The sequence below is a fragment of the Microcoleus sp. Pol12B5 genome, from assembly GCF_036701335.1.
Lineage (GTDB): Bacteria > Cyanobacteriota > Cyanobacteriia > Cyanobacteriales > Microcoleaceae > Microcoleus.
Map to the genome: position 1 here is coordinate 211,213 of NZ_JAUBQQ010000001.1, position 57,671 is coordinate 268,883.

The 57,671-nt window shown below is 46.5% G+C and carries 33 protein-coding genes and 1 pseudogene (2 of these 34 only partly in view); 18 read left to right on the plus strand and 16 right to left on the minus strand.

The window, feature by feature from the left end:
• Positions 1–825, minus strand: partial view of an S-layer homology domain-containing protein gene (locus QUA24_RS00850; protein ID WP_333226475.1) — the 5' portion only. Its footprint begins 141 nt before the window's first position; only the first 825 of its 966 coding nucleotides appear in the window; it begins with the start codon at positions 823–825; its stop codon lies beyond the left edge, outside the window.
• 50 nt (positions 826–875) lie between these two features.
• Positions 876–1,799, minus strand: a complete 924-nt coding sequence (locus QUA24_RS00855; RefSeq protein WP_333226477.1) for a DUF2382 domain-containing protein — start codon at positions 1,797–1,799, stop codon at positions 876–878.
• Positions 1,800–2,288: 489 nt separating this feature from the next.
• Between QUA24_RS00855 and QUA24_RS00860 the strand changes: the two genes are divergently transcribed.
• From QUA24_RS00860 to QUA24_RS00890, 7 genes are all read left to right on the plus strand, one after another.
• Complete coding sequence (locus QUA24_RS00860; RefSeq protein ID WP_333226479.1) at positions 2,289–2,900, plus strand: hypothetical protein; 612 nt, start codon at positions 2,289–2,291, stop codon at positions 2,898–2,900.
• Between the two features lie 155 nt (positions 2,901–3,055).
• Complete coding sequence (locus QUA24_RS00865; protein ID WP_333226481.1) at positions 3,056–3,607, plus strand: SH3 domain-containing protein; 552 nt, start codon at positions 3,056–3,058, stop codon at positions 3,605–3,607.
• Between the two features lie 14 nt (positions 3,608–3,621).
• Entirely contained in the window at positions 3,622–4,749 is a 1,128-nt protein-coding gene (locus QUA24_RS00870; RefSeq protein WP_333226483.1) for an EcsC family protein, read from the plus strand.
• Positions 4,750–4,927: 178 nt separating this feature from the next.
• Entirely contained in the window at positions 4,928–6,220 is a 1,293-nt protein-coding gene (gene iscB, locus QUA24_RS00875; protein ID WP_333160310.1) for an RNA-guided endonuclease IscB, read from the plus strand.
• 240 nt (positions 6,221–6,460) lie between these two features.
• Positions 6,461–7,465: a mechanosensitive ion channel family protein gene (locus tag QUA24_RS00880; protein ID WP_333226486.1), complete on the plus strand. Its 1,005-nt coding sequence runs from the start codon at positions 6,461–6,463 to the stop codon at positions 7,463–7,465.
• Complete coding sequence (locus QUA24_RS00885; RefSeq protein WP_333226488.1) at positions 7,462–8,787, plus strand: DUF2254 domain-containing protein; 1,326 nt, start codon at positions 7,462–7,464, stop codon at positions 8,785–8,787. Before QUA24_RS00880 ends, QUA24_RS00885 begins: the two co-directional genes overlap by 4 nt.
• Positions 8,788–8,804: 17 nt before the next feature.
• Positions 8,805–9,557 (plus strand): hypothetical protein, encoded by a 753-nt coding sequence (locus QUA24_RS00890; protein WP_333226490.1) that lies wholly within the window; start codon positions 8,805–8,807, stop codon positions 9,555–9,557.
• Between the two features lie 61 nt (positions 9,558–9,618).
• On the opposite strand, the gene QUA24_RS00895 is transcribed toward QUA24_RS00890, so the two are convergent.
• Complete coding sequence (locus QUA24_RS00895; RefSeq protein WP_333226492.1) at positions 9,619–9,753, minus strand: hypothetical protein; 135 nt, start codon at positions 9,751–9,753, stop codon at positions 9,619–9,621.
• A 405-nt stretch (positions 9,754–10,158) separates the two neighbouring features.
• On the opposite strand from QUA24_RS00895, the gene QUA24_RS00900 reads away from it, so the two are divergent.
• From QUA24_RS00900 to QUA24_RS00910, 3 genes are all read left to right on the plus strand, one after another.
• Positions 10,159–10,920, plus strand: coding sequence for a ZIP family zinc transporter (locus QUA24_RS00900; protein ID WP_333226494.1), 762 nt, complete (start codon positions 10,159–10,161; stop codon positions 10,918–10,920).
• A 172-nt stretch (positions 10,921–11,092) separates the two neighbouring features.
• Positions 11,093–13,504, plus strand: coding sequence for a bifunctional serine/threonine-protein kinase/ABC transporter substrate-binding protein (locus QUA24_RS00905; protein WP_333226496.1), 2,412 nt, complete (start codon positions 11,093–11,095; stop codon positions 13,502–13,504).
• A 503-nt stretch (positions 13,505–14,007) separates the two neighbouring features.
• Complete coding sequence (locus tag QUA24_RS00910) at positions 14,008–14,727, plus strand: PHP domain-containing protein (protein ID WP_333226498.1); 720 nt, start codon at positions 14,008–14,010, stop codon at positions 14,725–14,727.
• Between the two features lie 484 nt (positions 14,728–15,211).
• Here the strand turns inward: QUA24_RS00910 and QUA24_RS00915 are convergent, their stop codons facing one another.
• A complete protein-coding gene (locus QUA24_RS00915; RefSeq protein WP_333226500.1) occupies positions 15,212–16,378 on the minus strand; it encodes a CO2 hydration protein in 1,167 nt (388 codons plus the stop codon).
• A 174-nt stretch (positions 16,379–16,552) separates the two neighbouring features.
• Complete coding sequence (locus QUA24_RS00920; RefSeq protein ID WP_333226502.1) at positions 16,553–18,067, minus strand: NADH-quinone oxidoreductase subunit M; 1,515 nt, start codon at positions 18,065–18,067, stop codon at positions 16,553–16,555.
• A gap of 128 nt (positions 18,068–18,195) precedes the next feature.
• Here QUA24_RS00920 and QUA24_RS00925 point away from each other — a divergent pair.
• A pseudogene (locus QUA24_RS00925) lies at positions 18,196–18,806 on the plus strand (Uma2 family endonuclease).
• A 144-nt stretch (positions 18,807–18,950) separates the two neighbouring features.
• Here QUA24_RS00925 and QUA24_RS00930 read toward each other — a convergent pair.
• Complete coding sequence (locus tag QUA24_RS00930; protein ID WP_333226504.1) at positions 18,951–20,825, minus strand: NAD(P)H-quinone oxidoreductase subunit F; 1,875 nt, start codon at positions 20,823–20,825, stop codon at positions 18,951–18,953.
• A 623-nt stretch (positions 20,826–21,448) separates the two neighbouring features.
• Between QUA24_RS00930 and QUA24_RS00935 the strand changes: the two genes are divergently transcribed.
• The 7 genes from QUA24_RS00935 (at position 21,449) to QUA24_RS00965 (ending at position 27,972) form a co-directional block, all read left to right on the plus strand.
• Positions 21,449–21,760, plus strand: coding sequence for a carbon dioxide-concentrating mechanism protein CcmK (locus tag QUA24_RS00935; protein ID WP_006635059.1), 312 nt, complete (start codon positions 21,449–21,451; stop codon positions 21,758–21,760).
• Between the two features lie 96 nt (positions 21,761–21,856).
• Positions 21,857–22,198 (plus strand): carbon dioxide-concentrating mechanism protein CcmK, encoded by a 342-nt coding sequence (locus QUA24_RS00940; RefSeq protein WP_006635058.1) that lies wholly within the window; start codon positions 21,857–21,859, stop codon positions 22,196–22,198.
• 241 nt (positions 22,199–22,439) lie between these two features.
• Entirely contained in the window at positions 22,440–22,745 is a 306-nt protein-coding gene (locus QUA24_RS00945; RefSeq protein WP_172186882.1) for a EutN/CcmL family microcompartment protein, read from the plus strand.
• A 170-nt stretch (positions 22,746–22,915) separates the two neighbouring features.
• Positions 22,916–24,550, plus strand: coding sequence for a ribulose bisphosphate carboxylase small subunit (locus QUA24_RS00950; protein WP_333226506.1), 1,635 nt, complete (start codon positions 22,916–22,918; stop codon positions 24,548–24,550).
• Positions 24,551–24,843: 293 nt separating this feature from the next.
• A complete protein-coding gene (locus tag QUA24_RS00955) occupies positions 24,844–25,506 on the plus strand; it encodes a carbon dioxide concentrating mechanism protein (RefSeq protein WP_333226508.1) in 663 nt (220 codons plus the stop codon).
• A gap of 205 nt (positions 25,507–25,711) precedes the next feature.
• Positions 25,712–26,485 carry a carbon dioxide-concentrating mechanism protein CcmK gene (locus QUA24_RS00960; RefSeq protein WP_006635054.1) on the plus strand — a complete coding sequence of 258 codons (774 nt, stop codon included), beginning with the start codon at positions 25,712–25,714 and terminating at the stop codon, positions 26,483–26,485.
• 446 nt (positions 26,486–26,931) lie between these two features.
• Positions 26,932–27,972 (plus strand): tetratricopeptide repeat protein, encoded by a 1,041-nt coding sequence (locus QUA24_RS00965; protein ID WP_333226510.1) that lies wholly within the window; start codon positions 26,932–26,934, stop codon positions 27,970–27,972.
• Positions 27,973–28,260: 288 nt separating this feature from the next.
• Here the strand turns inward: QUA24_RS00965 and QUA24_RS00970 are convergent, their stop codons facing one another.
• From QUA24_RS00970 to QUA24_RS01015, 10 genes are all read right to left on the minus strand, one after another.
• On the minus strand, positions 28,261–29,616 hold the full coding sequence (locus QUA24_RS00970) for an aminotransferase class III-fold pyridoxal phosphate-dependent enzyme (protein WP_333226512.1): 1,356 nt from the start codon (positions 29,614–29,616) through the stop codon (positions 28,261–28,263).
• A 59-nt stretch (positions 29,617–29,675) separates the two neighbouring features.
• A complete protein-coding gene (locus QUA24_RS00975; protein WP_333226514.1) occupies positions 29,676–34,016 on the minus strand; it encodes an amino acid adenylation domain-containing protein in 4,341 nt (1,446 codons plus the stop codon).
• A 186-nt stretch (positions 34,017–34,202) separates the two neighbouring features.
• Positions 34,203–39,959 carry an amino acid adenylation domain-containing protein gene (locus tag QUA24_RS00980; RefSeq protein WP_333226516.1) on the minus strand — a complete coding sequence of 1,919 codons (5,757 nt, stop codon included), beginning with the start codon at positions 39,957–39,959 and terminating at the stop codon, positions 34,203–34,205.
• Positions 39,956–43,195 (minus strand): amino acid adenylation domain-containing protein, encoded by a 3,240-nt coding sequence (locus QUA24_RS00985; protein WP_333226519.1) that lies wholly within the window; start codon positions 43,193–43,195, stop codon positions 39,956–39,958. Before QUA24_RS00985 ends, QUA24_RS00980 begins: the two co-directional genes overlap by 4 nt.
• A gap of 22 nt (positions 43,196–43,217) precedes the next feature.
• Positions 43,218–44,267, minus strand: coding sequence for a TauD/TfdA family dioxygenase (locus QUA24_RS00990; protein WP_333226521.1), 1,050 nt, complete (start codon positions 44,265–44,267; stop codon positions 43,218–43,220).
• A gap of 67 nt (positions 44,268–44,334) precedes the next feature.
• Complete coding sequence (locus tag QUA24_RS00995) at positions 44,335–45,879, minus strand: condensation domain-containing protein (RefSeq protein WP_333226523.1); 1,545 nt, start codon at positions 45,877–45,879, stop codon at positions 44,335–44,337.
• Positions 45,866–47,554 (minus strand): pyridoxal-dependent aspartate 1-decarboxylase PanP, encoded by a 1,689-nt coding sequence (gene panP / locus QUA24_RS01000; protein WP_333226525.1) that lies wholly within the window; start codon positions 47,552–47,554, stop codon positions 45,866–45,868. The genes QUA24_RS00995 and panP overlap by 14 nt, the downstream gene beginning before the upstream one ends.
• Before the next feature lie 84 nt (positions 47,555–47,638).
• A complete protein-coding gene (locus QUA24_RS01005; protein WP_333226527.1) occupies positions 47,639–50,926 on the minus strand; it encodes an amino acid adenylation domain-containing protein in 3,288 nt (1,095 codons plus the stop codon).
• 1 nt (position 50,927) lies between these two features.
• Positions 50,928–55,616, minus strand: a complete 4,689-nt coding sequence (locus QUA24_RS01010) for an amino acid adenylation domain-containing protein (protein ID WP_333226529.1) — start codon at positions 55,614–55,616, stop codon at positions 50,928–50,930.
• Positions 55,617–55,742: 126 nt separating this feature from the next.
• Positions 55,743–57,671 carry the 3' portion of an amino acid adenylation domain-containing protein gene (locus QUA24_RS01015; protein WP_333226531.1) on the minus strand. Its footprint extends 6,666 nt past the window's final position, so only the last 1,929 of its 8,595 coding nucleotides appear in the window; its start codon lies beyond the right edge, outside the window; it ends in the stop codon at positions 55,743–55,745.

Sequence of the window (57,671 nt, forward strand, 5' to 3'; positions counted from 1 at the left end):
GGGATCTGGATAGTTGACCACTATCTTTGCCTTTGTCGCTGCTGCCACTGGCTCAACCGCATATTTAGGAAGTTTCTCGGCATCTTTATAATACGAATTGAGAAAATCTAATGCCGAATTTTTAGCAGGCGCAGTTGCAGCTTTTGTCGTTGTTGGTGGAACAGACTTAGCCGATTTAAGTGCGGGCGCAGACGCAGGCTGCTGTCTTGCCACTACAGGTAATAACGGCTGCATCAAAACAGTCGCTGCAAGGGGAAATGCCAAACGGTTCCTAGCAATTCGACGTTTATTTACTGGAGTTGGGCTTGATGGACTTGCAGCAGCTTGATCAGTTTTGACAACAGGGGGGTTGAAATCCATATTTAAACCCCTCATTAACACAACTAATGCTTGTGCCTTAGTCAAGGGCTGCTTCGGACGAAACTCATTTCCGGGAAAATCATTCATAAATCCCGTTTCATAAGCTTCTTGAATCGGAGTTTCTGCCCAGTAGTTTTTAGGCACATCCTTAAAGTAACTTCCACTCGGTATCTTTCTAACGCTTGCTCGATTAAAAGCTTGGCGGATCATCGCCGAAAATTCATCCCGATCAACAGCCTGTTTGGGTCTAAAAGTTCCGTCTAGATATCCGGTAACAATCTCTTTTTCAGCTAAGGAATCAATAAACGGACGCGCCCAGTAATTCGGCGGTACATCAGGAAATTTCGATTTAGCTTGTTGAGCAGCAACTTGCTGGGAACTTAGCACAAAGCCAGTGCCACTGACACTAACAGCTAAAGCTAAAAAGGCTACGCTGATTGACGGTAAATGCCTGCGAGTAGACATGATGAATTTCCTCCTAATTTTTGCATTTTTAACGATACTCTTTGGCTGAGTTAAAGCGGACTTCTTTTTTTTTCCTCCGAATCCCATTCGGTTTTTTTTACATCTAACTCTTCGCGACGTACTGTGTCTCTTGCCTCAACCTTATCTTGCTCAACTTCTTTTCTGATTTGCACTTCCTCGCGCACGAACGCTTGCTTTTGGATATTCACACTTTCTTCGTAGATTTCAAAATGTGCCATTTCTTCTTGCTTGAAGGCGGTATCTGGGGTTACTCGACTCCCTGCAGATTCTGGAGTTGTGTGCTCAATCACAATTCGCTCTTTTTCTACAGGAACTTCCAGTTTTACCCTTTCGGTTTCAACTTGTTTGCTAATTATTACCTCGCCTGTTTTGCGACGGGTTTTATCTGCAACTAATCGTTCTTCGTACAGTTTGAGTTTTTGATGGTCCTGTTCGTTCATCTGATACAATTGGGGCTCTCGCTCGTAAGTATAGGTATCCCGATCATAAGCAGGATTAGTAGCTTGAGGCGAGACCGAATGTGTTGTAGAAACTCGAACAGGTGCTTCTAAAGGTAATGATGCTTCTACTGGTACAGACGCTTCTACTGTTGAAGTTCGATAAATACCCCGCACTTGTTCTTCATAATCGTAATCAACTGCCATCCCATGCTCATACCTGGGTAGTTTTTCCACTTGGTCTTTACTCCGCAAACCTGTAGCGTAAACACGCCGCCCATTAAAATCAATGCGACAAAGAGCGATGGGAAGTAAAACTTTTTTGTCAAAAATCCAAGAACCAGTCTCTACCACAAAATAGCGGCAACGTCCTGTCTCATCTACCAGCACAGTATCGATCGTGCCAATTTTATCATCGGTACTTCCGCCATACACATCCAGTCCTTTGATATCGTCGTCCTCAAAAGCGGCTTGGCGGTAGTTGGGATTAAAATCCTCAATTTTGTAAAGTAACATAGTTGTTTCCTGTACTATCTACATCAACTTGTGTACCTACTTTAGATAGATATCAGCTCTAATACTTCCTTCTTATGAATGATTCAGCAAATTGAAAATCATCAAGATAGCGATATTTTTTTGTATTTTTCTATCTTTAGGTAGATGAATTTAGATTTCCTGTACTCAAGGGGGTAAATTTATCTAATCATTCGTAGGTTGGGTGGAGCCAACCTACAAGGTTTCTGCCAGCAACTCTCACAAGGATTTATTAGGTTTTACGATCACATTAACTAGGGGATATCCTACAAAATTAAGGGCATCTCTAAAGGATCTGCTGGTTTTTTTTAAAGGAAGTTTCGATTTTATAAGCAAAGTTACTACTTTTGATATTTAAAATTTTTAACTTAAAAATATTATGCCCATCGGTAGATATTCTGGTAATGATGATTAAGTAAAATTAAATTACCTTCAAGAAAAAAAATGACGTAACACAGGGGTTAATCTTTTATGACTTATCCAGATCGATCGGGCAATCCACTCACTGAGCCTACAATCATCAATCCGCTGGTGGATTACCACGATCAAGTGAGGTGGGGGCCAATTTTGGCAGGAATTGCGATCGCTCTGGGTACTCAACTACTTTTAAGCGCTTTGGGAATGGCGATCGGATTAACCGCAGGTGCAACAGGGGCGGATGCAGGTTCCGTTGGTATTGGGGTCGTAATTTGGTCGATTATCAGTTTGCTGATTTCCCTTTTTTTGGGCGGTTGGGTGATGGCTCAAAGCTGCGGCCCGATGACCAAGAAAACAGCATTTTTGAATGCAGCAATTCTTTGGGGAGCTACACTAGCACTTAGTGCTTGGTTATTAGGAAGCGGGATATCGGGTGCTGTTGGCGCTGCGGCTGCTAATGCTGGAGAAATTGCCAATCAAGTACAACAACAGGGCGGCGTTAATATACCCAATCAAGCGCCGAATGTAGACCCAAATCAAGTTCGCGATCTAGCTGGTAATACAGCTAAAGCTACTTGGTCATTTCTACTTGGCTCTTTGCTGAGTTTGGCAGCGGCAATGATGGGTGGTGCTGTTGGCGTTCGCAAACCTCGCGTTTATGCTTGATTAGCGATGATAAAACCAGAAAATTCAACAAGCACACCAGCGAGTCGAAAGATTTTATACCATTGTGATGATGATTCATCCTTTCTTGGAGAAGATGAACAAGCTAAAAACCTTTTCTAAGGTTTTGGCATAGAGATTTAAAAGGAGATAAAGCGATGCAAGAGCAGAGGATATGGCAAAAATATACAACGTTAACAAGTTCGATCTTGTTAACGGCAACGGTTTTAGTTGCTCCCTCGTTCGCCGCTGATACAAATCAAACACAGATTCAAGGTGAATCTTTACTAGCGCAAGTACCGGATAGCTGTCGCCAGGTTATTGCGAGGAATGGTCTTAATGTTCGGCGACAACCGACGGCTAACAGCGAAGCGGTTGGCATTATCGGTTCCTCACGAAATGTGACGATTCAAAATCTTGGTGAGAATGGCTGGGTACCAATTACAGCCCCCATACAAGGCTACGTATATGGTGGTTTTCTCGGAGCGTGTGAAGCCGCAACCGCCCCGCCTCCTACTAACTGCCGCCAAGTGGCAGCCGTCAGAGGAATTAACGTACATCAAGCACCTTCCACTGATGGGGAAAGCCTTGGAGTCGTCGCGAATGGACGAAGAGTGACGATTGAAAGTTTAGGAACGGATGGTTGGGTGCCGATTACAGTGCCTCTGAGAGGCTATGTCCAAGCTGAAAACCTGGCGTATTGTAGTTAATTGAAAAAACAGTGATGGATGACCAATCAAACCCAAAAAAAGAAACTAATTCACAGCAAAAATCTGGTTTGTTAAATTTCCTTGCCGAGACAACAGAATCTGCACTGAATGCCGGCAAAGCGGTTGTTGAAACAGCAGTTGATTTGGGTGAAGCTGTTGCTAAACAAACTTATCGATTGATTGGACAAGCGACCCAAGGAACCGGAGATGCGGTGACTTATGTTGGCAATCTTCCCTTTGTTAAACAAGTAGCAGGGGTACTCAGGCTTGATTGGTTAGTTGGAGTCAGCGATCGCATCGACTTAGCCAAAGCCGAAGCTCAAGTCAAGGAACTCCAACAAAAGTATCCCAATGAAGATCCCAGCGAAATTGCCCATCGCATTATGGTGGAAAAAGCGATCCACGCCGGTGGTGTCGGATTTGCTAGCAGCATTTTACCCGGTGTCGCGGCTGCACTGCTGGCGATCGATTTAGCCGCGACTACTGCGATTCAAACCGAAATGGTTTATGAAATTGCCGCCGCCTATGGGATGGATTTGCAACAGCCAGCCCGAAAAGGTGAGGTTTTGGCAATTTTTGGGTTAGCGCTAGGCGGTAGCAACGCAATGAGAGCTGGTTTGGGCTTTTTACGCAACGTACCGCTGGCTGGCGCGATGATTGGTGCGAGTACGAATGCTACGATGCTGTACGCGCTGGGATATGCAGCGCGCCAGTTTTACGAAGCCAAACTGAGGGAAGAGACTGAAGAACCTGGAACCGAAACGCTGCAAGCGATCCAGCAACAAAGCGAGAAATATCTCGATGTTGCGATCGCCCAGCAAGCAGGGATGGATCAAATTATGGTTCACATGATTTTGGCAAGTTATCCCAACAAAAACTGGGAAGATATTCTGCCAGAATTGAAGGCATTGCAATTAAATGCCGATTCTCTCCAAAGGATTGCTGCTAACATCAAGTCCCCCAAACCATTGGGTGCATTGTTAGAGCAACTTAACCCGGACTTTGCAGTACCGCTATTAGCTCAATGCCGTCGCATTGCCGAAAGTAAGGGAGAGGTTTCCGAAGCAGAACAGAGGGTGCTGGATGCTATTCACCAAACAGTGGACAAGACTAGACAGCTAGTTCATACACTGGACAAATAGCCAGCCTAAGTATCTTGAATACTACGTTTTGAGGGTGATGACACCTACGGGTGCTTTCCAGCTTGTAGCTCTGTCGTTAGAGATTAAACAGATGTATTTGGTTAAGTCAGTGTCTCTAACACAACAAGCCATCAAAACATTGGCGAGGAAAACATAACCTGAGTAATCAGAGGACAAAATGTCTAACTTTGTATTCGTTTTAGACACCAACAAACAACCACTTGAGCCAGTAGAACCAGGACAAGCAAGACGATTGTTAAAACTAGCCCAAGCTGCTGTTTATCTCCGTTACCCGTTCACAATTATTCTGAAATATGCGGTTGATAGCCCAAAAACCCAACCCACTCAATTAAAAATTGACCCAGGTTCTAAAACTACTGGGTTGGCTTTAGTACAGGGCGATAAAGTTATCTGGGGTGCTGAGTTGACCCATCGCGGACAACAAATAAAAAATGACTTAGAGTCACGTCGCGCCCTTCGTCGCAATCGTCGCAACCGAAAGACTCGTTACCGCAAACCACGTTTTCTGAACCGCACAAGAGCGCCTGGATGGTTGCCACCAAGCTTAGAATCCAGGTTAAAAAACATCGTGACTTGGGTCAACCGCATCCGTCGATATGTCCCAATTACAGGCATATCCCAAGAGTTAGTTAAGTTTGACTTCCTTGCAATGCAGAACCCTGAAATATCCGGCAAGGAGTATCAGCAAGGTGAACTTGCGGGCTATGAAGTCAGAGAATACTTGCTTGAGAAGTGGGGGAGAAAATGTGCCTATTGCGGTGTTGAAAACTTACCTTTTGAGGTAGAACATATCCACCCAAGATCAAAAGGGGGGAGCGATCGCGTTTCCAATCTTACCCTAGCCTGCCGTGGCTGCAACCAAGGCAAAGGCAATCAAGATATTCGGGATTTCTTGTCCAAAAAGCCTGACATCCTGTCCCGTATTTTGAAACAGGCCTCACAACCCTTGAAAGATGCAACTGCTGTGAATTCAACCCGCTGGGCATTGTTCCAACAACTTAAACAAACAGGATTGCCAATAGAAGTTTCAACAGGAGGTAGAACAAAGTACAACCGCACTCGTTTAGGACTACCTAAAACTCATTGGCTGGATGCAGCTTGTGTAGGAAACGTAGAAGTGCTGCAAGTTTTCACGAAGCAACCGTTGTTAATTGCAGCTAAAGGATGGGGCAGCCGTCAAATGTGTACAACCAATAAATACGGATTTCCTGTCAAGCACAGAACACGGTGCAAAACGTTTTTTGGGTTTGGGACAGGTGACATGGTAAGTGCAATTCTTCCCTTTGGGAAGTTTGCAGGCACTCACGTCGGCAGGCTGACGGTTAGAGAAAGCGGAGTTTTTGAAATGAGAACGCCACTCGGCAAGGTTAGCCCAGTGCGTCATAAATACTGTAAATCAATCCACCGCAACGATGGGTATATGTATGCGTTTTCCACTTTTGTCCAATGAATCAGCGATTAGAGGCGTAGCGATCGCACAAAAACTCAACGGTCAAGATATGGCTTCGATATCCACTTGAAAAAAATTGTTGGTGCGTTAGCTTTCTGCGTAACGAACCATCCCCAATATTTACTGTGGCTCTGTAAGTCCTAAATTAGCCTCACGTTACAGGAATCTACAGCCTTAAGATAGAGTTTGACGTGGCTCATTTTAATACAATCAATAACGACTGATGCAAGAGGAATTTGTATGACAGCAGAAATATCCGCAGTCTGGGACAAGATTGAGAGCATGATCAATGGCTTCATTATCCTGCTGCCTAATATGATACTAGCGTTAATTGTTTTTGGAATCTTTTTCTTTGTTGGCAGGTCAATTAAGAGAGCGGTCAGGCGGCTTACCCGCAACCACCGCCAATCCCGGAATTTGGGACTGGTGTTGGGAAGGTTAGCGCAGGGTATTACTGTTCTGATTGGTCTGTTTATTGCCTTGTCGATTGTAATTCCCACATTTAGAGCAGGCGATTTGGTGCAACTGCTGGGAATTAGCGGGGTAGCGATTGGTTTTGCCTTTCGCGATATCTTACAAAACTTCCTAGCTGGTATCTTAATTCTTTTGACGGAACCGTTCCAAATCGATGACCAGATTGTGTTTAAAAACTTTGAGGGAACCGTAGAAAGTATTGAAACTCGCGCTACAACAATCCGAACCTATGATGGTCGCCGGATTGTAATTCCCAATGCGGAATTGTTCATTAATTCTGTTACTGTGAATACCGCCTTTGATAAACGCCGGATGGAATACGACGTTGGTATCGGCTACGGCGATGATATTCAGCGAGCCAAGCAGTTAATGATGGAAGCCCTGCACAGTGTGGAAGAGGTTTTGAAAGACCCTGCTCCTGACGTGTTGCTGATGGAACTTGCAGGAAGTAGCGTCAATATCCGCGCTCGATGGTGGATTGCTCCGCCGCGAAGAATGGACGATCTGCGATCGCGGGACAAGGTACTTTTTGCGATTAAGGAAAAGCTGACTGCCAATGGCATCGACTTGCCCTTTCCTACGCAGCAAATTTTGTTTCACGACCAAACCGAAGAGACAGATGGCGATCGCAAACGTCAACGCGAAGGATGGCCCGCTGGTAATGGCGAAGTTCCAAAACCCCGTAGCATCAGCGGTTCTCTGCGACAACTAATTGAACAGCGAGCGCAACAAGATGGCAACGGACAATCTTCACGCCACCCCAACTCATGAAAAATGTCAAGTTAAGCAAAATTTGGGACTCGCTGCACTCTAGCTACTGGTTTATCCCAACGTTGATGGCGCTGGGGTCGATGATTTTAGCGATCGCCATGCTGACACTTGACCGCACGGGTAATATACCAAACTGGAGGTGGATTTACACGGGTGGAACCGATGGTGCGCGATCGGTTCTTTCATCGGTTGCCGGTTCAATGATCAGCGTTGTTGCTACAGCTTTTTCCATTACTATTGTGGCGCTTCAGTTGGCGAGTTCAAATTTTGGTCCCCGATTGCTGCGTAATTTTATGCAGGATACGGGCAATCAAATCGTGCTTGGCACTTTCATTGGCACGTTTATTTACTGTTTACTGGTACTGCGAACCATTCATGCAGAAGGAGAAGGATACAGCCTCTTTGTACCCCAACTCTCGGTTACAGTTGGTACCGGATTGGCAATTGCCAGTATCGGCGTACTGATTTACTTTATCCATCACGCATCAACCATTATTCAAGCCTCCCATGTAATTACTCAGGTTAGTGGCGATTTAGACAAAGCTCTAGATCGTCTGTTTCCCGATAAAATCGGACAAGGTAAAGCGAACAACTCGCGACAAGTGGGAGAAATTCCTGCAAATTTTGACTCGGAAGCAAGTCCAATCAAAGCCACTGGCGAGGGTTATTTGCAAGCAATCGATGACAACGAATTAATGAAAATTGCCCGTCAGTACAATCTGCTTGTACGTCTTACAACTCGACCGGGAAAGTTTATCGTCAAGGGCAGCGATGTAGCGATGGTTTTCCCGGAAAAACAGGTGAATCAAAGCCTGAAACAACAGATTAACGATGCTTTTATTCTGGGCAAAGAACGGACTGAATATCAAGATGTAGAATTTCCAATCGATCAATTAGTTGAAATTGCCTTGCGTGCGATTTCTCCTGGTATCAACGATCCGTTTACTGCGATTCGGTGTATAGATCGACTCAGCGCCGGATTATCCCGCCTCGCTCAAAGGGATTTTCCCTCCCCCTATCGCTACGACGATGAAGATAATTTGCGCGTCATTGTTGAAGGAGTGACGTTTGAAGGCTTAGTCAATACTGCCTTTAACCAAATTCGCCAGTACAGTAAATCAGATGTGGCGGTAACAATTCGCTTATTGGAAGCTATAGCTTGCATCGCCACTTACACCCGCAATTCCAAACAACGAGAAGCTTTACGCCGTCACGCGGAGATGATTTTAAATAGTAGCCGCGAACAAATCTCTCCGGAGCAAGACCAGAAAGATGTCCAAGAAAAGTATTACCAAGTCATTAAAGCTTTAGGCGAGGATTAATTTGCTTGACCATAATTATGGTAATAACAGCAGCTTTACGACCTGCTCCTAATACTTTAGCTTTAACCGCGCTGATTGCCATTGGTTTAGCGCTGACACATTTATTTTGCGGCAAGTTGCGGTTTGATCCTATTCCTCGCAGTGGTTGGCTTTCAGCAGCAAGTGGGGTTTCGGTAGCTTATGTTTTTGTGCATATTTTACCGGAACTAAATCAGCACCAAGCGGTATTAGAGCAAGTAGAAGCAGGAGTTATTTCTTATCTAGAACACCACGTTTATTTAATAGCTTTGTTAGGATTGACTGTATTTTACGGCGTGGAGCGAATGGCAAATTTATCTCGTCAGCGTGGCGAAGAGGATGTGACCAGTCCAGGTGTTTTTTGGTTGCACATTGGCTCTTTTTCAATCTACAACGCTCTGATTGGCTATCTGCTGCTGCATCGGGAAGAACCGGGCATTACCAATCTGCTGTTGTTTTCTTGTGCAATGGCACTGCACTTTGCAGTGAACGACTCTGGTTTGCGGCAACACCACAAGCATATTTATGAGCGCATCGGACGCTGGATACTAGCAGCAGCTATTATTGTGGGGTGGGTGTTGGGTAGCGCTACTGAAATTGGAAAAACTGCGATCGCAGTTTTATTTGCTTTTTTAGCGGGAGGAATTGTTCTCAATGTCCTCAAAGAAGAATTGCCAGAAGAACGAGAAAGTCGGTTTTGGGCATTTGCCCTTGGTGCTGGAATTTACACGGCTCTTTTATTGGCTTTGTAGAGGAATCAAAGGCAGCCCAAACGTTCGAGGTTAAAACCATTTGAAGGAGCCAATCGTTCTTTCAGACGCAGTTTAAAATTACCGGGATAATTTTTCCGATCGCTGCTACCAACAGCGACGGTATTAACAGTCTTAACTTTAGTCGAATTTCTGAGCGATCGACGTTTATTATTCGCATCCCTTGCTGCCAGTTCATTCTTAATTTATCTAGATATCCAACACAGCACAAACGAAGTCAAAAGCCGGGTGGTTTATCACATGATTGCAGCAACGATTGGTTGGTTGACTGATCTAATTCTTGGGCCAGGATATCCGTCAGCGGAGACTGCGATTAGGAGCAAATATCGTTATTATTGATTGAATAATGCTAGTTAAAAAATTAGCCATCTCTTCCGTTAGAAGCCTGCGGCTATCCCTGGTTTCGAGTCAATCGCATCCTGGGGTAAAAAAGTTAATGTTGAGGGGAACACTAGCGACTATAACTATGAGGAATGTACTTAGCAGATGAGGTAAAAAACCCGGTTTCTGGCACCCATCCGTAAGTCGTATATATAATTAATTTTTAGGCGCGCATAAAAAAAATTCGTCTGAGGTAGAGCTGATGTTTCCAGTGTGGTTGCAGGCAGGATTTTGGGGTTTACTGGGGGGGTCGGCGCTGCTACTGGGAGCGGCGGTGGGTTACTTTGTGAGCATTCCCCAGCGCGCGATCGCGACAATTATGGCTTTTGGCGCTGGTGTGCTGATTTCAGCGCTATCCTTTGAACTGATGGATGAAGCTTACAAGCGCGGCGGTTTCGACTCGACGGCGATCGGCTTTTTGGGCGGCGCTGCTGTCTACACAGCCGCCAATTGGTTTTTGAGTCAACAGGGAGCAAAACACCGCAAGCGATCGGGCGCTTTGCACCCAGCTAAAACAGAGTCAGGCGATGGCGGATTAGCCATCGCCCTCGGCGCGCTGTTAGACGGGATACCGGAGTCGATCGTTGTTGGCGTCAGCATGATTTCTGGAGGCGCTGTCAGTTGGGTGACAGTAGCGGCAATTTTTCTCTCCAACATTCCCGAAGGGCTCTCCAGCGCCGCCGGTATGAAAAAAGCAGGGAGATCGATGGGTTACATTTTTGGAGTTTGGGGCGCGATCGCACTTATTTCCGGTATTGCAGCATTGTTAGGATATACGGTTTTCAGTGGCTTTTCTGCGGAAGTAATAGCCGCTACTACCGCCGTAGCAGCAGGGGGTATTTTAGCAATGATCTCAGATACTATGATTCCCGAAGCATTCGAGGAAACTCACGATTTTGCCGGACTAATTACTGTCTGCGGATTTTTAGCTGCTTTTGTACTCAGCAAGTTAGCAGAAAGATAATTGATAATTAGCGATCGCTCCTCACTAATGTAGAATTGCCAATTGCTGAGAGTTATAGTGTTTTTGATATAGACACAGATGAATTTGATATGTTGCCAAGCTGTATTGGGCAACAAAAAAGCTTATAATCAACATTAAAGGCCGCAGCCTGTCAAGAGGTGTTGGAAGATTTATGTGTGTCAACTTAGGGCATATCCTACATGAAAGGTACGAAATTCTCGCTTTGTTGGGAGAGGGAGGGTTTGCTAGAACCTACACGGCTGTACAAATAAACAAACCTAATAATCCTCTGTGCGTTGTTAAGGAAATTCCTTTTCCCCTATCGAACGATCCGCGCGTCTTGGAGAGGGCAAGGAAGCGATTTGAAAGAGAGGCTAGCGCTTTGCGCGGTCTCGGCAAAAACTCGCGCATTCCCGAATTATTCGATAGTTTTGAAGAAAACGATTATTTTTACTTAGTTCAAGAATATATTGAAGGACATCCGCTTAGTCAAGAACTCACTGCGGGCGATCGGTGGAATGAGCAACAAACTGTTGCTTTGTTGCGGGAAGTTCTGGAAACACTAAAATCAGTCCACCAAGAAAATATTATTCACCGCGATATTACACCTTCTAACTTAATTCGGCGCAAAACAGATCAAACAATTGTTTTAATTGATTTTGGGGCGGTCAAAGAAATCGGCACTTTTACCGCTAAATCTACTGGTGAAATATTCACATCGCAGGCGATCGGCACCAGGGGTTATATGCCTGCCGAACAATACAATCCGCAGTCTGTCCCGCAACCCTACAATGATATTTATGCAGTAGGAATTATCGCGATTCAATCCCTCACCGGGCGGCGTCCCACCAATCTGCCACAAGACCCCGAAAATTGTGAAATTATCTGGGATTATTTAACATCTGAACTGGTTAGCGATGGTCTAACAAATATTTTAACCAAAATGGTGCGCTTCCACTTCCAAGACCGCTACCAGTCTGTTGAGGAAGTTTTGCAAGACTTGAATTTGATCGTCCCAGGGCCCCCATTACCCAAAACTTCGCGGAAGTTGCGATCGCGCTTTCGCTGGCTGCTGTTCGGCGTTGCGGGAATTGCGGCTTTTGGGGCGATCGTACTTTTAATCCCCAGAATTTCCCCGCTAATCCCCAGAATTTTCCCGCAACCAACCTTGCTGACACCCTCCGCCGATGGTGTAAGTTCCGGCGAAAAACTCTTAGTGCAAACCTCCGCCCTGTGGTCAAAACAAAGGGGAATCAATGAGTTTGCCGACTCAAATTATCCCGAAGCTTTAAAATTGCTCAAACAGTCCTGGCGGGAAGACCGCAGAGATCCAGAAACTTTAATTTACATCAACAATGCTCTGCTGAAGGCAATAAATGCAGAATATTACACGATCGCAATTGTTGTTCCCATTCGCAGAAATCAGGACGGCAGCATCCTCAACGCAAATTTAGCAGAAGAACTGCTTCGTGGCATTGCTCAAGCTCAAACCGAAGTTAATTTAGGTCTTCTGGCTGCAAATGAGAACAATAAAAATTTTCCCGGTCAAGGCTTTCTCCAACCAAAAGCTATTAAAGGAAAAGGTCTCAAAGTCATCATTGCTGATGATGGCAATATCAAATCTTACGCGATTCAAAGGGCTAATTATCTGGTCGCTCAGCCCGATATTCTAGCAGTTATCGGCCACTACACCAGCGACATGACTGTAGAAACCGTAGATATTTACAATCGAAATCAACTAATCGCCATTTCTCCAGGAAGCACAACAGAAGAACTGACGAGAAAACCTCGAAAATTTTTCTTTCGGACGGCTCCGACAACTAGAATAGAAGCTGAAGCTTTAGTACATCAACTGCTCTTGGTCGGTGAGAAAAAAGCCGCAGTATTTTACAATCCCAACAGTCCGTTTAGCGCTTCTTTGTGGGAAGAATTCAAAGAGCAATTTGAAGCCAAAGGAGGCTCGACTTTTAGAATTAGGAATTATTACGATTTATCTAAAAATATTTTAGACGCCGAAGCAGCAATCAAAGAAGTTGAGAAAGCCGGAAAAACAGCCTTACTTGTCATTCCCGACGGTCAAGTCACTAATTCCCTGGAAAATGCGATCGCAATGATTAAAGCTAATGGCGATCGCAATTGGATTGTCGGGCCCTGGACTCTGTACGAACCGAGAACGTTAGAAGTAGCAAAAGAGCTAAAGTCTGTTGAAAAACTCGGCATATCTGTGTTTTGGCATCCGTTAATAAGTTTTGACAAAAAATTTCCGCAAAACGCTGAAAAATTGTGGGGAGGCCCGGTCAATACTCGATCGGCTTTAACCTACGATGCCGCCCGGACGCTGATTAAAGCCCTCGAAATGCAGCCAGAACCTAGCCGCCAAGGAATGCAAAAAACCTTAGCCGATCCCAACTTTAAAGCCGAAGGAGCCTCCGGTATAATTGAGTTTGACTCGAAGACTGGAAATCGGAAAAACCCTCCTAAACGAGTGGCGCATATTGTACCGTGTTCTAGAGAACAGTTTGGAGTTACATTTGTGCCGATCGAATTTTCCACAGCCGCAGCCGCAGGTTTAAAGTGCGATTGAAGTGATATAGCAATCCTTGCAGGAGTTGTAAACTTTTTAGCCCACCCCAACCCTCCCCTGATCAAGGGGAGGGAGTAAGAAATTCACAAATGATGCGAGGATTGCTATATCTTGTGGCATTTTCCACAAACCTTTTAAGCGTGGGCATCCTGCCCACTCCACAATAAAATTTACTCTTTGTGGAACAGGCCGGAAAGCCTGTTGCTGAGAATGATGCAATAGGTGCGAGTAAATTGATATCTGGCGGCATTCTCCCCAAACCTGTAGAGGCGAGTTTTAGCAACTATAAATTGCCTGAAATCAATAATCTCATAAACCGACCCCCACCCGACAATAAAATTCTGGATAAAGAATTGTGCAAGATGTGCGAGTGAATTGATATCTTGTGCCGAACGCAACAATCCGCCAGATATTTCAATCCCACAGCAGACTATTGCCACAGGTGCAACATATCAATTTATTAGATATATTAAACAAGGTTAGTTTTTTTTATAATAACGCTTATGGCTGTCAATCTCGCTGCCCCAACAAGTTCTAGTCTCAAACCAGAAGCCCAGAATATCTCAGCACTCAAACAAGTCTTTCAGACAATTGATGCCGATAGCTGTCCGGGTTCCTATAATTTTCATATGCACACAGTCTACTCCGACGGGCGATTGCAGCCAGAGAAATTGATGGAACAAGCCATAGCCGGAGGTCTCAAAGGCTTAGCTATCACCGACCACCACAGCACCCAAGGCTACGTTAAAGCTCAAATTTGGCTGGATAATTGGAAATTAAACCATCCTGACAAAGATAGCGAAGCACCTAGTCTCTGGACAGGCGCTGAAATTAATGCCGAATTGCTTAACAATGAGGTACACATTCTCGGTTACGCCTTTGATCCGCAACATCCCAGTCTCCAACCATACCTACGAGGTAAAAGTACAGAAGGCACTTATTGTTATTCAGCAGCTAGGGTAATTGAAGCTATTCATGAAGCAGGAGGTTTAGCAGTTCTCGCACATCCTTGCAGGTATCGATCGAGTGCAGATAAACTAATCCCAGAAGCAGCCCGTTTCGGCATTGACGGTGTAGAAATTTACTATGCTTACGGTAATCCCAATCCTTGGAAACCGAGTCCCAAACAAACTGCTTTAGTCAAAGAATTAGCAGAAACTTATGGTTTGCTGGGAACTTGTGGCACGGACTCTCACGGCCTGAGTCTTCTCGTCCGAATTTAGATAGTTGGGAAATAAGAAGTGCTTTATCCGGTCATTACCAGTCTAAGCGTTAGCGGATATACCTATGATGAAAGCAATCACAATGAGCCGAAAACAAACAGTTTATCAGGTCAATCGATTTTAGATTTTAGATTGACTCCACGGATAAATTCTGGTGGCAAGTTTCCTCGGATACAGGTTTTTTATTTCTGGGTCCTGAGTCTGCGCGTTGGAATGAATCTGGGGGCTTGTATCTGGATGGTTGATTGTCATATTAGGTGGGCTAAAATGACTATACAATTGTTTGGTGGTGAGGACTTCAGTCCTCATAAAAGTCTGTGGACTGAAGTTTTCACTACTTGCCTGATAACGGCTATTTTACGGGACGTGAGATGATTGCGATCGCCCGGATGAGCTTTCGGTACCCAAAAGTAAGCAATTGCTTTCTTCAGGTAATATTCTTGCAACTCCGAGAGACATTGCGCCCTAAAAACCAGTCGCCCTTCTACCGTTCGGGGAACAACTGACAAGCCCGGTTAGTTGGCTGATTGGCCCAATCCAAGCGAGAATTCCCAAATCGATCCATCCAACCTTCCAAATAAGCTCGATTAGCCTTTTTTTCCTCTGGGTCGGAGGTATTCATGGGATGAGGTGCTAAACCCAAAATAGTCGCCGTCGTCACGCAAAACATCGACTTCTGAAAACTCTGACAAATTTGCACCCGCACATCGTCTTCACCACGACAGCTAGTGCGATAAACTTCGTGCAAATACTCCGGCAAATAATGACGCATATCTTGCATCAATTGAGTTGGCGGAATCCCTGCACCTCCAATAGGTAAAGGGTCAGCAAACAAAGCCCCGTAGGCAAATTCTCTTTGTTCTTCCGGGATTTGATGAGCTTGAGCGTTGTAGGAAACTGTGCCAAAAAAAGCTGTTCCCCGAAAGAAAATTGATTCTACATAAGGCACTGCTACATCTGGTAAAAATGTCAAGTTAGCCGATGCCGGAATGATATCGTAGACTTGACCGTGAATCTTGACGCTGTAGGTAATTGGCAGGCTGGCCGCGGCGACTAAACCGGCTTTGACAAAATCAACTACATCAGAAATACACTTAGTTTCCCCTCGATCATAGGAATCAGATAAGTCCATAAACAAATCGCTCATTACCCGCCAAAACTGACCGAGACCGGTGTAGTAAGCCAGCATCCGCACTTGTTCCGGCAAAAAATTAGGAAAGGTTTTGTTTAGTCCCTGCATGAAAAAATTGCCTTTCAGCTTCGCCACGATCGCCTTTTCGACCAAACTGCTAAATTCGGGGGAATCCAAATAACTATCCAAACCGCCGCCGCCGTGCCAAAGCATTGTTTTCATGCAATACTCAGCATACTCAAAATTAATGCGATCGTGCCATAAATAGCGCATTAATTTAGGCAGAGTCACGTCTCCGTTGAAATATTTAAAAAACGGAAAAAGCACTAAAAACTGTTCTTCTGCAATATAATTGAGATTGCGAGAATAGGCATCTAAAACAATACCATAACTTTTCAGCACGCCGACAACTTCAACTACATTTTCCGTAGACTCAGGCAGTAAAGCTTTGCCTGATTCTAAGAGGTCAATGTATGCGGCTAAGGGATGGGAAGAGGGTTTTAATACGGTACTTTTCATTTTTATTTAACCTTAACTGAAGGAAGGCACGACACGGATTTGAACACGGATACACTGATGAATGGAATAGGTAGGGACACGGCAGTGCCGTGTCCCTACAGCCCTCTGCTGTATTTCATGGGATTGAAAACTGCCATAGGACTAAAGTCCGATGCTACGAACCTAGGTCATATTTTATTTCAAGTTTTGAGCAATAACTTTAACTTGGGGTGGCACATTAGCTACCATTCCGATCGCAGTTTTTTCGCTCAAAGCAACTAAAACTCCCGGCTGCACTCCCATGATTGCAATAATTATTGCTAAAATCAGCGAAGGGATGCGATCGCGCCAGCGGACTTGTGGCAAATTTACCACCACATCCGAAAGGCGACCGAAAAAGGCGCGGTTGACCATAATTAAAAAGTAAACTGAAGTTAAACCAGTGCCGATCATGCAGAGCAAAGTTTGCACCGGAAACACTGGCAAACTGCCCCGAAATATCAAAAATTCAGCAATAAATCCAGCCAAACCCGGAATCCCCGCACTTGCCATCACGCCGAGGATCATTAAACTGCCAATCATCGGCAAACCGCGATCGGGATTGAACAAACCTTTGAGAACATCGATGTTGCGAGTGCCAGATTTTTTGTACACAATGCCGACGGTTAAGAATAGTAGCGCCGAAATTAAGCCGTGGCTAACCATTTGTAAAACAGTTCCCAGCAGACTAATCGGAGTAGCTGCGGCGCTAGCTAACAAAATGTAGCCCATGTGAGCGATCGAACTATAAGCTACAATTTTTTTCATATCTTTTTGGGCGATCGCGCAACTCGCCCCGTAAAGCACGCTTACCACCGCCCAACTCGCCAAAGTCGGCGCCGCCACCGCCCACGCATCTGGAAACAAACCCAGACCAAAGCGCAGCATCCCATAAGTTCCCAGCTTCAAAAGCACCCCCGCCAGCAGCACCGAAACCGGCGTCGAAGCTTCTACGTGAGCATCCGGCAGCCAAGTATGAAAAGGCACTAAAGGCATCTTAATTCCAAAAGCCAGCAACACCCCTGCCAGCAAAACAATTTGCCTTACCAAAGGCAATGGCAATCCTCCTTGCAAATGCGATGCGCCCGCTGCACCAACAATATCGAAACTAGAAGCACCGCTAAGCCAACCAGTCCCCAAGAAAGCAGCCAGCAGCACAATTCCCGCAAATGCAGTATAGATTAAAAACTTAGTAGCAGCATAACCCCGGCGCTCGCCTCCCCAAATCGCAATTAACAGGTAAAGCGGAATCAATTCTACCTCAAAAAACAGGAAAAACAGCAGCAAATTTTGAGATAAAAAAGCCCCTGTTACGCCGCCGGTAATTAACAGGATCAAAGAATAATAAAGTCGAGGTCTGCGGATCGACTCATCCGTAGCGTAAATAGCTATTCCTGTCAGCAGAGTATTTAAAATTACCAAAGGCAGAGCCAAACCATCAACGCCGAGATTGTAATTCAATCCCAAAACATCTATCCAAGGAATGAATTCCGCAAACTGGAACTGACTGGTACTGGCATCAAACTGAACTGCCAAAATCACCGAAAGAATAAAAGTTATACCCGCAATGGCGATCGCGACATTCCGAACTATTTTAGAACTCACTGAACCGGGCCAGAGCCCAATCAGGGCAGCAGCCAACATTGGTATCCAGATTAAAGCACTGAGCATCAATTAAAACTTTCCTTTGTTACACAGTATTTAGAGCTATATTTAACATTAACGCAAAGCAACTACATATAAAAGCGATCGGCCCATTTTCTTGTTAACATAGATTCAAATGTCTCTGGAATCCTCCTATGACCTCAAGTCTTACAGAGCCAGAAGATTTGCAAATTAAATCCGGTTCTCCTTCCACCCGCCTCACCGTTGCCGACTTGGAACAACTGCAAAGTATACTCTCGGAAGCACATCTCGACTACCAATTAGAACTGGTAGACGGGAAGCTTCTCCTTATGAGCCCATCAGACATTGTATCGATCGAAATTGGGGCAGAGTTAGTCAGACTTTTACTAAACTGGGTCAAACCGCGCAAACTCGGACGAGTGTTTGAGTCCAGCGGCAGGTTTATTCTCCCCAATTCAAATGTTACAGCCCCCGATGTTTCTTTTGTGACAGCCGATCGCCTCAAACAAAGTAAAAGGTATTTTGCCGAACTTGTTCCCGACTTAGTGGTAGAAATCAAATCTCAGTCGGATCGCCTCAAACCCCTCCGAAAAAAAAATTATCATTCATCGAACTCGGAGCCAAAGTAGGAATATTAATCGACCCAGACAAGCGCACAATAACAATTTACACTCCGACAGCCGAGCCAGTGGTATTGAGAGACGGCGACATGATTTCAATTCCCGAACTTTTGCCCGGTTGGGAAGTTCCAGTGACCGAATTATGGCCGATCGATTTTGAATAAAACTAGATAAAAAAGCAGACAAACCCAGACTCAAATCATCTGCGTTCATCTGCGTTCATCCGCCTTCATCTGCGGTTAAAAATTAAATAACATCAGACAAAAAGCAGACAAACCTCGAAAAAATCATCTGCCAACCTCTGCGGTTTAAAACTGCCAAATAATCAACGCCAGCAACACAGCAACCCCCCCCGCAATAGTCAACACATAAAACTGCGACTGACCGGTACCGCTATACTTCAACCCTTCGCCGCTGAAAATTGTCGCCAAACCGAACAAATTCACCACCCCATCTACCACATACCTATCAGTCCAAGCGCTGATTTGAGAAATCAAAGCCACAGCCCAAACGACAGTCAAGCGGTAAACTCGATCAATATAAAAGTCGTAAGCAAACAAATCCTGCAACGCTGGCACCGGCAGCCGTACCGGTCGAGGTAAAGCCCCATACCAATAAATCGCCACCCCAACCGCAACGCCCATCAACCCCGATAACATTAACAGTGGAATATCCAGAGTCTTCAACAGCAAATTTAAAGTATCAAAATCCCCTGTTTGCGACCAAGGACCAGTCCAACTAATTAACAGTTGCCACTGCTGCAGCATCCAAGGCACCAACAGGCCGATCACTGTCAAAATTACCATTGGCAAAGCCATCGGCCAACCAACTTCTGGAGCTCTGCGAGTTTTCGGCTGCGGTTTTCCCGCAAAGACTAAACCGAATATGCGAGTTAAATTTAGTGCTGTCAAACCGTTAACTAAAAGCAGCACTATTACCAGCCACAAAGGCAAAGTCCAAAAACCGTTGAGCCAGCGCCGCATCGCCCAAAAGTTGCCCAGAGGCAACAAGGCTACCATCCCTGCAGCGCCTACTAAATAAGCCGTAGTCGTGGCAGGCATCTTCGACCACAACCCACCCATTTCTGTTAAATCTTGAGTGTTAGTTGTGGTAATAATTGACCCTACGCTCATGAATAATAGGCCTTTGGCGATCGAGTGCGCGAACAGCAACAGCAAAGCAATGTCAACTTGATTTAGCCCCACGGCGATAAACACCAAACCCAAAGAAGCGCTGGTAGAATGCGATAGTGCTCTTTTGATGTCGATTTGGGCGATCGCTACCAAGGAAGCCCCAACAGCCGTCACCGCACCCAAAACCACCAGTACCCCACCAGTCACGGGCGACAGCGCTAAAACAGGCTGAAGTTTAATCAAAACATAAGCCCCAGCGCCCACAACTACAGTATTCCGCATAATCGAAGCCGGGTTGGGTCCTTCCATCGCCTCGTCTAGCCATAGATGGAAGGGAAATTGAGCGCACTTGGCCGTAGGTGCGGAGATTAAAGCCAAACCTAAAAGAGTCGCCACTAGGGGAGACAAAGTTGCAGTTTCCGCCCATGTTTCCAAATCGGAAAAATTCAAACTTCCTGCTAAAGTTGAAAGCGTCACTACTCCCATCAGCAGTGGCACGTCTCCTACACGCTTGGTTAAAAACGCATCTCTAGCGGCTGTTACTACCAGGGGTTGAGCGTACCAAAACCCGACTAGCAAGTAAGTTGAAAGCGTCAGCACTTCCAACAAAGCGTAAGTTAGAAGCAGCGAGTCGCTAATGGCAATACCGCTAATTGCCGCTTCAAAAAAACCCATCAGCCCAAAAAATCGAGCTAGCGCCCAGTCTTTTTCCATGTAGCCTAGAGCGTAAATTTGTGCTAGCAAACTCAGAACACTAACTAACTCCATTGCTCCGACGCTGACGGTGGAGATTTCTATTGCAAAAGACAAATCTAAATCTGCTGCTTGTACCCAGTGCACTAGCAACTGTTGGGGCGGTTGATCCCAAGTCGCTGTAAAAATAACTGATCCGTGTATGAAAGCTAACACCGTCATCAGCAAATTGAAGTATGCTGCAGGTCTCGGGCCTGTTCTGCGAACGGTGCCCGTAGACCACGGCAAAGTTAAAATTGCGCCTATTAAGCCATATAAAGGTACCCACCAACAGGCTTGGAGGAGAAATTGAGTCATTTAATTTATCCCTTAAACTTCAAATTACTGGCTGCCTTTATACAAAAACAGTCGCGGGCGATCGCCTGATACCCTAAAACTTTGACTAAAGCCGATCGTATAGTTCTGGCAAAATAATTTGCACCCAAGATTCACTATACATTAAAGTATCAAAACTGATAATTCTCTCAACACAAAATTAGTTCGTGAGTAGAAGAGGCACTCAAAGAAAAAAATGCCTGCGGATGGGTCAAGACTGCCTTTTTTGCCGATTTCCCCGCGATCCCCCTTTTGGAATCCCCAAATTTCCCGGCAGTGATTAGCTCCGGCTTCACATACCGAACTCTACTTGATGAGTATTCTTACTTACTTTAATCCCCCCTCGCTCTCGGTATCTACCTCTCTCAATATTAAGATTATTAAATAAATATTAAATTAGTTTAAGTAACATAAAAAATTTTAATTTTTGTTATTAAACATTATGATGTTAGTTTATATTGTCAAGGTGGACAGCTTCCCCTATTCTTATAGGATAGGAAGCTTTACACTGCCTTACTAAAAAATGTGGGCCTCCCCGTCCAAATTTTTAGATTTCTCAAAGATTTGTAACGGTAATTTCGCTCATCCTCAAAGGAGATTCAAAAATGTCAATTGCCGTGGGAATGATTGAGACAAAAGGTTTTCCCGCTGTTGTGGAAGCTGCCGATGCTATGGTCAAAGCTGCCCGCGTTACCCTCGTGGGCTATGAAAAAATCGGCAGCGCCCGCGTCACCGTAATTGTGCGCGGCAACGTGTCGGAAGTCCAAGCCTCAGTTGCAGCAGGAGTGGAATCCGTCAAGCGTGTGAACGGCGGAGAAGTCGTCTCTACCCACATCATCGCTCGCCCCCACGAAAACCTAGAATACGTTCTGCCGATTCGATATACAGAAGCAGTAGAACAGTTCCGAGGCTACTAAGTTCTTAGCGCACAAAAGTTTTCTTAAAAGAAAATTTGTGCGATCGTCAAAAATTAACTGTTTAGTTCCCCAAATATTCAATCAGGAGTAAAACCAATGGCAATTGCAGTTGGCATGATCGAAACCTTAGGCTTCCCCGCAGTTGTAGAAGCCGCTGACGCGATGGTCAAAGCAGCCCGCGTCACCTTGGTAGGCTACGAAAAAATCGGTAGCGCTCGCGTTACGGTCATTGTAAGAGGAGATGTCTCGGAAGTGCAAGCTTCCGTCGCCGCCGGAGTAGAGTCAGTGAAGCGCGTTAACGGCGGACAAGTGATGTCCACCCACATTATCGCCCGCCCTCACGAAAACTTGGAGTACGTGTTGCCGATTCGCTACACCGAAGCTGTAGAACAGTTCCGTGAAGGCGTCAGCGGCATTCGCCCCCTCAACAGATCTTAAGACAGGCGATCGGCTGTTAGGGGCGTTTGGTAATTAAAAATTAAAAATCGCGATGTTTTTGATTGAGCATTTTTAATTTTTAATTGAGGTGGGCATGGGATATTGGTTATTAGTCATGAGTCATTAGTCATTAGTGATTAGTTACTAGACGAAGCTATAAAAGGCGGACAGAGCTAATTAAAAAAGACAAGCGATACTGTAAAAATGACGATTACCAATTACCTATTACCTATTACCTAAAATGCAAATGGCCAAAGTTCTCGGCACAGTTGTCAGTACCCAAAAAGAGCCGACACTGAGAGGATCGAAATTTCTACTTCTGCAATTCATCGATGAGGAAGGTTCGCCAGTTCCCGGCTATGAGGTAGCCGCTGACTGTGTGGGCGCAGGTATAGATGAATGGGTTTTAGTAACCCGAGGCAGCGCAGCCCGGATCGCGCCCGGAAGTGAAAACCGTCCGATCGATGCTCTAGTAGTAGGCATTATAGATACTGTCAATGTAGAAAACCGCCTCATTTACAGTAAAAAAGACGACCCGTACCGCTAGTTGACAGTTGGCAGTTGACACTTGGCAGTTGGCAGTTGGTAGTTGGCAGTGAACAGTGAACAGTGAACAGCTAACAGTGAACAGTTGACAGTGAAGAGTGAACAGCTAACAGTGAACAGTTGACAACTAACAACTAACAAAAAATTTTTCAGCTTAGGAGAACTTAATTTATGGCAGTCCGCAACGTTGCGGCTCCCCCGACGCCTTGGTCGAAAAACTTGGCTGAGCCCAAAATTCACGATACCGCCTTCGTACATTCCTTTTCTAACATTATTGGGGATGTGCATATCGGTTCTAATGTGATGATTGCCCCCGGGACATCTATCCGCGCCGATGAAGGCACTCCTTTTTATATCGGAGAAGGAAGCAACATTCAAGACGGAGTAGTGATTCACGGCTTAGAAAAAGGCCGAGTCACAGGAGACGACGACAAATCCTATTCTGTGTGGGTGGGGAAAAATACTTCCCTCACCCACATGAGTTTAATTCACGGCCCTGCCTACGTGGGCGACGACTGCTTTATCGGCTTTCGCTCTACGGTGTTCAATGCCAGAGTGGGCAACGGCTGCATTGTCATGATGCACGTACTAATTAAAGATGTGGAGATTCCCGAAGGTAAGTACGTACCTTCGGGAGCCATCATCACTAATCAGAAGCAAGCCGATCGCTTGCCTGACGTTCTAGATTCTGACGTTCAATTTGCGACCCATGTCATCGGCATCAATGACGCTCTGAGAACGGGTTATCGCTGCGCTGAGAACATCGCCTGTCTAGCACCAATTCGCAACGAGCAAACTAAAAACCCAAATATGACTCAAACCAAATATTCTACCCATGCCGGCACCCCATTGAGTTCAACTCTTGCCGATAGCATCCGCAATTTACTAGCTCAAGGATACAGCGTGGGAGCCGAACACGCCGACGCACGCCGCTTCCGTACCGGTTCTTGGCGTACTTGCGGCCCGATTTCCTCAACCCGTGACTCAGAAGTGATCGCGGCTTTATCAGCTTGCATGGCTGAACACCAAGGAGAATACGTCCGCTTGATCGGGATTGACACCAAAGCCAAGCGCCGCGTACTAGAAGAAATCGTCCAAAGACCTGGAGACAACGGCTCTAACGGTTCAAACGGTGCGAAAACTCACCAATCTAACGGTAAAGTTGCACAAGCTTCCTACCACAATAGCGGTTCCGTGTCAAACGGAAAATTGAGTGCCGAAACAGTGGCTCAGGTTCGCGGCTTGCTAGCTCAAGGCTACAAGGTGGGGACGGAACACGCCGACGCGCGCCGCTTCCGCACCAGTTCTTGGCAAAGCGGGGCTTCGCTGCAAGTCAGAAACGAATCTGAGGCGATCGCCGCTTTGGAATCTGTGATGAACCAGTACCCAGGCGAGTACGTGCGCTTGATCGGCATTGACCCGAAAGCTAAGCGGCGCGTGGTTGAAGAACTTATTCAGCGTCCCGACGGCCCAGTTGCTCAATCGGCTAAGCCGGCAGCAACATCGGGATACAAAGCAGCTTCGACTGGTTCGGCCAGCAACGGAAGTTTGACCGGCAAGACGATCGACCAAGTCCGCAACCTGCTTTCCCAAGGCTACAAAATTGGCACGGAACACGCCGACGCGCGCCGCTTCCGCACCGGTTCTTGGAGCAGTTGCGCCCCGATCGCATCCAACCGCGAATCCGAAGTGATTTCTGCCCTCGAAAGCTGCCTCAAAGAACATAGTGGCGAGTACGTCCGTTTGCTGGGTATCGACTCCAAGGCGAAGCGCCGGGTACTCGAAGAAATTATCCAACGACCTTAATTTGCCTGGTAATTAGCTTGTTTGTTTCTCCCGTTAAGCCCTCGCACAGGTGCCCACGGGAGAAATCCCAGCGGATAGAAGTTGGATTTGAGATAGTTAAAAAGCTCGATTGAGAAGGGTTGGTCAAAATCTAGAATCTTCTGCAACTTTCTAGAAAACGTTAAAGCATCAATCTTCTCAGTATTAGTAAATAATCGCTTCTTAGATTGACATGGTTAAATTTATTAGTCGAAAAAACCCATAATTTAAAGTCCTTTGATCTAAAAAAATCGCTCCTTTCATGGTGAAGTTGAATGTATTTATCGCCACTGCAATTAAGTAGCAACTCTCAGATTTTGATGAGTGGCGATGTAGTTGTAAATGAGGGTGCGGCGATCGCCCCTGGAGCAATCCTGCAAGCAGATCCCGGAAGCCGGATCTCGATCGCCGCCGGTGCCTGTATCGGTATGGGAGTTATCCTTCACGCCCGTGAAGGTACTCTGGAAATCGCAGCGGGCGTTATTCTTGGTGCAGGAGTGCTGGTGGTAGGTGCGGGAACGATCGGGGAAAATGCCTGTATTGGCGCCGCGACCACCCTAATCAATCCTTGTATTGACAAAATGCAAATTATGCCAGCAGGTTCTCTAATGGGAGATACCAGCCGCCAAGTCGCCCCAGAAGCAACCGCAACAGCGCCAACATCACCAGAAACCCCCGAAGCCACTACCCCACCAGATCGACCGATCGAGCCGATCGAGCCGCCACAACCCCCCGAAACACCGCCTCAAACTGCGCCGGAGACCGCCCCAGACCCGCCGGAATCCACTGCCGCAGAGCCGCCCCAACCAGGGGAAACGCCGACTATTCTGTACGGTCAAGCTCACATCAATCGGCTGTTGGGGACGCTGTTTCCACATCGGCAAGCTTTTAATCGACCGGAGGAAAACGGCCAAACTCTATCGGGCGGTTCCGGGTAGCCGTCTTTTACGCAAAAGGCAGCTATGCTGAAGGCAGAAAGATCAAATATAAATAGGTAATCTCATATTATTGGTAGCTCAGCAATTTGTAAGGCTTTGCCGCAGCAATCTGTGTCTTGTAGCTCGTGCAGTCTGTCTTCTCATCTGAGAAACTATAAACTATCAACAAATTTTTATTTTGGGAAGTTTCTAAGGGTAATAGAAGATGGACGGACAAACGGATCGTAACAGTCACGAAGAGCGATCGCAGCGCCAGGAATACTTCAAAGACACTGCTTTGGGTTTGGTATCCACCAAGAGTTTTCCGGCAATTGTGGGGACTGCTGACATGATGCTGAAGTCGGCAGGAGTGATTTTAGTAGGATACGAAAAAATTGGTTCCGGCCACTGTACCGCGATCGTCCGGGGCAGAATTTCCGATGTGCGTTTGGCTGTGGAAGCTGGAGCTCAAACTGCCGAACAGTTCGGGCAGTTTGTTTCTAAGTTGGTGATTCCTAGACCTTTGGCTAATTTGGAAGTGGTTTTGCCGATCGGCTTTCGCCTGACTGAACTTTCGGAAAAAGGCAGTTATTCTCGGCTTAGCAATCAGGCGATCGGTTTGCTCGAAACCCGGGGATTTCCGGCAATGGTCGGTGCTTGTGATGCTATGCTCAAATCCGCAGACGTACACTTGGCAGCCTACGAGAAAATAGGCGCCGGTTTGTGCACGGCAATTATTCGCGGTGCAGTAGCAGATGTAGCAGTAGCCGTAGAGGCCGGGATGTACGAAGCTGAGAGAATTGGCGAGTTGAACGCGGTGATGGTAATTCCGAGACCTTTGGAAGATTTGGAGCAAACTTTACCGCTGGCGAGTTGCTGGATCGAGCAGCGTAAACCTGTGATGATGCCCGTCTCGGTTAAGGAAAAGGAACAAGAATTGATCGAACTTCCAGATTTGGAGAAATTGACTGTTTATGTGGAAGAGGAAATCAATCGGTAATTGGTAATTAGGCAACAAAAGTTTGTAGAGACGTACTACCGCAAATACTGAGACGAAGTTTGTCAAAAAAATATAGAGTTTACTCGGTAGGACTGCTGGCAACAATTTATACTGAGTAACGGCCTCAAACTTAATTTGCCGATCGAGCCGATCGGAACCGCATCAAGAGACACAGAGCACCAAGTAAAACTAGACTTTTGAGATTAAGTCGATCGCCTAAACAATGGAACTGACGAAGTAAATCCAGCCTAGGTGCAGACTCTTTCCACAGGATTTAACTGCTGTTAAAATAAACCCAAAATCCTGTTTCCGGTAGATAGCCTACAATGAATTTGAGGGTAATCTAATAACGGGTGGCAAAAAAATAGAACTTTAACAGTTGTTCAACTCAAAACTGACTGCACAGGAATCGACCCCCAGAATCAAGCACTCTTGAAAGTTGACCTATGAACCTCAAACAATTTTACAAGCGCGGTTTGCACAGCGCCAAGAAAGGAAACTATGAAGCGGCACTTGAGGACTTCGATCAGATACTGCAACTCAATCCCGCCGATGCCAAAGCCTATAACAATCGCGGCTTGGTTTACTATTACATGAAAGACTACCAAAAAGCGATCGCAGACCTCAGCCAAGCCCTAGATATCAATCCTAATTTCTTCGAGGCTTACTTGAATCGAGGCAATGCTTGGCGTCATCTCGGAGAACACGAAAAAGCCATTGATGATCTAAACTGTGCTTTAGCAAATAAGCCTAACAACCACGCTATCTACAACAACCGGGGACTTGTACTTGCTAATTTAGGAAATTACGAAGAAGCAATAGAAGACTACAATCGAGCTCTATCTATCAATTCCAACAATTATAAAACCTATTACAACCGGGGGCGCGCTTACTACCTTTTGGGAGAAAAAGAGGCAGCAACAGAAAACTTTAATGAAACGCTGCGGTTGAATCCTAAATATATCAAAGCTTACATAAATCGAGGTCTCTGTTACCACCAATTAGGAGACAATACGCAGGCGATGGCCGATTACAACATTGCACTCGCCATCGATCCACAAAATGTTTATGCCTATTATAACAGAGGTTGCGTTCGCTATAAATTAAAACAAATGCAGCTTGCAATTGAAGACTTTGACAAAGCAGTAGAACTCGATCCGAACTATGTTAAAGCTTATCTCAACCGGGGTTTAGTACTGTATAAACTTGGAGATGTGACTGCAGCAAATAAGGATTTTTACCACGTAATGTGCATTAATGCGGAAGCTTATGTATACTACCAGGCCCAGCGGTGCACGCCTGATATTAATTCGTACTTTAAGGAAGCGCCGCAGGTAGAACTTAATAATGCTGTAGAATACTACAACACAACATTAAATACGATGTCAACTTCATTAAGTTCCGCAGCCTTAAACGCGGTCTGGAATCAAGAAGATTTGGAGAACAGAGACTCGATTATCTGTGAAGGTGAATTTATTAATGATTGATTTAGTCAGTAGTCAGTTGCCATTAATCATTAGACTTATTGCCTAAATCTTTGAGCTAGGAAACCGCAGATGCAAGGCACAGACATTTAAACCCACATTCCGCAACCCCCAACAGACAGCGTACATGGATTGAGTAGATCAAAATGAATCCTCCGAGACAATGGTAAGTAGAAATATTCAGTAATTTCTATCCCTAATGATCACCCAGTTCTCCATTCCTGAAAATTGAGGTTCGGAGGTGAGTTAAATCTGATTCCGTTAAAAATGCGCGAGATCACAAACCAAAGTTTATTGTTGAGTCGGGAAAAAGCCTCCTTCGCGCATTTCTTGAATGCTCTCTTTAACCGCCTGAATGATGCGATCTGTGTCTTCATGAGTGTGAGCGGTAGAGAGAAAGCAGCTACGACCTTCGCATATGAAAATACGCTTTTCGAGTAAGTGAAAAAGTAGCGGATCTATCTCAACGGATGCAGCAGCGCGAAATTGCGATCCGAAATTTACAAGCCAGACAGAGACTTCATTCTCTTTGAAATAAGTATTCAGGGTTTCAACTAGCTGCGAAGTTCGCTGATTCAACTGCTGCTGAAGGGCTGGGCCTTGATTTTTAAGATAGCGCAGTACAGAACGCGCAGCGGCCAGAGCAAGTGGGTGCTTGCAAAAAGTGCCGGCAAAAATTGTTGTTTTTACCTGGGGGTAGGAATCATCGCCGTAGTTCCACAAACCGCCGTCAATTTTATCCATATAAGCAGCTTTTCCAGCGATAACTCCAATGGGCATACCGCCCCCGACAATTTTGCCATAAGTTGCAATATCTGCCTCAATGCCAAACCACGCCTGCGCCCCGCCTTGATGAATTCGGAAACCAGTAACCATTTCATCAAAAATCAGCGCAATTTCTGATTCTTTTGTTAATTGCCTGAGTTGCTGGAGAAATTCTTTGGGTTGCAAATCGAGACGGCGGCTTTGCACCGGCTCCAGGAGAACCGCCGCTAATTCGTGCTGATGAGCTGTGATAATTTCCAGGGCATGAGGGCTTCCGTAATCCAAAACCAAAACATCTTCAATAAAATTAGTGGGAATTCCTGGCGCTTTTGGAATGGTGCATAAATCGCCATTTATCTTTTTTACAACGGCGAGAGTTCCGTCAAAATGACCGTGATAAGAACCCGAAAACAAAGCAATTTTATTGCGTTTAGTTGCCGCTCTAGCTAATCGTAAAGCTGCCATCACCGCTTCTGTGCCGGTATTAGAAAAAGCGACGCGCTCCATTCCCGTTAATTCGCAGATTAATTCCGCAACTTCTCCGGCAAGTTCTGCTTGTGGGCCAATTTGTACGCCGCGATCGAGTTGCTCTAATAGGGTTTCTTTAATAAAGGGCGGATTATGACCGAAAAGATTGATGCCAAATCCCATTGTGATATCGATGTATTCGTTGCCATCTACATCCCACATTTTAGAACCCAGCGATCGCTCGGCAACAATGGGATAAAACATCTCCTTGACGGGAAAGCGAAACCCATCAGAAGCTCGATTATCAGCGAGAACCGGACGGTATTTTTGCGCGAAATTCTTAGAGGTTTTTGTGCGATCGGTGTAGCGCTCTATCAGCGCTTTCATGTGTCTTTGCTGCAATTGTTCGTTCATTTTGAATTTTCCAGAAATTGAGTCAGGTAGGGGCGCAATGCTTTGCGCCCTTACAAGTTTTAATTGCGGCTACCTATCAAGCCACAATTTGCGAGATAAGAAAAATAAGTCCGAAACAAACTCGCATCGGCTTGTGGGCAGATAATGTCCGTTCCAGAAAGTCCCTTCAACGCATTCTGGCAATCGAATTGCAGCGTGGCAGATTTAGCCATTTCCGCTTCCGAAACTTTTTCGGAGAAAAGACCGACTAGCGGGTACAAAGCATGATCGGGAGAATTTCCAGCGCGATTGATTATTTCTGCTTGCCAAGTCTCAGAAGAAACTCGTTTGATTTGATAACCCATTGAGCCAATCCACCCAAGCAATTCACTCATTTGAAAGGACTGAGGGTTGACTAAATGAAAAGTCTTTCCGAGCAATTCTTTTTGCCTCGAAAGATGAACGATCGCTCCGCTCACATAGTCAACAGGCGCTACATTCATCAGCTTATCCCCATCGGGCGCACATCCAAGTTGCACGCAACCAGCGATTAACCTGTACAGTAAATCGCTGGGATTGCAGGCCCCTGTTTGGCTGTCCCCAGAAATGCGACCTGGCCTGTAAATGCTAACAGGAATTCCGCGATCGCGCGCGACCTCGACTAACTTTTCTGCCACCCACTTAGTCTGAGTGTAAGCGCCTTTTAGACCCTCTCCCGGAGTGAGTTCATCCTCCTCTCGCACCACCTTAATCCCAGATTCTCCCATTGCCGAGAAAACGGAAATCGTAGAAATTAAATGGACTGGTTTTAGCTTACTTTGACTCGCAAATCTCAGAACTTCCTGCGTCCCCAAAACGTTAGGGGGTTTGAGAACCGAGTAGGGATAAGTAAACTTGACAAACGCGCCATTGTGGTAAATGACATCAATTTTACTGGCTAAAACTCCGAACTGCTCCTCAGAAAGCCCCAAAAGTGGTTGAGACAAATCTCCAGCAATTGGGATAATGCGATCGCTGCTGCTTTCATCCCAAATTAAATAGGATTCGAGGCTGCTTTGAATCCGCTTTTTAGCTGATTCTGAATCGGCAGAACGGACTAGGCAATAAATTTCTGCTTGAGTTTGTTGCAAGAGGTCGCGGAGTAAAAAGGCTCCCAAAAAGCCCGTCGCCCCTGTTAAGAGAATGCAAGCTGGTTCAGTTTTTGGATCGCTCAATGGAGTTGCAGGGCGAATTACCGGGTCTAAAACAACTTCAGCGTTAATATCGAAACTTGCAGTGCGATCGCCCGCTGTGTTGCCCCCTTGTTGGATTTCGATTTTTTCAGCTAAACCAGCTACAGTAGGAGCTTCAAACAAAACGCGCAAAGGCAATTCCACCTGAAAAATTTCTCGCACTTTGGCTAACAACTGAGTAATCAGTAATGAGTGTCCCCCCAAGTCAAAGAAATTGTCGTGAATTCCTACCTTTTGAAGGTTGAGAAGCTGGCTCCAAATTTCGGCAAGAATCTCCTCACCGGGAGTGCGAGGGCCTACAAACGTATCTGTAAAATTGGCTGCTATGGACGGTGCAGGAAGCGCTTGACGGTCTATTTTGCCATTGGGAGTCAGTGGCAGCGCTTTCAGAACCACAAAAGCAGAAGGTATCATGTATTCGGGCAGCTTTTCTTTGAGGAATGAACGCAGGCTTTCAATCAGTTGTGAGTCCTGAATGCTGGGTTTTGAGTGAGAAACAATATAGGCGACTAAACGCTGATTTCCCGGTTCATTTTCTTGAAGTAAAACGGCTGCCTCGCGTACAGAGGGATGATGAGACAAGCCCGCCTCAATTTCCCCTAATTCAATGCGGAAACCTCGCAGCTTTACTTGGCGATCGACGCGATCGATAAATTCTATATTTCCGTCTGGCAAATAGCGAGCTAAGTCGCCAGTTTTGTAAAGTCGAGTTTCCGGTTCCTGAGTGAATGAATTGCAAATAAATTTTTCTGCTGTGAGTTCTGGTTGGTTTAGATAGCAGCGAGCCAATCCCGCCCCAGCAATATATAATTCACCGGCTACCCCTACAGGAACTGGCTGCAAGTGCGAATCGAGCAAATAAATCTGCGTGTTCGGTAGCGGGCGACCTAAAGGAACTGTCTCGGAAATGCGATCGCCCTGCATTCGTACCTGATAAGTCAGCACCCCTACAGTTGTTTCTGTCGGCCCGTAATGGTTGAAGATCGAGCAGTCTGGATTGTATTTCTGAATTGTTTCAATTAAATTCCACATCAAAGGCTCACCGCCGAGAATTAATCGCTTTTTAGGTAAAATTTGCGAGGCGTTAGAAGCGCTCAACAAAGCTTTTAAGTGAGAGGGAACAATTTTAAGACAATCGATAGAATGTTGCTGAAAATAAGCCGCAATTGCTTGAGGATCTGTTGCGCGTTCTTGAGAGATGATGTGCAGGCATCCACCCGAACACAAAGCCGGAAAAATAACGGTCTTTCCCAAGTCGGCGGCGAAGGTAGAAACGGTGGCATAATTTGCACCTGATGGCAGGTTTAATTTTTCCTGAATTCCGTGCAGGTAATTGAGCAGTTGTCGGTGTTCAATGGCGACTCCTTTGGGGGTGCCGGTGGAACCGGAGGTATAGATAATGTAAGCTAAATTTTCACCAGAAGCAGAGACGAAATTAGTAGGGGAAAAAGAGGGAATGTCTGTATCTAAGCAGACGATATATGCCTGAGTTTCAGGCAAACTTTTGATGAGATGCTGTTGGGTTAACAGCACTGGAGTCTGAGCGTTTTGCAGCATCAATGCTAGACGCTCTTTGGGCATGGCTGGGTCGAGCGGTAGGTACGCGCCACCTGCTTTGAGGATACCTAGAATTCCAGCGATCGCCTCTAAAGAGCGATCGACGCAAAGGCCGACAATCACCTCTGGCTTGACACCTAATTGCTGCAAGTAATGGGCGATTTGGTTAGCCCGGGCGTTGAGTTCGCTGTAGGTAATTTGCTCATTTTCACAAACAGCAGCTATACGGTTGGGCGATCGCTCTGCTTGTTCTTCAAAGAGCTGGTGAACGCACTTATCGAGCTGGTAATCTGCTTTTGTGCTGTTGAATTCTACTAATAATTGATTTCGGGCGCGATCGCTCAGCATTTCGAGCTTGCCGATTGCGGTTTGTGGGTTGCTGGCTACACTTTGCACCAAGGCGTAAAATTGCTCTGCCAAGCACTGGATACTGTTGTCTGCCAGGAAGATAGGATCGTAGTGAAACTCAGCCGCGAGCGAGTCATTTTGGCGGTGGCAAGAGAGTTTAACTTTGAAGCGATCGCAGCACGCATACTGCTTGTAAATCGAAAAAAATACGCCACTAGCCGAATGCTTTTCGAGTTGTTCCTCAAACTCGAAACCAAATGGAAAGCCGGAAGAGTTGCCTAGATATTCGTGGGAGAAATATTCTTGATACTTGTATGCTTCGCGTTCTTCCTGCTGAATTTGCTGCAATGTTTCCGCGAAGGAAAAGTTTTCTGTTAGTTGGCCCCGCAGCGGTAAAAATTTGGCAAACAGCCCAAGCCCTGGCTCTAGTTCTTCGTATTTTCGACCGTCGAATGCCACGCCAACAGCGATCTCTGATTGGCCAATCAGCCGCCAGAGCAAAATTTTCCAGCAAGCGAGCAAGAATGTAGAAAGTGAGGTGTTGTACTGGCGGGCGATCGCTTCCACTTGAACCAGCAAAGCTAACTCTAATTTGACATCAAAAGCTTGGGGAGTAAATTGAGCTGGCGCGTTAATTAATCTATTTTCAAACGGCAACCTTAAACTCGCTAGCGCTGAATAATTATGCCCAGTCCAGTATTCTTTGCCCTCTGCAGCTTCCTCATCTTCGAGTAATTCATTTTGCCATTCGGAAAATTGAATGTATTGCACAACTTCATCGGTAATTTCTTCGCCGTGAAGGCAGGCGGCATAGCACTGGCTGATTTCTTGAACCAAATTTTTTACTGTGCGACTATCGCCGCACAGTGCCGGCAAACTGACCAGCAAAATATGCCTCTCAGATGCAATTTTAATTAAAGACAAGCGCCAAGCAGGATTGCGCTCGAAGTTGAAGAAAGCGCTCTTTTCTTGCTGAAATATCTCTTCAAGTTGGGCTTCTTGCTCCTGGGGAGTCACTTCACTTAAGTTAACCCAATTCCACGAGACAGAGCTATGTTCGGAAATAACTTGTATAGGAATTTTTAGCCCGGCCTTTCCCTGAAAGCTTGTGCGGATAATTTCGTGGCGATCACTAACTTTTTCTAAAGCTTTCTTTAGGTTATCATTTTGAAGAATTCCCTCGATCAAAATAGCAGATTGAACGCGATAAGCAGGGCTGTCTTGCTGCAAAACCCACAGATATTTTTGCTGGGGTGAAAGCCGAAATCCATTAATTGTTTGCATTGTTCCTCTTTATCAAAGCACTACTTTATTGTCGTTACCTTTGCCGGGAAGAGATGATATCAAATCCGTTAGCATCGGAATAGTAAATTCGAGTTCACTGTTGACGGTTGACTGTTCACGGCTTCAACAGTCAACCGTCAAAAGTCAACATCATTCGGGTGTAACCGGAAATGATATGAGAGGGAATTAAATTCCTGATTCAGGAATCATTTCGCCCATCGCTACAACAATTTTTCGCGAACCGATAAATGGATTGCGACTGTGAGCGGCAAGCATATTATCTAGCATTAAGATGTCTCCTGCTTGCCAGGGAAAACTAACAGCAGCTTGCGTGTACACTGCCTGAATTTGTGCCATTACCGAGTCTTCAATAGGAGTGCCGTCACCGTAATAAACATTGCGGGGGAGGTTCTCTTCTCCAAAAACAGAGAGCAAGGAAGCGCGGGTTGCCGCATCTAAGCAGGAAATGTGGTGCAAGGGAAGTTGATTGAAAAATACCATCTCTTTGGTTTTTGGGTGCTTGGCAATTGCGGGGCGAATTTTGCGGGTTCTCAAATTATTTCCTGCTTTCCACTCAAATTCCATCCCGGCTTGCCGGCAGTATTCCTCAACCACGGATTTGTCTTCTGTTTGGAAAAAATCTTTCCAGCTTACATCCAGTCCGTCTGTGTAGTTGCGGACGTACATAATTTGCTTTTGGGCAAATTTTTCTCTGAGTTTCGGATCTAGCAACTGGTAAATTTTACGGCAGTCAACTATCGGCGTTTCTCCGCCTTGTTGCGCTGGCTGAACACAGAAAAACCAGATTTTCATCGGCCAGCGGTGCAGGTGCGAACTCTCGCTGTGAAATAAGATAGCTTTATCTGCTGGGTAAGGAGTTGAACCGTAAACTTTTCCGCTAACTCCTTCGCGTGGCAAATCCCCGTACTCCCCAAATAATTCCGAACAAATTGAAAGTGCAAACTGCTCGAATGCGGCAACCACAGGGTCGGTGAACCCTCGAAAAAGAATCCCTCCATGCTGTAGCAATTTTGCCTCTATAAATTCGCGGTTATTTTTCGCCCAGTCTGCGAGCTCGACATCGGCTACTGCGGGTTTTGCGACTAAAGGAAAGAGTTCGTCGGGGTGCAGGTACTCGGTTTTTATCAATTCGCCTTGGGGCAAAGCGACTGGCTTCGGATTGACGCTTTTGAACTTACTAAAATTGCTTTTTTCACGCTTTAATTCTTGCATGGCTTGTTTCTGCTTCTGGGCTTCTGTGAGAATTTCTAAAGTGTTCAAACGACTGTCAGGCTGCGCCACTATGCTGCCGAGGAGGGTTTCAAAGCGATTTGACATTTCAGCGATCGTCTCCCGGTCAAATAGATCGGAATTATACTTCCAACTGCCGACAATTCCTGTCTCTGTTTCCGACACAAATAGCGCCAAATCAAATTTAGCCGTACCGCTATCAATTGCAACCGGGATTAAAGTTAAACCCGCCATTTCTAAATTCGGCATAGGCGCATTTTGCATGACGAATAAAACTTGAAATAGCGGTGTCTGACTCAGGCTGCGATCGGGACGCAGTTCTTCTACCAGTTTGTCGAAGGGTAAATCCTGGTGAGCGTAGGCTTTTAAGGTGACTTCGCGCACGCGATCGAGCAGTTGGCGAAATGTAGGATTGCCGCGCATATCGGTTCGCAAGACGAGGATATTGACAAAGAAACCAATTAAAGCTTCAGTCTCAACTTGTGTGCGGTTTGCCAGGTCAGTACCGACGACAATATCTTCTTGATTTGTGTAGCGATAAAGCAGCGTTTGAAGTGCTGCCAACAAGGTCATAAATAAGGTGACATTTTGTTGCCGACTGAGTGCGTTTAGCCCTTCTGAAAGTTGCCACTCAAGGTGGAATTCTTGAATCTCAGCTTGATTGCTAGAAACAACAGAACGCGGTTGTTTTGCTGGCAATGGCAGCGGGGGCAAAATTTGACCCAACTGCTGCTTCCAGTCAGCGAGTTTTGCTTCCAGAACTTCGCCTTGCAGCCAGTTTATTTGCCAAACAGCATAGTCTGCGTATTGTACAGAAAGTTCGGGTAGGGGAGAAGGTTTGCCACTGCAGAAAGCTTCATAAAGCGCCACCACTTCCCGCACGAGTACCCCCATCGACCAGCCATCAGCTACGATGTGGTGTACTGTCAGTAACAGCAGGTATTCTGTCTCGTCAAGATGTAACAATGTGACGCGCAGTAACGGCCATTTTGTTAGGTCAAAAGGCTGTCGCGCTTCTTCAGCGGCTAGTCGCATTGCCTCGGCTTCTCGTTCAGCTTGCGATAACTCTCTTAAGTTTACGATCGGCAATGTGAAATTAAAAGATGAAATAATAACCTGAGCGGGTCGTCCTTCCACGGAATTAAAAGTTGTCCGCAATGCTTCGTGTCGCTTGATAATCTCCTGAAAAGTTTGCTCTAAAACGGCTACATTGAGCGCCCCCTTCAAGCGCACGGCTGCTGGGATATTATAGCCAGGATTCCCCGGCTGCAATTGGTCGAGAAACCACAGTCGTTGTTGTGCAAAAGAAAGGGGCAATTCTCCCTGCCTTGACGCCCGCTTGATGGGGGGTGCTTTCAGTTTTTGCTCGGCGCGATATTGCAAGAGGCTTTCGGTGAAAGTTGCGACGGTAGGGGATTCAAAAAGAGAGCGCAAGGGTACTTCAACTTGAAAAGCTTCTCGCAAGCGAGAAATCGCCTGAGTAGCCAGCAATGAATGGCCTCCCAATTCAAAGAAGTTATCGTGAATTCCAACGCGCTCTAAACCGAGAACTTCCGCCCAAATTTCTGCTATTAATTGCTCGTCGGGAGTTCGAGGCTCGGTAAAATTGCTCTCGAATTCGGCTGTGTTTGTGTCAGGTGCTCTTAGCGATCGCCGATCGATTTTTCCGTTAGGCGTTAAAGGCATTGCTTCCAGCAGCACAAACGCTGACGGCATCATGTACTGCGGCAGTTTTTGTTTGAGAAAGACGCGCAAGTGATTAATAAATTCTGAATGCGTAGGATCAGTGTCCCCGTGTCCGCCCCGGAGTTCTGAGTTAGCAACGATATAAGCTACTAAACGCTTGTCGCCCGGATTGTCCTCTCGAACCAGTGCGATCGCTTCTCGCACGGCTGGGTATTGGCTGAGTACCGCTTCAATTTCGCCTAATTCGATGCGAAATCCGCGAACTTTCACCTGGTGGTCGCTGCGCCCCATAAATTCAATGTTTCCATCTGGGAGATAGCGAGCCAAGTCCCCGGTTTTATAGAGGCGTTCTGAAAGAATAAACGATGAAGGATGAAGGATGAATGAAGCATGAATTGGATCCTCTGCAAAGGGGTTAGGAATAAACTTCTCTGCGGTCAGTTCCGGTCGGTTTAGGTAGCCTCTAGATAAGCCGGCACCGCCGATGTGCAGTTCGCCAAATACGCCAACGGGAACCGGCATTAAATAGGGGTCTAATATGAAAATTTGAGTGTTAGCAATCGGGCGACCGATGGAAACTGATTCATCTTTGCGATCGACCTGATAGAGAGTAGACCAGATAGTGGTTTCTGTAGGGCCGTATAAATTCCACACAGAAGCGCAGCGCAAAAGCAACTGATTGGCGAGCTGTCGGGGTAAAGCTTCTCCTCCGCACAGTATTTTTAATTGATTGTTTCCCTGCCATCCTGCTGCTAAAAGCATTTTCCAACTGGCTGGAGTAGCTTGCATGACAGTCGCGCCAGAATTTGTTAATGTTTCTAAAAGCTTTTCCCCGTTAGATGCCACTTCTCGGCTGGCTACAACAACGCGAGAACCTGTTGTAATAGGCAGGAACAGTTCCAGCGCTGCAATGTCAAAAGATAAGGATGTTACTGCTAGCCAAACATCTCGGTCTGCGATCGCCAGTTGTTGGCGCATAGAACTCAAGAAGTTAACGACAGAGGCGTGGGAAATTTGCACTCCTTTGGGTTTACCTGTTGAGCCTGAAGTATAGATGACATAGGCTAAATTGGACGAATTTTGTAAACCCACGACTGGCTCGTCGCAGCTCGATATGCCTTCCCCATCTGCATCCAGAAACACGAGGGAGGCGCTATTTTTGGGCAGGGTTTTTAATAGCTTTTTCTGAGTGAGTAACACTGAAATTTTCGCGTCTTTCAGCATGAATGCAAGGCGCTCTGGTGGATACGCTGGATCGAGGGGAACATAAGCGCCACCGGCTTTGAGAATGCCGAGAAGCCCTACCATCATTTCTAGGGAACGCTCGACATAAATTCCCACCAAAACTTCTGGGTTGACACCAATTTTTTGCAAGTTACTTGCGAGATTATTTGCTTTTTCGTTCAGTTCCCGGTAAGTCAGATATTCATTTTCAAAGACGACAGCGATCGCATCCGGCGTCCGCTCTGTCTGCGCTTCAAATAATCCGTGTACGCACTGATTTTTCGGAAGTTCCGATTGAGTATTGTTCCACTCGAACAGCAGTTGCTGCTGTTCAGGTTTCGTCAATATTGGCAAATTTGAAATGCGCTGTTCGGGATTAGCAGCTATACTTTCTAGTAAGGTTAGAAAATGTCCGGCTATCCGTCGTGCAGTGCTAGCGTCAAACAAATCTTGGCTATACTCAAGCGTTCCATTAATACCCTCTAATCCTTCCTCCAGGTCAAGCGCTAAATCAAATCTCGCCGTTTTCCGTTCTATTTCCAAACTGCTCAACGTCACTCCTGGCAATTTAATCTGCGGCGTCCGAACATTTCGCAGAGAAAACAACACCTGAAATAGCGGATTATGACTTAAATCTCGTTCGGGTTGTAGGATTTCTACCAGTTTCTCGAAGGGCAAATCTTGGTGGTTATACGCGCCGAGAGCTACTTCTCGCACGCGCCCCAGTAACTCTTTAAAAGTTGGGTTGCTCCACAGATTAGTGCGGAAAACTAAGGTGTTAGCAAATAAGCCAATTACTTCCTCGATTTCGCGTCTATTGCGGTTAGCAATGGGGGAGCCGACTAAAATATCTTCTTGCCCGGTGTAGCGATAGAGCAACGTTTTAAACGCTGCCAGTAGGGTCATAAATAAAGTAGCTTTTTCCCGCTGGCTTAATAGGGTCATTTCCTCTGCTATTGCTTTGGGAATGGTGAATTTATGCACCGCACCTCGGAAGGTTTGTACTGCCGAGCGGGGGCGATCGGTTGGCAAATTTAGTACCGGGAGATTGCCTCCAAGCTGTTTTTTCCAGTAAGCAAGCTGCGTCTCTAAAACTTCTCCCTGCAACCACTGGCGCTGCCAACTTGCAAAGTCTGCGTACTGTACCGACAGTTCGGGAAGGGGAGAAGGTTTGCCAGTGCAAAAGGCTTGATAAAACGTGGCGAGTTCCTGGATGAATATTCCCATTGACCAGGCATCGAAAATGATGTGGTGCGTACTCAATAGCAGCACCCAGTTGGAATCGCTCAAGTGCAGCAATTTGGCACGCAATAAGGGTGCTTGTGATAGGTCGAAAGCAAGCTTTGCTTCTGCGGCGATTAACCGTTCTACTTCGCGAGATCGTTCAGTTTCAGGAAGCGATCGCAAATCTCTTTCTAAAATTTTCAATTCCAGATTGGAAGCGATCGCCTGAACGGGTTGCCCGTTTATTGTTTTAAAAGCCGTTCGCAAAACTTCATGACGCTTGACAAGTTCGTTGAGACTGCGATCGAGGGATCTCGCGTCGAGTGTTCCCGTCAAACGCACGCCGGCGACGATGTGATAGGTAAAGTTGCCTGGAGTTAGTTGCTCAAAAAACCACAACCGCTGTTGAGCAAACGACAGAGGAAAAGTGTTAGAGTCTCGACTTTGAGGCAGAATTTTTGCTAGCGAAACGTTTTCTTTTTTATGGTTGAGCCGCTGCAACAGCAACTCGCGCTTTTGGGGAGAAAGAGCCGCGATGCGTTCGATTAAATCACTCATTTGCTGACTCCTTGTTGGGCGAGAATTTCCTGAATTTCGGCTTCTGACAGTTGATCGAGGTCTGCTAACACCCTCGCTAGCATTTCACTGTCTGTTTGTTCGACTTGCTTTTGCGCGATCGCTACAGCAAAATCGGCGACAGTAGCCGACTCAAATAAACGGTGCAAAGGCAACTCGACCTGAAATGCTTGGCGCACTCTGGAAATTACTTGAGTTGCTAATAAGGAATGCCCTCCTAATTCAAAAAAGTTGTCGTAAATGCCGACTTTTTCAAGTTTGAGAACTTCAGCCCAGATAGCGGCTAAAACTTCCTCGATATTTGTGCGAGGCGCGACAAAGTTTCCTGTCAACTCCGGTCGCATTTCATCAGGTGCGGGCAGCGCTCGTCGGTCTACTTTTCCGTTAGAAGTTAAAGGCAAACTTTTGAGTATCACAAAAGCAGAAGGCACCATGTACTCCGGCAATTTTGACGTTAAGAAATTGCGAATTTCCTTGTGGGTAGGTGCTTGTTTCTGCTCGGTAATTAAATAAGCCACGAGGCGCTTTTGTGCCATCTCGTCTTCTGGCGCCACAACTACAGCCTGCGCGATATCTGGATGTTGCCCCAGCACCGCCTCAATTTCTCCCAATTCAATGCGGAAACCGCGAATTTTTACTTGGCCGTCAATTCGCCCGATAAATTCGATGTTTCCGTCTGGCAAATAGCGAGCCATGTCGCCGGTTTTGTACAGTCGCGTCTTTGCTTGCGTGTCAAATGGATTGGGAATAAATCTTTCTGCGATTAATTCAGGGCGGTTAAGATATCCGCGCGCCAAATTATCACCGCCGATGTACAGTTCACCAGCTACGCCTATCGGCACCGGCTGCAAGTAAGAATCCAAGATATAAATCTGAGTGTTGGCAATCGGAAGACCGAGTGGAACTGTGTCAAAATCGCACCCAATTGTATCAAATTCGACTTGATAAGTCAGGACACCTACAGTTGTTTCTGTTGGTCCGTAGTGATTGAATACTGAGCAACTTGGAGCAAGATTGCGAAGTGTTTTAATTAAGCTCCAGTTGGCAGATTCACCTCCTACAATAAGCCGTTTACCAGGCAAAATAGACTTGGGTTGAGAGGAATTTAAAAGGGCGGCTAGGTGAGAGGGAACTATTTTGAGGCAGTCGATGGGATTGCGGCAGAAATATTCACCCAGTGCCTCTGGATCGGTGGCGCGTTCTAGGGAGATAATATGCAGGCAACCGCCGAAACAAAGGGCGGGGAAAATCGCTGTGTTTCCTAAGTCTGCGGCGAAGGTGGAAACGGTAGCAAAACTGGCTTTGGCTGGTAGGTTTAATTTTTCCTGAATGCTGTGCAGGTAATTGAGCAGTTGCCGGTGTTCGATCGCGACTCCTTTGGGGATGCCAGTGGAACCGGAAGTATAGATGACGTAAGCTAAATTGTCAGAAGAGGCGCGATCGGTGTAAGAGGCAGAAACAGTGGGAATGTCTGTATCGATGCAAACAATATTTGCCTGAGTTTTCGGCAAGCTTTCTATGAGCCGCTGTTGTACGAGCAAAACCTTCACCTGAGCGTCTTCTAGCATTAGCGCTTTGCGCTCTATTGGGGTCGTTGGAGCGATGAATAAATAGGCACCACCGGCTTTGAGTACGCCCAGCATTCCTACGATTATTTCTAATGAGCGATCGACGCAAATTCCGACAATTGACTCTGGTTCAACTCCCAAGTTTTGCAGGTGATGGGCGAGTTGATTAGCGCGATCGTTGAGTTCTCGGTAGGTGATTTTTTGGTTTTCAAAGACGACGGCAATGTTGTCTGGGTTGCGATCGGCTTGTTCTTCAAAAAGCTGGTGAACACATTTGTCTGTCGGGTAATCTTTCTGGGTTTGGTTGAACTCGACGAGAAGCTGCTGACGATCGCGATCGCTGAGTATGTCTAGCTGACTGATAGCAACTTCTGGATTTTTGACTATGCTTTCTAAAAGCGCCTGAAAGTGTTCGGACAAGCGCTTTATATCTGCCGCAGCAAATAAAGCGGAATCATAGTGAAATTCAGCGCTTAGGGAATTGCACAGGCGGAGGCAGGAGAGTTTGAGTTTGAATTGCTCTAGGCAGGCATCTTGCCGAACAAGGGAAAATGAAACGCCTGAATTATCATAGTTCTTAGGCTCTGCTTGGAAGTCAAAGCAGACGGGCCAAAAGCTGCTGCTTTTTTCGTTTTCTAGGATTTCTTCCCAGCTAAAATATTCTTGCCAGTTGTACATCTCGTTGAGATTAAGCTCAACTTGCTGCTTCAATTGTGAAAAAGTCAACTCGTCTTGTACTGGGCATCGTAGGGGTAAGTATTTGAACAGCAGCCCCAGAGAGTGTTCTAATTCTTCATATTTTCTGCCGTCTATCGCTACGCCGATTATCGGGTTTTGCTCTCTGGTAAGCCGCCAAATGAGAATTTGCCAGCAAGTCAGCAGGAAGGCAGAAATATCGCTTTTGTGCTTTGGGGCGATCGCTTCCAGGCTGTTCAACAAATTACCCCGAATTTCCATCCTTTCTACTAGCGGCTTAAATTCCGCTTCTCCATTCTTCTTTTCCCAAGGAAGCGTTAATAAATCCCAAGATTCAATGTTCAGCTTTCGCCAGTATTCTTGGCCGATTGCCGTTTCTTCTGATTCGAGTAGCTCATTTTGCCACTCAGCAATATCGGCATATTGCATTGATTCATTAGAGAACTCTTCCCCGCAGGTGCAGGCTGAGTAGGAAAGACTGAGTTCGCGGGTGAAATTTTTCAGGGTGACGCTATCTGCAATTAAGGCAGAGAAGTTCGCCACCAATAGGTGCTTGTCTTGGGCCAGAGTGACTAAATAAATATGCCAAAGTGGGCCGCGCTCAAAATCAAAAGGAAGCAGACTTAGTTGCTGAAAAAGCGCTGCGATTTTAGCTTCTTGTTCTTTTGAAGACAAACCGCTCAGATTGTGTTCCGAGATAGGAACTTCACCAGTGCTGGCGATCGCTTGCAGGGGTAGTGTCATCCCAGGCAAGCAGTGAAAGCTGGTACGCAGAATTTCGTGCCGATTCACGACATTTTGGAGCGCACTTTTAAGAATCTCTTTGTCGAGATTTCCGGTAATTAAAATTGCACCTCTAACGCGATAAGTCTGTTGGCTTTTATTTTGCTGTAACCCCCACAGATGCCGTTGCTGTGGAGAGAGTCTAAACCCTTCGATTGTTTCGTTTTGCATTTCTAAAGTTCCTTTTATAAGCCTAAATATCTTGACAGCTAAACGCTTCTGCCATACCGACAACAACCCGACGCGAACCAGAAAATGGCGTGCGTCCGTGCGCGGCTAGCATATTATCTAACAGCAAGACATCTCCTTCTTCCCAAGGGAAAACAATCGTTTCTTGCTGATAGCAGCGACGAATTTCGTCTAATATAAAATCTTCAATGGGCGAACCATCGCCGTAATAAGCATTGCGGGGTAAATCTTCCTGCTTAAAAGAAGTTAAAAGCTCTTTGCGAACGACGGGCTCGAGATTGGAAATGTGGAAGAGGTGAGCTTGATTAAACCACACCATTTCCTGCGTTTGTGGGTGCTCAGCGACCGCTTGACATATTTGCCTAGTTCTCAAGCGATCGCCACTTTTCCATTCTAACTCAATTCCCGCTTTTTGGCAATACTCTTCTACCTCAATTTTGCTATCAGTATTGAAGACATTTTGCCAGGGCAAATCTACGCCACCGCCGTAATTTCGCACATACATAACCTTTTTTTTGGCAAACTTTTCTCTAATATTTGAATCCAGGCTTTCAAACACTTTGCGGCTGTTAGCGATCGGAGTTTCTCCTCCCTGTTCGGCTTTCTTGACGCAGAAAAAAGCGATTTTCAGCGGCCAATTTCGAGAATAAGCCATTTCATTGTGCAGTGGGATGAATTGCTCGGCAGGATACTCGGTGGAAGTGTAAATATTTCCGCTCACCTGACTGCGCGGAGTTGAGCGAAAAGAATATTCCAACAAGTCGCCAGCAATAGTTTGAATAAACTGCTCGAAACCATTCACCCCGCCGACTTCAAAGCCTCGAAAAAGTATTCCTCCATGCTTCCATAACTGCGTTTCAATTGATGAGCGATTGTTCGCAGCCCAACCCGCGAGATTTAATTTTTCTACTGTTGGCTGAACAACGAGAGGTAGAAGGTTTTCGGGCTGGAGGTAGGTGGTTTTGACTAATTCCTGTGAAGACAGGCTGACGGCTTTGCGCCTAATTGATCCTAACTTTGGGGAATTGAGATTCTTTGTTTCTGTATTTGTCATAGTTTTTGGTTTGGTGAAAATTTTCTCCTTTTTTCCAGAAAAAGTATGAGAGATTGAGCCATCCTTTTCAATTTTTCATAACTTTGCGTTGAGCCATTTTTAATTTTTGAATTACCGAAAGCTGAATTTGTTTTTCCTGCTCGATTTGGTGCTGCCTTTCTGCTTCGGCAAGAATTTCTGCCAAGTCGTCCATCTTGATATCTGGCTGGATGACTACCTGGTTGAGGAGGATTTGGAAACCTCTCACCATTCGGGCAATAGTCGCCGCCTCAAATAAGTCTGTTTTGTACTCAAATAAGCCTTGAATTCCTTCTGAAGCCTCCCAGAGAGTGAGGCTTAAGTCGTGTCTCGACATACCGACATCGAATTCCAGAATGCTTAAGGTCAAACCAGCTAAGTCCAGGGGTGGCATGGGTGCATTCTGGAGTACAAACCACACTTGAAACAGCGGGTTATAGCTGAGATTTCGCTCCGGCTGCAATTCCACGACCAGCTTTTCAAAAGGAACATCCGGGTGAGCGTAAGCTGCTAACGCTACCTCGCGTGTTCGACCGAGTAGTTCGCGGAAAGTTGGATTACCTGCGGTGTCAATTCGCAGCACTAAAGTATTGACAAAAAATCCAATCAGTTCCTCTAATTCAAGGCGGTTACGATTGGCGATTGGAGAGCCAATAGCGAGGTTATCCTGCTTTATGTGGCCGTATAGCAAGGATTGAAATGCTGCTAGCAACGTCATAAATAGGGTGACATCTTGTTGCTGGGCGAGGGTTTTCAGCCTTTCAGTTAAAGAAGCAGAAATCACAAAAGATTGCTGCGATCCTTGGCAAGTTTGCACGGGAGAGCGCTGCCTATCTGTTGACAGCACAGCTAAACCGCCTCCCAATTGTTGTTTCCAATAAGCGAGCTGTTTTTCTAATTTCTCTCCCTGGAAATGCTGCCGCTGCCAACTGGCGAAGTCGGCATACTGCACGGGAAGTTCAGGCAGCCCAGAGGATTTGTCATTGGAAAAAGCTTCATAAAGTGCGGCCACTTCTCGCACCAACACGCCCATAGACCAACCATCAGAAATAATGTGGTGTATCGTCAGCAGTAACACATATTCTGTCGGACTAAGTTGCAGCAGAGTACCCCGCAGTAAGGGCGATCGCGTTAAGTCAAAGGGGCGTTGGGCTTCTTCAAGAGTACGCTGCTCAGTTTCAGCTTGCTGCTGAGTTTCTGGTAAATGTTGCAAGTTTACCACCGACAAAGCGAAATCCAAGGAAGGAGAAATCAGTTGAACAGGTTCCCCGTCTACTTCTGCAAAAGCAGTCCGTAAAACTTCGTGACGCCTGACAATTTCATTGAGTGTTTGTTGCAGTGCTGACAAATTCAATTGCCCTTGCAAACGCACAGCAGCAGGAAGGTTGTAGGCAGGGTTTTCGGGAGACAATTGATCGAGAAACCACAGCCGTTGCTGGGCAAAAGAAAGGGGAGCAGAATTGGGCTGCGATCGCCTGGGAATGCGCTTAGATTGCTCAGCCTGTACTGCCTCTTTCCCCAATGCTTTGAGGAGGAGCGCTCGCTTCTGGGGTGAGAGGTTTTTCAGGCGTTCTGAACGATTAGTAGACATCATGATTCACCTCCTCGCAGTGGTCGCCGTTTGTGATAGTTAAGGAAAGCTTTGCTGCTATTTTTAGCTGGTCGTTTAAAACAAAATTGATATCTGCTTCAGTGGTGAGGGGGTTGGCAAGGACGGTGCGAAAAGCAACAATGGGAATGGTTTTGCCATAACAGGTGTTTTGCACGGTTGTTCGCGATACGAAGGTGTGACCGGCTCGCCGCTGGGCCTCCTGAAGGCGCTCGTTAAATTGATTAATGAAGTAGTTGTCGGCTTCGGTTAGTTGTTTTTTGCCTGCTTTTTCCCTGAAGGTTTCTGGAATGTAGCGGTATAAAAGAATATTAATTTCGGGTTCTAGCAGCAATTCAAATGCTGGATTTTCCCGAATTAAATCGGCCAAGTGCTGCGTTTTATAGATGCCTGCATCTATCAAAAACTCATAGCCTTGATGGCCGATGATATTCAACGCTGCTTGCAAGAACAAACTCGCACCCGATCGAGAGCCTTCCAGAGAGCGCTTGCCTAGATCGATGGAGTCTTTTCGCACCGTGTAGGGCGCGTTTTTTTCAATAACTTTGGCGGTTTGGGGATTGCGGAATAAAACCAGACCGATTCCCATTGGCAAATACATTTGTTTGTGTCCATCTATGGTGACGGAATCTGCTAGTTCAATGCCTGCGAATTTGTGCCGATGGCGTTCGGAAAAAAGCACGGGGCCGCCCCAAGCGGCATCGACGTGAAAGTGAGCGTTTGCTTCTTGCGCGATCGCGGCTATTTCTGGAAGCGGATCGATACTTCCCGAATCGGTGCTGCCTGCAACACCGACAATTGCCAGAATGTGCAGGTTGCGATCGCGACATTCGGCTACAGTTTGGCGCAGCGCTGCCAAATCCATGCGGTGATTGGAATCGGTGGGAATTTTTAGGAGATTGCGATCGCCAATGCCTAATAAACCGGCGGCCTTTTCAAAAGAATAGTGCATCAAACTCGATCCGATTATCACCATTCCCTTGTAGCCGTAAAACTCTAAAGCTGCGTACAACCCTTCTTTTTCAATGCCACCAAAGTTATTTTTTGGCCCTAAAGAAGCGTTGCGAGCGCACCACAGGGCTGTGATATTAGCCAGGGTGCCGCCCGTTGTCATGATACCGAGCGTGCTATCACTTTTTTGAATGTGCTGGTTATAAAAATCCTCAGAAAAATCGTAAATTAATCGGTGCATCATTGCCAAAGTCTGGCGCTCACAAGGGCTTAAAACTTTGGCAGTTTCCATCTTGACTAAATTTTGATTCATCGCGGTTACAAGCTTCGCGATCGGCCGCACAAAATAGGGAAGTGCGCTCGTCATGTGACCGATATATCGGGGGGAAGATGTATGAATGGAATGGGCAACGAGGGTTTGGGTCAAATCATCGATATAATTCCCAACATCTGTAGGAAGGGCGGGAATTTTGTTTTCCCTAAACTCCTTAATAATTAACTCTAAGTCAATATCTGTACTAGCGGTTTTTGCGTACAAAAAGTCTTGAACAAGGCAAGAAATTCGCTCCTCCATTGCTTCTTCTGCCAAAAATGACTTTTCTGAGGCACTGAATAGCTCCATTAACTTTTCTTCAAGTGGGGTAACAGAGGCTTTTAAGGGCTGCATTACATCTTGAGAGTCTTTGCCTTTTACTGTTAGTTTACTCATCCCGAATCAATCCTGTTAAATGGGCTTTTTTTATCTCCTATCCCCTAGCGAAGCATGAAGGGGATAGGGCTTGTTAGGCTTTTTTTACAAACGCGATCTTTGCTCAGCCACTATCACAGTTTGTGCTGACTCTCCATCACTCTTTTCTAATAGATCGAGCAATTTATCTATCTGGTTAGCATCGGCGTTAGCCAGAATTTCTTCCTCGATTAGTTCAGCTAAATTCTGAATGGTGGGATCGGCAAAGAAATCGCACATCGCTAACTCTACCCCAAAGCACGATCGCACTCGCGATATTAACTGTGTTGCCATCAGAGAGTGACCGCCGAGGTCAAAAAAGTTTTGGTTAGTGCCTACTTTTTCTAGCCCTAAAAGAGCAGTCCAAATCTCAGCAATTTTTTCCTCTGTGGGCGTTTGTGGCTCAGTGAAGGCTGTTTCATCAAAAACGTAATCGCACCTTTGAGATAAGGCGAGGCGGTCAATTTTTCCGTTGGGCGTTAATGGCAGCGCATCTAATACTACAAAAGCTGAAGGCACCATGTAATCGGGCAGTTTGTGCTTCAAGAATGAACGCAGTTCGGAAATAAATTCTGGGTGCTGATTTGTGAACCCTGAGTTAGGAACTAGGTAAGCGACTAGGCGTTGACTGCCCGGTGCATTTTCCTGAAGCAAAACAGCAGCGGTGGACACAGAAGAATGTTGAGAAAGTGCTGCCTCTATTTCTCCGAGTTCGATGCGGAAACCGCGAATTTTTACTTGGCAATCGCCACGACCCAGAAATTCTATATTACCATCCGGCAGGTAACAACCGATATCGCCTGTTTTGAACAAAACTTTTTGATGAGAATTACCGACAAAATCTAATTTTTCTTGCCCAAACGGGTTAGAAATGAATTTTTCCGAGGTTAAGTCGGGGCGGTTTAAGTATCCCTGTGCCAATCCATCGCCGCCGACGTAAATCTCGCCGGGAATTCCTATGGGAACGGGTTGCAAATTGCGATCGAGCAGGTAAATTTGCGTGTTGGCGATCGGGCGACCGATTGGCACTTTCTCGACACAGTGAGTTGCATCGTACCACGTCACGTCCGCAGCTACTTCAGAAGAGCCATAAAGATTGATTAATACCCGTTGGGGCATCTGCTCTCGAAATTGCTGGCAAAGTTCCAGCGGCAGAGTTTCTCCGCTGCAAATCCAATACTTTAATTGAGGCAAACGCCTGTCTAAATCGGGGAAGGAATCTAAGATAGCGCGCAACAAAGAAGGAACTAGCACCAGTCGCGTTACTTTTTGCTTTGATAAGGTTTGAAGGAATTGGTTAATATCTTTGACGGATCGATCGCGAATAATGACAGTGGGCAACCCATGCAGCAAAGGAGCAAAGATTTCCCAAACCGAATCGACAAAATTTAAGGACGTTTTTTGACAGCAAATATCTGCTTCGATAAAAGGGTATGGGTTCCAAAAACAGCGATTGACTGTGCCTCGGTGAGTGCCGAGTACGCCTTTGGGAGTGCCTGTCGAGCCGGAGGTGTAGAGGACGTAAGCGAGGTTATCAGCTTCCACTTTAACAGCGGGGTTGCGATCGCTCTCGCGGGAAATTTCCTGCCATTCGGCGTCGATACAGACGACTTTTGCGCTGTGTTCGGGGAGGGTTTCTAGGAGGTTTTTTTGAGTCAAAAGCACCGGAACTTTTGCGTCGGCCAGCATGAAGGCTCGGCGTTCTTGGGGATAAGCAGGATCGAGAGGAACGTAAGCGGCACCGACTTTTAAAATGCCCAAAATCGCCACCAGCATCGACAGCGATCGCTCTAAGCAAATTCCCACCAAAACTTCGGGTTTTACACCTAGAGTTTGCAGGTAATGTGCGATTTGGTTGGCTTTGGCATTCAATTCTCGGTAAGTCAATTGTTCATTTTCGCAAATAGCAGCTACTGCATCTGGGGTTCGCTCTGTTTGCGCTGCAAATAATTCGTGAATTGAGGAATTTTTGGGATAATCCGCTTGGGTGTCGTTCCACTGGACAAGTAATTGCTGGCGTTCGGCGGCGCTCAATAGGGGCAATTCTGACAGTTTCCGCTCAGGATTGTCAGTCATTTCCTCTAGTAAAGTTTGCAGGTGTCCCAGCATTCGCGCTATCGCACTTTCCTCAAAGCAGCTACAATCGAAAATAATTTTCAGCGTCAATTCCGCACCGGGCATCGCCATCACCGTTACAGGATAATTCGTTGTTTCCAAGGAGCGAATATTCTCTACTTTTAAGTTTTGAATCTTCTCCTGGAAAGAAGCATCCACAGGATAATTTTCAAAAACGACCAAACTCTCAAATAAAGGTAAACTCCGAGGAACTTCGCTCCACCCCTGCACCTCAATGAGGGGGCTATACTCATACTGCCGCGCCTCAACTTGTTGCGCTTGGAGTTGTTTTAAGCAGGATAAAATAAAATCCTGTGGGTCAATTTTTACGCGCACTGGCAGAGGATTTACGAACAGCCCCACTACCGATTCCGCACCCATTAAATCTGGCGGTCGCCCGGAGACAACCGTACCAAAAACCACATCTTCCTCGCCACTATATCGGCTCAAAAGTAGCGCCCAAGCTGCCTGTACGAGGGTATTTAATGTTAGCTGATGCTGCCGCGCGGCAGATTGCAGTGCGGCGGTAGCTGTTGCAGAAAATATCACCTGCTGTTCGCCACTACTTTCTAAACGGTTTCGCGCGACAATATTGCCCCGGGCGATCGCAGTTGGAGCTGAAAAACCTTTGAGAGTTTGCCGCCAAAATGACTCAGCCGCCGATAAATCTTGCTGGTGCAGCCACCCGATGTAATCCCGATAAGGGCGAGGGCGTTTGAGCTGCAATTCCTCGCCCTGGGAGAAGGCTTGATAAAATGCAAAAACTTCCTCAAGAACGATCGCCAGCGACCACCCATCTAAAACTAAGTGGTGGTGGCTCAAAATAAACTGAAAAGTATCTGTTTCTAACTGCGCCAGTGCAATGCGAATTAAGGGAGCTGATGTCAAGTCAAAGCCCTGAGCGCGATCGGCTTTTAGGAACGTTTCTAGCTCCTGTTGTTGTTCGGAGGCCGAGAGCGATCGCCAGTCCATCTGCTGCCAAGATAATGCAGCATCTTTACGCACCGCTTGCACGGGTTCTTTCAAATTTTTCCACACGAAACAAGTCCGCAAAATGGGATGCCTGTCTACAACTTTTTGCCAACTCTTTCTAAACGCAGAAACATTTAGATCGCCGCGCAAGACGCACAGCAGTTGCCCGAAATATACGCCCGATTCTGGCTGGTAAAGGGAATGAAAGAGAATGCCCTGCTGCGCTGGGGAGAGGGGATAAAAATCTTCGATATTGCCATTAATCATATTAAAGCTCTCCCAAAATTGCGGTAATGTTGTCTAAATCGTCCTGGCTCCACTGGCTCCACTTAAACTCTGCAAAGTCAGAAGGAGTGCAGCCGCCTGCGTCGGGGGACTGACAGTATTTAATTAGCGATCGCAGCGATTCTATAAAGCCCGTTGCTAAATTTTCAATGCTTTCTCGTCGGTGAATGCTTTCGCTGTACGTCCAATCTAATTGCAGCTTGCTGCTGGCAATAAATCCGTTAATTTCCAGCAGGTAACGCCGATTTCCGCGCGGGCTGCGAAGGGGGCCGCTAGGATGGGAAGACAGCCTTAATAAAGAAGACTTCGGCAGCACTTGGTCAAACTGTCCGAGATAGTTAAAGCTTACCTCAGCTTGCGGCAATTTGTGGAAAATTTTAGCAATTTCTGGGTTTAAATATCGTTGGACACCGCAGCCAATACCGCGATTTGGCACTGCGCGTAATTCCTCTTTCACTAATTTGATGGCAGCCCCTAGATCGGAAGGCTTTTCTAAATTTAACTGAACGGGAAAAACTGCTGTAAACCAGCCGATTGTGCGCGACAAATCTACTCCTTCAAATATATCTTCGCGCCCGTGACCTTCTAAGTCAAGTAAAAGTGAGTTATTGCCTGTCCAGCGTTCAAATGCTTGAGCTAAAGCAGTTAGCAATACATCATTAATTTGAGTACGGTAAGCGGCAGGTACTTCTTGTAAGAGCAGTTTTGTTTCTTCAACACTCAAAGCAACGGATACTGTCTTTTCAGATGCAACTAAATTCGCTGCGTTTGGGAAATCCACGGGCAAGCGAGAAGTTGGTTGGTGAGAAAGGGCGAACCAGTAATCGAACTCTCCCTGCAATTCGGGCGATCGCCCCCACTCATGCAAGCGTTCTGCCCACTGCTTAAATGAGGTTGTTTTGGGCGGCAGCGCGACTGTTTCGCCGCGGCTAATCTGCCCATAAGCCGTCTGGAAATCCTCAATTAAAATTCGCCATGAAACCCCATCAACCGCTAAGTGATGAATAACCAATAACAAGCGATTTGGCTGATGTTTGCCCAAGTCAAATAGGGCAGCGCGAAGTAATGGCCCCTCTGACAAATTCAAACTAGCTTGCAACTGAGTGGCGGCGGTTTGGAAAGCGGCTTCTCGCTCCTCTGGAGGTAGCGATGACAAATCAATGCAGGTAAAGGTCGGAACCTCGTCGGGATTGACGAGATCCTGCTGCCAGCCAGATTCTCCTCGCACAAAACGCAGGCGCAGCGCGTCGTGGTGCTTCAGCAATTCTTGCAAAACTGACTCAATTAATACAGGTTCGAGAGTTTGTCGCAACTCGAAAAGCACCGCCTGATTCCAGTGGTGTGGATCGGAGAGGTTTTGTTCAAAAAACCAGTGCTGAATCGGCGTCAGAGGAACTTCGCCAATGATTAATCCTTGTTCGGATTGTTGGGTTCCTGCTGTATCGGCGATGGCTGCTAACTGTGCAATGGTTTGGTGTTGAAACAGTTGTTTAGGAGTGAGCCGCAACCCCGCTTGATTGGCTTTAGAAATGACTTGAATGCTGAGGATAGAATCGCCGCCCAATTCAAAGAAATTGTCGTCAATTCCCACTTGTTCTAACCCCAATACTTGCGCCCAAATTTCTGCCAGGATTTTCTCAATAGCCGTGCTTGGCGCGGCGAAGGCTTCTTCGAGTTTTGGACGATCGCGATCCGGTGCGGGAAGGGCTTTGCGATCGACTTTGCCGTTGGGAGTTAGAGGCAACGATTCCAGCCTTACGAAGGCAGCAGGCACCATGTATTCCGGCAGCTTTTCTTGCAGGTAGGCACGCAGGTTGCTGATACTTGGGAGTTTGTCTTGGTTAAGCACTAAATAAGCGACTAAGCGCTTGTTGCCCGAACCGTCATCGCGCGCGATCGCCACAGCATCACGCACGGCGGAGTGCTGTCTCAGGGTTTCCTCAATTTCTCCCAATTCGATGCGATAGCCCCGGATTTTCACTTGGCTATCAATTCGCCCCAGGTATTCGATATTTCCATCTGGCAAATAGCGCGCCAAGTCGCCAGTTTTGTAAAGGCGCGCATCGGGTGAGTTGCTAAAAGGATTTGGAATAAATTTCTGGGCCGTTAATTCGGGACGATTCAGATACCCTCTGGCCAATCCTGCGCCACCGATATGCAGTTCCCCTGGCACTCCAATTGGCAAAGGTTGCAAATAGCGATCTAAGATGTAAAGCTGCGTGTTGGCTATGGGGCGACCGATGGGAACAATTCCAGGATAGCGCTGGCGCGTACAAGCCCAAAAACTTACGTCTACAGCCGCTTCAGTGGGGCCATAAAGATTGTGCAATTCAGCATTCAAACGGTTAAAAAAGCGCTCCTGAAGTTCAAAGGATAGCGCTTCGCCACTGGTGATGACGCGCTTGAGGGAGTGACAAAAATCGAGTCCAGGTTCTTCGAGGAACAGTTGCAGCATTGAGGGAACGAAATGGAGTGTGGTAATTTGCTGCTCAGCAATGAGTTCCACTAAATAAAAACCATCGCGATGACCTTCTGGTCGAGCTATGATTAGACGCGCTCCTGTCAGCAACGGCCAGAATAATTCCCATACTGATACGTCGAAGCTAAAGGGTGTTTTCTGCAAAACACGATCGCTTGCAGTTAATTCGTAGGCATCCTGCATCCACAACAAGCGATTGCAAATGCCTCTGTGAGTATTAGCAGCTCCCTTTGGCTTTCCAGTCGAGCCTGACGTATAGATGACGTAAGCTAGGTTTTCAGCAGTAACTGCGACGGTGAGATTTTCTTCGCTTTGTCGAGCGATGGCTTGCCAATCGGCATCCAGACAAATCGCGATCGTTTCCACGAAGGGCAGCTTTTCTACCAGATGCTTTTGTGTCAGCAGCACAGGCGTTTGAACGTCTTTTAACATGAAAGCCAATCGCTCTGGTGGATAGCCTGGATCGAGCGGAACGTAAGCGCCGCCTGCTTTGAGAGTACCGAGAATACCGATTGCCATCTCAAGCGATCGCTCGACACAAATCCCCACCAAAACTTCTGGCTTGACGCCGAGTTTTTGCAGGTAATGCGCGAGTTGATTCGCTCGTTCATTCAGCTCGCAGTAAGTAAGTTTTTGGTCTTCAAATACGACTGCAATGGCATCGGGCGTTCGCTCGGCCTGCGCTGCAAATAATTGATGAATGCAGCGATCGCTCGGATAATCGGCGCGGGTGTCATTCCACTCTACCAACAACTGATGCCGCTCTTTTTCCCCCAGCAACGGTAGTTCTTCAATCCGCCGATCTGGGTTGGCAGCTATGCCCTCCAGCAACGCGATCAAATGCCCCGCCATCCGCCTAATAGTGACCGCATCAAATAAATCCGTACTGTATTCAAGCTGACCGCTAATTTCTTCCTGCTTTTCTTCTAAATACAGCGTTAAGTCAACTTTTGCTGTCTGATTCTCAACATCTAAAAAAGTGAGATTGAGTCCGGCTATTGATTCCGCAGCAACAGGTGGAGTTTGCAAAACAAAAGCAACTTGGAACAGTGGATTGTAGCTCAAATTGCGATCGGGTTGCAACTCTTCAACCAGTTTCTCAAACGGCAAATCTTGGTGAGCGTAAGCTTCTAAACTCACCTCCCGAATGCGATCGAGCAACTCCCGAAAAGTGGGTTCGCCTGACAAATCAGTTCGCAATACTAAAGTATTGACAAAAAACCCGATTAGCCCTTGAATTTCCGCTCGGTTGCGGTTGGCGATGGGAGAGCCAACGGGGATATCTGCCTGTCCTGTATAGCGATAGAGCAACGTTTTAAAGGCTGCTAGCAGCGTCATAAACAGGGTGAGATTTTCCTGGCGGCTGAGCTTTTTGAGGGCTGACCTTAGCGTTTTGGGGATGAGGAATGATTCTTTCGCGCCCCGATAGGTTTGCACGGGGGGACGGGGGCGATCGGCTGGCAATTCCAGCAAGGGGGGAGCGCCACTGAGCTGCTTTTTCCAGTAGTTAAGTTGAGTTTGCAAGCGATCGCCCGCAAGCCATTCCCGCTGCCAAATAGCAAAATCGGCGTACTGTATGGAAAGTTCGGGAAGTGGGGATGGTTTGCCCATCAAAAACGCTTCGTAAAGTGCTGCTAATTCTTGCAGAAAGACTCCGATTGACCAGCCATCAAAAATAATGTGGTGTAGCGTCAGCAGCAAGAAATATTCCTCAGCATCCAACTGTAGCAAACTAGCTCGCAACAGCGGCCCTTTGGTTAAATCAAAAGGTTTGCTAGCTTCTTCGGCAGCCAGTTGTTTTACTTTTTCTTCTCGCTCAGTTACCGCCAATTGTTGCAGGTCTAAAACTTGCAGCCCGAAATTAAAATTCTCACCAACCACCTGCACGGGTTGACCGTCTACAGTGGCAAATGTCGTCCGCAAAGCTTCGTGACGGCGCACAATTTCCTTAAAACATAGCTCTAGCACTACTACATTTAGCCTGCCTTTCAGTAACACAGCCGCCGGGAGGTTGTAAAAAGGGTTTCCTGGTTCAAATTGGTCAATAAACCAGAGTCTTTGCTGGGCAAAAGAGGTGGGAAATGCAAATACTTCTTCTTCCGCAGTATTTGCCGAGTCGTAAGTATCTGTGGGAGGTTTTTCGGAAAAATGCACCGTCATTGGATTAGTAACTGATAATTGGTAATTGGGCATTGGGCATTGGGCATTGGGCATTGGGCATTGGGCATTGGGCATTGGGCATTGGGCATTGGGCATACCTCACCACGCTTGAGAACCGCTATATTGGTGGCAATCCCATGACTCATCACTGATTTGTGGTTAGCGCAAAGATGACAGTGACCTGCGGTACGCCGATCGCGAAACAGGCGCGATCGCGGGTTCTTCAACGGCCGCATTTTTGTTTTTGGCTTCAGAAATCTTTTCGGCAAGTACAGCGAGCGATCGTCCTGCAAAAATATCGCATAAAGGCAATTCTATCTGACAATATTCTCGTACCTTTGCTGCTAATTGAATTGCCAGCAGCGAATTTCCTCCTAGTTCAAAAAAGTTATCGGTAATGCTTAACTGTTCGATGCCGATAACCTCACAGCAAATTCTCGCTAACATTGCCTCAATAGGGGTGCGCAGTGCGACAAAAATCTTTGCTTCTGGAATTGCGGCATCCGGTTCTGGCAGAGCCTTACGGTTAACTTTGCCGTTCGCCGAAAGTGGCAGCGCGTCCAGAAATATAAATGCAGACGGCACCATATAATCGGGCAGTTTTTCTCTCAGGAATTGGCGCAATTCTTCAGTCGCAGGGGCAGCCTTTTGTTGTGGGACGATATACCCTACTAAGCGCTTTTGACTGTGCTTTTCTCCGAATGCGGTGACAATGGATGCCTTGACTGCTGGGTGTTCGTTCAAAGCAACTTCAATTTCTCCGGCTTCGATGCGGAATCCTCGAATTTTAAGGCGGAAATCTTCTCGTCCTAAAAATTCGATATTGCCATCCGGCAAATAGCGCCCTAAATCTCCCGTTCGGTACAAGCGATCGCCCGTGACGGGGTGCGTGACGCAACTGGCGCGAGTTTTTTCTTCATTCCGCCAGTATCCTTTTGTCAGTCCAACTCCCGCACAGCACATCTCGCCGGCAACCCAGACGGGACAGTCTTCGAGCCTTTCATTCAAAATGTAATAGCGTGTATTGGCGATCGGCGATCCGTAGGGAATGCTTTTCCAAGAAGGGTCAACTGTTTCTACCGGATACCAAATATTCCAAAGGGTAGTTTCAGTTGGCCCGCCGACACTGACAACGTGACATTCACGGGCGATCGCCCTTAACCTCTCAGGGAGCGTTATCGGTATCCAATCTCCACCGAGAAACGCCCAGCGCAAGCACTCCGGCAACACCTCAGAACGTCCGCCAGCGTAATCGAGCAGCATTTCCATCATCGGGGGAACCGAGTTCCAAATGGTGACACGCTCTTTTACCATCAATTCGTTCCAGTGAGCGGGGTCTAGCCGTTGTGCGGCATCGGGAATGACGATCGCGCCCCCGGCTGCTAGGATGCCGAAAATATCGTAAACGGACATATCGTGGTGCAGTGCGGTGACTGCGATCGCGCGATCGCACTCAGCCACATTAAACACTTGATTGGTCTGAGCGATCGCATTGACTACACCTCGGTGGGCGATCGCCACGCCTTTCGGCAAGCCAGTTGAGCCGGAAGTATAAATCACATAAGCTAAATCTTCCGCCTCCTGCACTGATTCCAAAGCTTCGCCGCTTTCTGTTGCTAATTCCTCAGTATCAAGACAAATTCGCCGCACATTTTCCGGCCATTCCAAGCGTTGATTTAACTGAGATTGCGTCAAAACAATCTCAACTTCGCCATTTTCCAGCAAATACCACAGCCGCTCTTTTGGCAGCGCCGCATCTACGGGCAAATAAGCGGCCCCGGATGCGAGAATGCCCAGCACAGCGACGATTTGCTCCCATCCTTTTTCCATAACCACGGCAACCAATTGGTTGGGGCGAGTTCCCAGCTTCCGCAAGCAATGACCGACTTGATTCGATCGCAGATAGAGTTCCTCGTAGGTGAGGATGCGATCGCGCGTAATGACGGCTGGTTCGTGCGATCGCGACGCGACTTTCTCAGCAAACAATTCATGCAGCAATACATCGGGAATGGGTGCTTCAATGCTGTTAGTAAAGGCTTGCTGAAACTGCACCGTTTTCTGCCAAGTTTCCTCTTCATTGGCGAGGCT

Coding starts and splice junctions, on each gene's coding strand:
- QUA24_RS00855 (WP_333226477.1), bottom strand. CDS start 1,799: ATGTTACTTTACAAAATTGAGGATTTTAATCCCAACTACCGCCAAGCC.
- QUA24_RS00860 (WP_333226479.1), top strand. CDS start 2,289: ATGACTTATCCAGATCGATCGGGCAATCCACTCACTGAGCCTACAATC.
- QUA24_RS00865 (WP_333226481.1), top strand. CDS start 3,056: ATGCAAGAGCAGAGGATATGGCAAAAATATACAACGTTAACAAGTTCG.
- QUA24_RS00870 (WP_333226483.1), top strand. CDS start 3,622: ATGGATGACCAATCAAACCCAAAAAAAGAAACTAATTCACAGCAAAAA.
- iscB (WP_333160310.1), top strand. CDS start 4,928: ATGTCTAACTTTGTATTCGTTTTAGACACCAACAAACAACCACTTGAG.
- QUA24_RS00880 (WP_333226486.1), top strand. CDS start 6,461: ATGACAGCAGAAATATCCGCAGTCTGGGACAAGATTGAGAGCATGATC.
- QUA24_RS00885 (WP_333226488.1), top strand. CDS start 7,462: ATGAAAAATGTCAAGTTAAGCAAAATTTGGGACTCGCTGCACTCTAGC.
- QUA24_RS00890 (WP_333226490.1), top strand. CDS start 8,805: ATGGTAATAACAGCAGCTTTACGACCTGCTCCTAATACTTTAGCTTTA.
- QUA24_RS00895 (WP_333226492.1), bottom strand. CDS start 9,753: ATGAACTGGCAGCAAGGGATGCGAATAATAAACGTCGATCGCTCAGAA.
- QUA24_RS00900 (WP_333226494.1), top strand. CDS start 10,159: ATGTTTCCAGTGTGGTTGCAGGCAGGATTTTGGGGTTTACTGGGGGGG.
- QUA24_RS00905 (WP_333226496.1), top strand. CDS start 11,093: ATGTGTGTCAACTTAGGGCATATCCTACATGAAAGGTACGAAATTCTC.
- QUA24_RS00910 (WP_333226498.1), top strand. CDS start 14,008: ATGGCTGTCAATCTCGCTGCCCCAACAAGTTCTAGTCTCAAACCAGAA.
- QUA24_RS00915 (WP_333226500.1), bottom strand. CDS start 16,378: ATGAAAAGTACCGTATTAAAACCCTCTTCCCATCCCTTAGCCGCATAC.
- QUA24_RS00920 (WP_333226502.1), bottom strand. CDS start 18,067: ATGCTCAGTGCTTTAATCTGGATACCAATGTTGGCTGCTGCCCTGATT.
- QUA24_RS00930 (WP_333226504.1), bottom strand. CDS start 20,825: ATGACTCAATTTCTCCTCCAAGCCTGTTGGTGGGTACCTTTATATGGC.
- QUA24_RS00935 (WP_006635059.1), top strand. CDS start 21,449: ATGTCAATTGCCGTGGGAATGATTGAGACAAAAGGTTTTCCCGCTGTT.
- QUA24_RS00940 (WP_006635058.1), top strand. CDS start 21,857: ATGGCAATTGCAGTTGGCATGATCGAAACCTTAGGCTTCCCCGCAGTT.
- QUA24_RS00945 (WP_172186882.1), top strand. CDS start 22,440: ATGCAAATGGCCAAAGTTCTCGGCACAGTTGTCAGTACCCAAAAAGAG.
- QUA24_RS00950 (WP_333226506.1), top strand. CDS start 22,916: ATGGCAGTCCGCAACGTTGCGGCTCCCCCGACGCCTTGGTCGAAAAAC.
- QUA24_RS00955 (WP_333226508.1), top strand. CDS start 24,844: ATGTATTTATCGCCACTGCAATTAAGTAGCAACTCTCAGATTTTGATG.
- QUA24_RS00960 (WP_006635054.1), top strand. CDS start 25,712: ATGGACGGACAAACGGATCGTAACAGTCACGAAGAGCGATCGCAGCGC.
- QUA24_RS00965 (WP_333226510.1), top strand. CDS start 26,932: ATGAACCTCAAACAATTTTACAAGCGCGGTTTGCACAGCGCCAAGAAA.
- QUA24_RS00970 (WP_333226512.1), bottom strand. CDS start 29,616: ATGAACGAACAATTGCAGCAAAGACACATGAAAGCGCTGATAGAGCGC.
- QUA24_RS00975 (WP_333226514.1), bottom strand. CDS start 34,016: ATGCAAACAATTAATGGATTTCGGCTTTCACCCCAGCAAAAATATCTG.
- QUA24_RS00980 (WP_333226516.1), bottom strand. CDS start 39,959: ATGAGTGATTTAATCGAACGCATCGCGGCTCTTTCTCCCCAAAAGCGC.
- QUA24_RS00985 (WP_333226519.1), bottom strand. CDS start 43,195: ATGCAAAACGAAACAATCGAAGGGTTTAGACTCTCTCCACAGCAACGG.
- QUA24_RS00990 (WP_333226521.1), bottom strand. CDS start 44,267: ATGACAAATACAGAAACAAAGAATCTCAATTCCCCAAAGTTAGGATCA.
- QUA24_RS00995 (WP_333226523.1), bottom strand. CDS start 45,879: ATGATGTCTACTAATCGTTCAGAACGCCTGAAAAACCTCTCACCCCAG.
- panP (WP_333226525.1), bottom strand. CDS start 47,554: ATGAGTAAACTAACAGTAAAAGGCAAAGACTCTCAAGATGTAATGCAG.
- QUA24_RS01005 (WP_333226527.1), bottom strand. CDS start 50,926: ATGATTAATGGCAATATCGAAGATTTTTATCCCCTCTCCCCAGCGCAG.
- QUA24_RS01010 (WP_333226529.1), bottom strand. CDS start 55,616: ATGCCCAATTACCAATTATCAGTTACTAATCCAATGACGGTGCATTTT.